Consider the following 57,671-nt stretch of genomic DNA (forward strand, 5'->3'; position numbering starts at 1 on the left):
TTTGGGTCACGAAAACGGAACAAAATCTGTTAGAACAACTGTTGAAACTTGTGCAAAACTGGGTATTAAAAATTTAACCTTATATGCTTTTTCAACAGAAAATTGGAATAGACCAAAATTAGAGGTAGATACTTTAATGAAACTACTAGTTAGTTCCTTGAGAAAAGAATTAAAAACACTACAAGAAAACGATATCCGATTAAATTCAATAGGAAATCTATCTAAAATGCCAAAATCAATTCTGAAAGAATTAAATGAGGTCATTGAAAAAACCAAAAATAACAGCAGAATGACCCTTACTTTAGCCTTAAGTTATGGCTCTAGAGAGGAATTATTAAATGTTGTTAAAAATATAAGTGATAAAGTTAAAAATAATATAATTTCAATAGACGCTATTGATGAATCAATTATAAATGAGCATCTTTACACGCACAATCTACCCGATGTAGATTTATTAATTAGAACAAGTGGTGAACATAGAATCAGTAATTTCTTGCTTTGGCAAATAGCTTATGCCGAATTATTTTTTACTGATGTTTTGTGGCCCGATTTTACAGAAGAACATTTATATGAAGCCATTATTAGCTATCAAAAAAGAGAACGAAGATTTGGAAAAACAAGTGAACAAATTAAACAATCCTAAAGTGTCAATAAACTACCTTAAATCCTTACTAACACTTTTATTCCTAGGAGTTGTTTTTCAATCAAATGCACAAGATAGATTGCCGTTTGACCAAGGAAAAAAATACATCCTTGCTAATGTAAACGTATTGGGTAAAATCAGCTATAATCAACAAACCGTGGTAACCTTTTCTGGTTTAGAAAAAGGACAAAACATTGCTGTTCCTGGTGAGGAAATTAGTGCGGCAATAAAAAAATTAGGTAAATTAGGATTATTCAGCGACATCGATTTTTATGTAAATGAAATCAAAGGCGATAGTATTTATTTGGATTTAGAAATTATTGAATTACCTAAACTAAATGAAGCCAAATTTGTTGGTGTTAAAAAGAATAAAGCCGAAGAATTGATTAAGGAAAATTCTTTAACAAAAGGTAAAATCGTTAATGAAAATTTAATCACTACAACAAGAAACTACTTAGAAAATAAATACAAAAAAGACGGTTATTTTAACACAAAAGTTAACATAAGAACCATTGCAGATACGACTTCAAACACCGTAAATATGGTTTTGAATATCGACAAAGGTGATAAAATCAAAATCAGACAAATTGCTTTTCAAGGAAACAAAGAGTTTTCAAATAAAAAGCTAAGAAAATCAATGAAAAACACGAAGGTAGTTAATCCTATCCGTGTTTTTAAAGCTTCAAAATTCATCAAAACTAAATACGAAGAAGATTTAGTAAAAATTGTTGAAGACTACAAAGAAAAAGGTTTCCGTGATGCACGTGTTGTAAGTGATTCGGTTTGGTTAGACAAGAAAAAAAATAAACTTGCTATCAATATTAAAGTTGAAGAAGGTCAAAAGTACTATTTCGGAAACATCAAGTTTTTAGGAAACTCGGTTTATTCTGATCAACTTTTAAGTGCGGTTTTAGGCATTAAAAAGGGTGATACTTATAATGGTGTTTTACTTGAAAAAAGAGTGGCTGATAAAACTAAACCTGACGGTGAAGATTTAACTAACTTATACCAAAATAATGGTTACTTATTTTCAGTAATCAATCCGGTTGAGGTAAAAACTGCTAATGATTCTATTGATTTTGAAATCAGAGTTACAGAAGGTCCGATCGCCTACTTTAATAAAATCACTGTTGTTGGAAATGATAAAACTAATGATAAAGTAATTTATCGTGAATTAAGAACCAAACCAGGAGAAAAATATAGTAAAGACGATTTAGTTAGAACAATCAGAGAAATTGGACAATTAGGATTCTTTGATCCTGAAGCGATTGATCCAAAATTTAAAAATGTTGACCCAACAGCTGGAACAGTTGACATCGAGTATAATCTGGTAGAAAAAGGATCCAGTCAAATAGAGCTACAAGGTGGTTACGGTGGTGGCGGTTTCATTGGAACACTTGGACTTTCGTTCAACAACTTCTCAGTGAAAAATATGTTCAAAAAAGAAGCTTACAAACCACTACCAATGGGTGATGGTCAAAAAGTAGCTTTGCGTTTGCAAGCAAGTACGTTCTTTCAAACTTATAGTTTGTCGTTCTCTGAACCTTGGTTTGGTGGTAAAAAACCAGTAAGTTTTTCTACTTCATTATCACAAAGTAAACAGTTTCTTTTTACAGGATCATCAGCGAGTGTAGATAAAAGCAAAAGTTTTAACATAACATCTTTATCAATTGGAATTGCAAAAAGATTAACCGTGCCAGACGATTATTTTACACTTTCTAATGCCATCAGTTTACAGTATTATGACTTAAATAATTACAATACAGGATTATTTACTTTTGGAAATGGTTCTTCTCGTAACCTTGCGTTTAACATTGGTCTTAGCAGAAACAGTAAAGGAGTTAACCCAATTTATCCAACAAGAGGTTCAGAATTTAGTATATCGACTAAGTTCACTTTACCTTACTCTTTAATCAATAACATAGATTATGCTGATTTAGGAAATCAGGCTGAATACAAAAAAAGATATGTTGCTAATCCTGATCCTGATTTAAATTTTGGTGCCGATGGAATCAAAATTAATGACGGTGATTTTATTAAAGAAGCTACCGTTATAAACCCGTTAACAGGACAACAAGTAACCGGAAATATTAAAGTTACTGATTTTAGAGATGCCGATGCAGACCAGTCAAAAATTGACCAAAAAAGATTTAATTGGTTAGAATACTACAAAGTAAAATTCAAAGCCGATTGGTTTACTAAATTATATGGTAATGACCAAAACGCACTTGTTTTACGTACTTTAGGAGAATTTGGTTACCTTGGTGCTTACAACTCTGCAAGAGGTGTTGTTCCGTTTGAACGATTCTTTGTAGGAGGTGATGGATTAGCTAACTTTGCCTTGGATGGTCGTGAAGTTGTACAATTAAGAGGTTATCCTAACCAATCTTTATCATCGGTAAGTGGTGGTTCGATTTATAACAAATTCTCTTTAGAATTAAGATATCCTATAACTTTGAAAGCACAAGCGTCGATTTATGCGCTATCTTTTTTAGAAGCTGGAAATTCGTTTGACAATTTTAAGGACTATAATCCGTTCTCTTTACAACGATCAGCCGGATTTGGAATTAGAGTGTTCATGCCTGCTTTCGGATTATTAGGAATCGACTTTGCACACGGATTTGATGCGGTGCCAGGTTTAACAGAAAAAAGTGGATGGCAAACACACTTTATTATTGGTCAACAATTTTAGTATATTTGCTTAACATTTCTAAAACTTAAGTTTATGAAGAAATACATTTTACTAGCATTATTTGCAACAGTAGCAATTACAAACAGTGTTAAAGCACAATCTAGAGGAATCAAAATAGGCTACATTGATATGGAGTATATTTTAGAACGAGTTCCTGATTATGCTGAAGCAAAAAATCAATTGGAGCAAAAAGCAGAAAAATGGAAGCAAGAAATTGAAACCAAAAAAAATGATATCGCCAAATTAAAAGAAGCATTAAAAACTGAAAAAGTACTTCTTACCAAAGAATTAATACAAGAAAGAGAAGAAGAAATATCTTTTCAAGAAAATGAATTGATTGATTACACACAGAAGAAATTTGGACCAAATGGTGAGCTGATTGTTCAAAAAGCCGTTTTAGTAAAACCAATTCAAGATCAAGTTTTCAACGCGGTTCAAGATATAGCAGATGCAAAAAAATACGATTATGTTTTCGATAAATCATCTGACCTAACCATGTTGTTTGCTGCAAAAAAACACGATATTAGCGAAAGAGTTATTCAAGTTTTGACACGTTCTGAAAAAAGAAAAGAAATGTCTAAAAAGCAACTTAAACTTGAAGAAGAAAGAGAGCGCAAACAAGAAATGATTGATGACAATCCGTTACTTTCTGAAAAACAAAAACTAGCTGAAGAACGTAAAGCGGCTCGTTTAAAAATGGTTGAAGACAAGAAACTTCTTGCTGAAGAAAAGAGAGCTGAAGCTGAAGCAAAAAGAAAACAATTGCTAGAAGAAAAGAATAATAAAAAAAATGGCACAGTTTCTGATAAGCCTACTACAGATAATACAAATGACGGTGACACTAAACCAAATGCTGTAGCAGATAAAAAAGCAGAAGTTGAAGCACAAAAGAAAAAAACGCTAGAAGAACGTCAAAAATTAATTGATGATAGAAAAAAAGCAGCTGAAGAAAAAAGACTTAAAATATTAGCCGATAGAGAAGCTGCCAAAAAAGCCAAAGAAGACGCAAAAAATAATAAACCATAAATAATAAATTAAAACAATAATTAATACGAAGAATGATGAAACAATTTAGAACTTTTTTAATAGCAGCAGTAGCTTTATTTAGCTTTCAAACAATGAGTGCTCAAACTAAAGTAGCACATGTTGATACTAATGAAATCATGACTAAAATGCCAGCTGTACTTGATGCTCAAAATCAATTGAAAAAATTGAGCGATACGTATACTGCAGAATACAAAACTATGGTTGATGAGTATCAAGCTAAAATTAAAAAATATGAGGCTGAAGCAGGAACAGTGACAGAAGCTGTTAACCAAACTCGTCAATCAGAAATGCAAGACATGGGTAGAAGAATCGGTGAATACCAAGATACTGCTCAAAAAGATTTACAAAAGAAAGAAGCTGATTTAATGAAACCAATTACTGAAAAAGTAAAAGCATCTATTCAAAAAGTAGGAAAAGCTAAAGGTTTTAACTATGTATTAAATGCTGGTGATTTATTATTTGCTGACGGTACAGACATCACTATTGATGTGAAAAAAGATTTAGGATTTTAATAAAACCCGAATTTTCAAAGAATCTATTTAAAATATTTAAAAACTGCTCAATTATTTTGAGCAGTTTTTTTTTACATTTGTTTTATGACAAACAACAATCCTATTGGGTTATTCGATTCGGGCATTGGTGGCACTTCCATCTGGAAAGAAATCCATCAATTACTTCCTGATGAAGACACGATTTATCTAGCTGATAGTAAAAATGCGCCTTACGGACAAAAGTCTAAAGACGAAATCATTGCATTAAGTTTTAAAAACACAGAATTTCTTCTGAATCAAAATTGTAAAATCATTGTTGTTGCTTGTAATACTGCTACTACTAATGCTATCAAAGAATTAAGGGCTAAGTATGACGTTCCTTTTATAGGTATTGAACCTGCCATCAAACCTGCTGCATTACATTCTAAAACTCAAAAAATAGGCATTTTAGCAACCAAAGGCACTTTAAATAGCGAGTTGTTTTATAAAAATGTAGAACAATTTCAAGATATAGAAATCATAGAACAAATTGGATACGGCTTAGTGGAGTTGATTGAAAATGGCAAGATTAACTCCTATGATATGAAAGATTTATTAAATAAATACCTTAGACCAATGATCACTTCAAACATTGATTATTTGGTATTGGGTTGCAGTCATTATCCGTATTTAATTCCACAGATCAAAAAAATACTTCCAGAACATATAAAAATCATTGATTCAGGAGAAGCCGTTGCAAAACAAACCAAGAAAATAGTAAATGAAAAAGTAGGTTTTAGAGCTATTGCAACAGAAAGTAGACAACAATTTTTCACAAACACCAACCCAAAAGTATTAATTGATATTCTTGGAAAAGACTTTAAAGTCGAGGAAAAAGACTTCTAAAACCCTTTGTATTCATATTCTTAACGAAAGTTATGTTCAAATAGAGTATCTTTGCAAAAAATTAAACGCATGAATACTTCTAATAATAAAAAACGAACTGGTCCAAGTAAACCAAGTGGTGATAGAAAAAAAACTCCATCAACCTCTAAACCTGCTATGGCTAAACGTTCTCAAAATAGAAAACCAACCGTAAAGAAAGATTCGCCAAACGTTCCAAAACCGATAAAATCGGATGAAATTCGTTTGAATAAATACATAGCCAATTCTGGTGTTTGTTCGCGTCGTGATGCTGATATCTACATACAATCAGGAAATGTAAAAGTAAACGGCATTCCGGTTACAGAAATGGGTTATAAAGTAAAACCTGGTGATGTTGTCAACTTCGACGGTGCTACTTTAATGCCTGAGAAAAAGGAATATTTTGTACTTAACAAACCTAAAAATTTCACTACTTCTACAGATGAAGTGGAACACAGAAATGTTTTAGAATTGATAAAAGGTGCTTCAACTTCATCATTGGCTCCAGTGGGAAGAATGGATAAAAACACCACCGGATTATTATTATTTACGAACGACACCGATATCATTAGAAAATTTAGTTTACCTAATCAAAAATCGGCTAAAATCTATCAAGTTACTTTAGACAAAAATTTGAAATTTGAAGATTTAGAAAAGATTTCAAACGGCGTAACTTTAGACGGTCATAAATTGTTTGTAGACGAAGTAAGCTACATCGAAAACGAACCAAAAAACGAAATCGGAATAAAGTTAAGAACACCTAATGTTAAAGTTGTTCGCGCCATTTTTGAACACTATAGTTATACAGTAATTAAAGTAGATCGTGTGGCCTTTGCTGGTTTAACCAAAAAGAATTTACCAAGAGGTAACTGGAGAGTTTTAACAGAACAAGAAGTAATCAATCTAAAAAACTTATAACCACGTTCTTCGTGGTTTTTTTTATCCCTATGACAAGTCAAAAAAATTTATCGATAGCACACGCGTGGTTTGAAGCTTTCAACGCACATAATTTAGACAAATTACTTTCTTTATATGATGAAGATGCCGAACATTTTAGTCCGAAACTAAAAATAAGACATCCTGAAACCAATGGCATTGTAAAAGGACAAACTGCTTTAAGAACTTGGTGGGAAGACGCCTTTGAAAGATTACCTAGTTTACAATACAAAGTAACTTCCTTAACTGCCGATTCTGATAGAGTCTTTATGGAGTACGTTCGACACGTTGAAAACGAAGAAAATCTATTAGTAGCAGAAGTACTAGAAATTAAGGAAGGAATGATTGTTGCATCGCGCGTATATCACGGTTAAGATATTATCTTATATTAAGGAAGTAACTATTTCTATAATCTAAAAGATGATTGTATCTATAAATTTTGTAATTTTATTACTTTAACCAATAAACAAATAAAATTATGGCCGTATTAAAAGTAATTGAAGTACTTTCAAGCTCCGAAAAAAGTTGGGAAGACGCTACTCAAAAAGCCGTTGAACAAGCCGCAAAGTCATTGAAACACATTCGATCTGTTTATGTTCAAGAACACAGTGCCGCAGTAAACGATGGCAAAGTAACTGAGTATAGAGTAAATTTAAAACTTACTTTTGAAATTGAATAACCAAAACTATTTAAAACACTAAAACAAAAAACTATGGGATTAGGAGGATTTTTTAAAAACTTATTTGGGTCAGCTAAAGAAAAAGCTAATGAAGTAGCCGACAAAGCTGAAGATTTTGCATCAGATGCAATAGATAAAGTAAAAGAAACAGCAGCGCCATTGGTAGAAAAAGCTGAAGAATATGCAGAAATTGCCAAAGAAAAAGTAGCTGAATATGTTCCTGCAGCTAGTGAAGCAGTTGAAAATGCTGTTGAAACAGTAAAAGAAAAAGCAGAAGAATTAGCAACTAAAGCAGAGGAAATGGCCGAAAATGCGGTTGAAACTGTAAAAGAAAAAGTAAATTCATTTACTAATGATGCAGAAGAAAATGCACCAGCAGCTCCTGCAGAAGACACAAATAGAGTTGAAGAAGATGCCGATTAATTTTGGAAAAAAACTATCTTTGTAAAAAATTTAAATCACACTTTTTAGTGTGATTTTTTTATTATGGAAAAAACACTTCACATTGGCAGCATTCAAGAATACACGAAGCAATTTATAGATGTATTACTAAACTATTCTCCAAAATTAATTTCAGCATTTATAATATTATTTGTTGGTTTATATGCCATAAGATTCATCAATAGAATGGTCAAAAAGATTATGGTTAAAAGAGAATTTGACCCTACTCTTTCTAAATTTCTTGCTGATATATTAATTTGGATTTTAAGGGTATTACTTTTTGTAACATTCATTTCCAAACTCGGAATTGAAACCTCTTCCTTTGTTGCCATATTAGGTGCTGCAGGATTGGCAGTTGGTTTGTCTTTGCAAGGTTCACTTTCAAATTTTGCTGGAGGAATGTTGATTATATTATTTAAACCTTTTAGAGTTGGCGATACTATAGAAGCTCAAGGCGTGGTTGGAACAGTTGCAGAAATTCAAATATTTGTAACTAAACTTACTTCGGCAAATAATCAAATTATTTACATTCCGAACGGAATTTTATCTAATGGAATTATCACCAATTTTTCGGTAGAAGGTATGCGAAGAGTTGACTTGGTTTTCTCTTTATCTTATGACACTAATATCAAAGATGCGAAGGAAATCGTGATGAATGTGATGCAAAATCATTCTAAGGTTTTAGAACATCCTGCGCCAACGGTCTCTGTTAAAGCATTAACAGATAACGCAATTCATCTTGCGATAAGACCTTGGTCAAAAAATGAGGATTTTAGCGAAGTATCTTCTGAAATATTAGAAAATTGCAAAACGGCCTTTGATTCAAAAGGAATTATCATCCAACCTTTTGTAAGAGAAAATGCTAAATAGCTTTAGTTTGCACCATAAAATCCTTTAGATAATAAGGTTCAAAATAAGCCACATCTTCAAATGCATTCTCTTCAAATTTTTGAAAAGAAAGAGCACTCATATCTTTAGCTGAAGGATAAAAAACGTTGTCGATAAAAACAAAATTAGGCTTAGTTAACACAGTTTTGGCTTTCTCATTACAATCACCAACAAAATAAACTACATCATCAATGGCAGCAAAACTTGCTTCAGTCAAAATCTCAGCTTGAACTTCTCTAATCATTTCTTTTTTAGCATTGAAAATAGCGCTGTAAACCTCCATTCGTCTTGCATCAATCATAGGAACGATTATTCCATCATTATGATCTAATTGACTAGCCAAAACCGTTAGAGTATCTATTGCTATCAAAGGTATAGACAAAGCATAACACAAACCTTTAGCAGCAGAAACACCTATTCGCAAACCAGTATATGAACCTGGACCTTGACTAACTGCAATGGCTTTTAAATCAGAAAATGAAATCTTGGCTTCACTGATAATTTCTTCTATAAAAACGTGCAGTTTCTCGGCGTGAGAATAACCTAGCTCCGCTATTTCTTTACAAAGAATGGTCTGTCCGTTTTTCGCTAAAGAAACAGAACAATTTTTAGTTGCTGTTTCAATGTTAAGAATATAACTCATTGCTGTTTACTTTTTTTCTTCTTTCTTCTTTTCAGCGATTTTTACTTTATCACCCGAATTTAAATTTTTAGAAACTGTAACATAAGGTCCAACAATTACTTCATCTCCTTTTTCAAGACCTGAAATAATTTCGATATTGGTATCATCTTGAATTCCTGTTTTTACGATTTTTATTTTCGCTTTACCACCAACTTTAACAAAAACACATTCTAATTTTTTATCAGATTTTGCTTTTACTTTATTGTCGTCTTCACCTTCTTCAGCTTCAAATTTTTTGGTAGCCGTAGTATCTGATTTTACTACCACTGAACTAATTGGCACTCCAATCACCTTTTCTTTTCTTGTAGTTATGATATCAACTGTAGCCGTCATTCCTGGTCTAAAAGGCGAATAAGTATCTGGCTTACCTTCGATTAAATCTAAATAAGATTCTTTAAGAATTCTGACTTTAACTTTAAAGTTGGTAACTTGATCGGCAGATGTTGATGAACTTGCAGAATTAGAAATACTAGTTACAATTCCTTTAAATTCTTTTTTCAAATAAGCATCAACTTGAATCTTAGTTTCGTCACCAATATTTATTTTAACAATATCATTTTCGTTGACATCTACTTCTACTTCCATATTGTTTAGGTTGGCAACTCTTAAAATTTCAGTTCCCGTCATTTGTTGCGTTCCAAGAACACGCTCGCCTAATTCTACATTAAGCATTGAAATTGTTCCATCTGCAGGAGCATAAATTGTAGTTCTTCCTAAGTTGTCTTTGGCTTCTTTTACTGTTGCATTAGCACTTTGAACATTATAATAAGCCGATTGTTTACTTGCCTGTGCTACTTCAAATGAAGCAATAGCTTTATCCCAATCAGAGCGAGAAATAATTCCTTTTTCATATAATGATTTGTTTCTATTGTAATTAGCCTGAGCTTCTTTAAAAGAAGCATCTGCTTGACTTAAACCCGCTTTGGTACCAGAATAATTAGAAACCGAACGATTTAAACCTGACGTATACAAATCGGGATTAATCTTTACTAACAAGTCGCCTTTTTTCACTACTTGTCCTTCTTTTATAGGCAAAGCAATAATTTCTCCTGAAACTTCAGAAGATATCTTAACCTCTATTTCTGGTTGAATTTTTCCTGTTGCCGAAACGGTTTCTACAATAGTAATTTCATCAACTTTTGCAGTTTCAACCTCAGTAGCATTATCTCTATCTCCAAAAACTCCCGATTTTGAAAGCGCTATTAATAAAACTACTAATCCAAAAATGATTCCGATTATTACAAAAATTTTCTTTTTTGACATCTTACTGATAATTTAATTTTTTTCTTTATTATTTTGAAGTGTAATAACTATTGCGAACATAAATACTTACACTAATGAAACCTAAAACTATTGGTGTTATAAACGAATCTGATTTTCTAAAATACATAATTGGTAATCCGATAATCGCACCTATTAAAAAAGCTTTAAAACATTTATAAAACAAAACCCTATTCACACTATTTATTTTCAATGATAGGAATTCCGAAATAAAACTCTAGAACTTTAGTTTTAAAAACGTAATCATATTTTGTTCTAATCACTTCCGACTGTGCATTTTCTAGAGTAATGGTTGCTTGCGAAAAATCAAAAGCATTCATCATTCCAACATTATAGCGTTCTTTCGAAAAATTATAAGCTTGTTTTCTAGCTTCTAAAGCTTTTTGTGCAGCATCAAATGATTTTCCGGCATTAACTACATCATTATATGCCTGATAGACATTGCGTTCTAAATCTAACTCGGCTTGTTTCAATTGAAACTCTGTACGTTCTTGATTAATCTTTGCGCGTTTGACTCTACCTTTGGTTGCAAAACCATTGAAAATTGGCACATTTAATTGCGCTCCAACTGCGGTTCCATCAAACAATGATAACTGATCAATAAAATTAAAAAACGGACTTTCAGACCAACGAGTATTATATCCTACAAATCCAGAAAGTGTCGGCAAATAAGCAGCTTTAGCAATTCCAACATCTTTTTTAGCAAGTTCTACATTAGAAGTTGCAATTTTTATGTCTTTAACTGACTCTCTAGCTTTTGCCACTATGCTTTCTTGTGTTTCATTAATTACACTAGAAAGAGGAACATCAACTGGTACATCAGAAATTTCAAAAGTACTGTAATCTTCAATTAACAATATTTGACACAAAGCAATTTTAGAAATAAGCAAGGCATTTTCTGTACCAATAATTTGTTGTTGTTGCGATGCATCAGTAGCTTGCAATTCAAAAATATCTCCGGCAGGAACTGAACCCGCTTCAATTAATTTTTGAGTTCTTGTGATATTCTCTTTGGTTACTATGTTTTGGTTTTTCTGAACTTTTAATTGTTCTTTATTGAATAAGATTTGCAAATAAGCATTTGCTACAGACAATGAAATATCGTCTTTCATCTTATCTAACCTATAGGAATTGGCTATTTTATTCAGTTTTGCTCGCTGCAATGTTTTCCAATTTACCAATCCGTTAAACAAATTAACGCTTGAATTTAAACCGGCATTAAAAGATTGAAAGGTTTCATTTTGAAACTGGTTGGTAACCGGATTAATACTTGCTCCAGTATTCACACTAAAACTTGCATTTCCGTTTAAAGAGGGTAAAAAATTGCCAACCGCTTCCATTTTCTCAACATCAGAAATTTTTAAATCCAATTCGGATTGCTTGATGCTGATGTTGTTTTTCAAGGCATACTCTACACATTCTTTGATGGTCCATTTCTTAGTTTGAGCTTGGGATGACCATCCGAAGACAAGTGCAAAAAAGAAAATTATTTTAAAACTTACGTTTTTCATGTTTATTTTAATCAATAGTTAAAATACAATACTGCAAATTTAAGCGTTTTATAATCAAAACAATTAAATTAACGTTTTCTTATCTGACGATAAATTAGTTTTTTTGTTACATTCACACCCAAATTAATTTTGATTAAAAATGAAAAACTATTTTGTATCCTTAATTTCACTAGGTATGTTTTCGCTACTAATTGGATGTTCCTCTACAAATAAAATTGCAGCTTTAAAACCTGAGCCTTCTCAAAATGCGCCTGTGGCTTACAAAACAACCACTTCCTTTGTAAGTATGCCAATGGAAATCTCTTTAAAGGAAATTGAAAACCAGTTAAACAAAGCGTTGAATGGTTTAATCTATGAAGATAATAATCTTGAAGATGACAAAACTGAAATGAAAATATGGAAAACTGGCACAATTAAATTAATTGAAAAGGATGGGAAAATTCAGTCTATTTTACCGTTAAAAATATGGTCTAAAATAAAATATGGCACGGAATTTATGGGTTTGAACGACACTAGAGAAATTGATTTAAACGGAACCATAACCCTGCTTAGCACAGCCAAATTATCTAATTGGAAAATGAATACCACGTCAACCATTGAAGATTTTGAATGGAGCGAAAGTCCAACGATTTTAGTAGCTGGAAAAAAAGTCCCGATAACCTACATAATTAATCCTACGTTATCCATTTTTAAATCGAAAGTGGCTAAAAAAATTGATGATGCCATCGAAAAATCGTGTGATTTCAAACCTTATGTATTGAATGTCTTGCAAACATTAAGTACGCCATTTGAAACCAGCAAGCAATATGAAACTTGGTTCAAAATGAATCCTATAGAAGTTTATGTTACCGATGCACAACTGCAAAAAAGTAAAATAAAAATGAATCTAGGATTGAAATGTACGATGCAAACAATGGTTGGTCAAGAACCTAAAAATGTTTTTGAAAAAGAATCTGTGAGTTTTAAACCAGTTACAACCGTTCCTGATAAAACAACTGCTACTGTGGCGGCAATCTCGACTTATGAAAGTGCGTCACGCATAATAACCAAAAATTTTCAAGGGAAGGAATTTGCCTCTGGAAGCAGAAAAATAACGGTTCAAAAAGTTGATTTGTGGTCTAAAGAGAGCAAGATGATTATCGCTTTAGAAATGACTGGCAGCTTGAATGGAACCATTTATTTGACAGGAATTCCAAATTATAATTCGGTTACAAAAGAAATTTATTTTGAGCAAATGGATTATGTTTTAAACACCAAAGGCATCTTAACTAAAACGGCTAATTGGTTATTGCAAGGCGTAATTTTGAGAAAAATTCAAGAAAATTGTCGTTATTCTATAAAAGAAAATTTGGACGAAGGCAAGAAAAGTTTGCTGCCTTACTTGAGTAATTATTCGCCAATGAAAGGAGTTTTTGTGAATGGAACATTAAACGATTTTGAATTTGAAAAAGTAGAATTGACCAACGAAGCTATCATAGCATTTATAACAACCACAGGGAAACTGAATATAAAAATTGATGGAATGGAGTAAGAAAAGAAAAAGCCTCACAAAATATGAGGCTTAAATTATTCTTGTTTTTAATATTTAAATTATTGTTTGGTTAAAACAATATCTTTTGGAATTATAAAACTTGTATTTGGTACTGGAGTTCCAGCCAAATAACCCCTTGTATGATTCATTATTTTTAAACTTAATTGATTTGTAGTGCCATCAATAAATTTAAATATTACAGTTTGAAATGGTTTGTCTGGATTAGCTAAATCTCTAAAGCTCATATTTAATAGATTATCCTCCATTGGCCCTGATGCATACATTGAATGATAGTCTGGATATAAATTGGTAGATTGATTGATTGTATTTGATACAATTGTAGAACCATTATCGATTGTGTAAGAATAATCCCCAATAATATAATCTTTATAAGAACCATATTGCGGATAATATTGATGCTCAACTTTTTCTAATTTAATTGTTAACGTTTGGTCACCATCTGTCCAAATCCAAATCCCAACGAACGGATTAATTTTATTTTGAATATCTTGAAGATAAGATCCTGCAGGCAAGTCTTGTAAAACATATCCAGAATTGCTATCGTAAATTTGACCCTTTACGTTTGTATATGTAAACGTAAAAATTATTGCTAATAAAAAATTTATCTTTTTCATATTAATTACAATTTGTTGGTGATACTTGATTAGTTATTGGATTATAAACTTTCTTTTCCCATTCAGTGCTATCCTCATTTCCTGAATAAAAATTTAAACCAATATCTAATTCAGACATCATTTTAAGAAAACCAAGTTCGTTTGTTGCAACACTATTATCTGGTTTTATATTGTATTTTTTATTAAAAATATCCTTTTCAAATTCTTTAAAATCTTCATAATTGCCTAAATGTTCATTTCCAAAGTTAATAAATTTTGTTCTATCAGATATAGTAATTATATAAGAAGTTCCGTCTTCAGTAACAACTCCATAAAAGAAATCACTTGTTATCGATGGATTTAATAAAATATTATATAAATCTTGTAAATCTGGTGAGGAAAAAATACTATACAAATCCTTGTAATGACTATGAATTAAGCCTTTTATATTTGTAAAATAGTTATAAGTAGCTGTTGGATTATAAACATTACCACTAAAAGGGAAAAAATTATAATTATCTATTGTTGTTGCTGTATTGATTGGATTAGGGTTATCATAGACTGAATAAACTTTTTCGAATTTATAATTTTTTGCTGCATAAGATAAATCATTCATTTTTTGTTGGAATTTAGTATCATTTTTCAAGTTGTTAACTTTTTCACAAGGATTTGTATTGTGGTTATCAACTATTGTTGGACACAATAAACAACCACTAGGAACTGTAATAATTGAAGGATTTGCACCACCACCGCTATTGGGTCCAGTATTACTACCATTATTAGTACCCGCATTGGTTGAGTTACCATCATAACCACCGCCATTATTTCCTCCTTGAACTAACATTGTACATGTAGTTCCAGTTGATACCCACTGCCAAGAAAATAGGGGTTGTTGAGTTGGTATGCCTCCTTGAGGTTGTGTTGATACATATCGATATTCAAATTCTTCAAAACAAATCCATTGTGTGACTACTATTCTTCCCTCAGCGTCTATTGGATAGTATTTAGTGGCACTATTTCTAAACTCATCTAAGGTTAAGTTTTGAAACTCCTCTTTTGTAAATTCATACTTAACATAATAAACATCATATTCGCCATTACCTTTAGAATTAAATATTAAGTTTTCTAATTTTCCTACATTATTATTTCTAATAACTTCAAATGTGTATGAATGATGTCCATCTTTTTCAAGATAAATGGCTTTTTCATCATCAAAATAAAAATCGTTTATAGAATCATAAACCATTCGACCACAGCTGACTTTCTTACTATGTTCTTTTTTAAATTTTAAATTCTCAATTTTTGCGATAATTTTCTGGTTTATGTAAGGATTTTTAAAGTCTTTCATAGAGACTTGCCTAAGGATAATGTCATTACTATAAACAATATCATCATAAAGGTCTTTTTCACAACTACTAAGTGTTAATAGAGCAAAAATAGCAATGTATTTAGTAATCTGTTTTAATCGTTGTTTCATAAAATAATATTTATAATTAATAAGAGTGTAAAAAACTTGATTAGGTTGTAAACTAAAGTAATTATAACTTATATTACTAAGAATGAAACAAATGTACACCTATAAATATTGATTTACTATACGTAGTTTTACGTGTTTTATGTTTAGCATAAGGACTTTTTTTGAGAAAGGAAAAGTAAAAAAGCCTCAGAATTACTGAGGCTTTGAATTATATCTACTTTGAATATTAAATTATAGAGTTGTAAAATCTGTTTATTTATGACTTTTCTAATTTCTTTTTCGTAATCATTCTATAAACTACTATACCTACGATACCTACTAAAACGTAAGGAATCACCATAAGATATACGATACCGTCATTAACAGCTTCGGCTTTCATTGTGTTTCCTTCACTTTCAAGTGACGCTCTACACATTGCACATTGCGCATAGGAAGAAAAACAAGAGCACAAAAAGACAAGCAAAAAGACCAATCCATTAACTGCAGAAATCTCTCTTTTCCCCTGTCTATTTTCTATTTTCTTTACTCTATTTTCTTTAATTAACATAGTACGGAGAAATCATTAAGTAAACAATAACACCAGTAACTGCAACATACAACCATAGAGGAAAAGTAATTCTAGCCAATTTTTTATGTCGGTCAAATTGCTGAGACAATGCTCTAACATAAGTGAATAAAACCAAAGGAATGATTATTACAGACAATGCAATGTGTGTGATCAAGATAAAAAAGTAAATGTATCTTATGGCACCTTCACCACCGAATTTAGTTGAATCGGACGTTAAATGATAAGCAACATACATAACTAAGAAAATTACTGAACAAGCAATTGCCGAAGTCATTAGTTTTTCGTGTAACGCACGATTTCCACTTTTAATTGCTCTTACTGCTAAAACCAAAAAAATAGCTGTAAGACCGTTAATGGTTGCATATATTGGTGGTAAAAAAGAAAGTGGCTCCACATTAATTCCGAAATCTTTTAATTTTATTGAAAAAAGAATTGCCACTACAATTGGGATTAGTATTGAAACAATAATAATCGGTGTTTTAAATTTATTTTCTACTGTATTACTCATATTTATTCTTTTAATAATAGTTTAATATCTTCTTTTATTTCTTTAACTCCTTTAGCCACTAACCCATCGTAATATAAAATTGGATTGCCTTGACTATCTTTTCTGCATCTAATAAATCCGTTTTTATCAACTAATGCAAAAAGACCTGAATGTTCAAAACCACCTTCTACTTTTTTATTTTCTGCCGCATATAAATTAAAACCTTTATTTGCTAAACCGATGATGTATTCTTTATCACCAGTTAAAAAATGCCAATTTGGCGAAGTTATACCAAGTTGATTAGCATGTTCTTTTAATACTTCAGCCGTATCAGTTTCTGGATTGATGGTGATTGAAGCCACTGCAAAGTTAGTTTCATTTGAAAATTCCTTTTGGATGTCTTTCATATTTTTATTCATAATAGGACAAATTGATGGACAAGTTGAAAAGAAAAACTCGATAACATAAACTTTTCCTAAATAACTTTTATCAGATATTTTAACCTTATTTTGATCGGTAAGTTCAAATTTGGGAACAGGTCCGATTTTAACCAAATACTCTTCTTTGACCATTTCATTGGAAAGACTCATTCTATCATTTTGTATAACTGAACCGTCTTTGACCCTATTTACAATTTTTGGCACAATTATAATTCCGAATACCAAAATTATAAATGAAATACCAATATATGATTTACTTTTCATAAGAATTAGATTTTTCTTGATGCGTTGTTATTTCTTTTTAAAGCTAATCGATACTCTGCCAAAATAATTTTAACATCATCAATCATTTGATTATAAAGTTCAGAAACTAAAACTGTGTTATATCCTTCCTTATATTCAGGTTTACCTTTTTTATCGTTTCCTTTGCGACCTCTTAAATTTCTCTTTTTATCTACAATATAAACATTTGGCGTACCTAATTTATCATCAAGTTTTCCAACTAACTGCAACTTATCATAGAACGTTTTGATTTGTTCTGGAGAACCAAAAACAAAGTTCCATCCTGCTTGAGTTCCTAATTTGCTGATGTCTTTCTGAATTTTTTGCACTTCATCTTGTGTTCCATCAGGAAAAATCATTACCATCTGAAAATCTTTAAAATCTTTGTTACGGCTATAGATTTTTTCATATAGATTAAAAAAACTCCCTTTTCTTTTTTCGACGTCATAACCAATAAAACCAACAATACTAATTTTATTAGTTAGGGCAACCGGTTTACTATCCAGTGTTTTCCACGTATCAATATCAGGAATACCTTTGGTAATGGTAGGAAGATTTACAAAACTATTTACACCTGACGCAAAAAAAAGATACGTAACTAGAGGAAGCACAAACAAAACAAAGAGCACAATTTTCTTTTTCATTTTTTCAAAATTTGAATACACAAAAATAAAAAAAAGGTACGCAACGCGTACCTTTTTATTGAATTAATATAATGTTAAAAATTCCACTTGATTGTAGCATTTTTAAATACCTCAAAGATATAGTTACCTTCAACTAAAAGGATGAAAGTAAGATATAAAACTAAGAAAATTACAGTCCAAACAACCGATCTTCTCAATGCTTTAGTTTCGCCTTCCATGTGCATAAATGCCCAAACGATTCCGTAGGCTTTAACTAATGTTAAAATTAAGAAAATCCAGTTTAAAAGGTTAGTACCTAAGAAATCTGTCATATGAAGTGCTTCTGGCTTAAAAATACCAAGAACAACTTCTACTATTGTTACAGCAGAAAGAAACCAGAAAACTTTCCAAATTCTACCTGTATTTGATTCGTGTGCGTCGTGTGCCATTATTTTTTATCTTAAAGATTAAACTAAATAGAAGAAAGTAAATACGAAAACCCAAACTAAATCGACAAAGTGCCAGTATAGTCCAACTTTTTCAACCATTTCATATGATTTTCTTTTTTCATAAGTACCCAAAAGCACATTAATAAAAATAATGATATTAATAATAACTCCTGAAAATACGTGAAATCCGTGGAAACCAGTAATGAAGAAGAAGAAATCTGCAAACAATTTACTTCCGTATTCGTTGTGCTTTAAATTAGCTCCTTCAACAACCAATTTAGCATCAGCTAATCTTTTTTCAGATTCAACTCTTGAAAGAATAAACTTGTGTTTTGGTTTGTTTAATGCTTTATTTTCATTTAAACCAACAGCTGTTTTGATGGTTTCATCACCATAAATTACTTCCGTTCTTACTAGTAAGTCGGGATTTGCTTTAAATCCTTCTAAAACTTCATTTACAGAATAAGTTGACAACGTCTCTTCTTCCATAAACCATTTCCCTTTACCTCTAGTTAATTGTTCTCTATCTTCAGGAAGAACAACTGCAAAATCAGCTAAAGGAACACGTTCTCCCTTACTATTAACAAATTGAAGAATACTTCCTCCTTTGGTTTCGATAGCTCCGAATTCACCGTGGATAAAGTTTTTCCATTCCCAAGCTTGAGAGCCAACGAAAATTAAACCTCCGATAATCGTTAAGAACATATAGAATGCCACTTTACCTTGCTTCATTTGATGACCTGCATCTACAGCAAGAACCATAGTCACAGACGAGAAAATAAGAATAAAAGTCATTAATGCTACATAGTACATTGGAGCTGGAACTCCGTGCATAAATGGAAAGTGAGTAAACACTTCATCGGCTAAAGGCCAAGTTTCAATAAATTTAAATCTAGAAAAACCGTAAGCTGCTAAGAATCCTGAAAAAGTTAATGCATCAGAAACGATGAAAAACCACATCATTAATTTTCCGTAACTTGCTCCTAATGGCTCATTATTTCCGCCATCCCAAGATTTTCCTACAGTATTTGCAGTAGTAACTGTCGATCCCATAAAAAGTTGTTGTTAAAAAGTTCCCAAATTTACGTTTTTTTCTTATTTAAAGAAATATAAAAACAAAAATAAATAAATCCACAAGAAATCAAGAAAGTGCCAATACATTGCACCTAGCTCAATACCAAGAAATTGAGATGAATTGTACTTTTGTTTAAAATGATTATAAATTATAATTAATAGTGAAATTATTCCTCCTGCTAAGTGTGCCATATGCACATACACCAAAACATACAGGAAAGATATGGTAATTGAACCCGATCCACCAACTGGATAAAGATGATTTTGGAACAATTGAGCAAATCCTTCGAATTGGAAATATATAAATCCCAAACCAAGTCCTAAAGTCGCCAATAAAAACAATGTTGTGGTCGAACGATCGTCTTTTTTTATCGCTTTTTTAGCTAAATGAATCGTTACACTACATAATAATATTATGGCTGTACTGATAAAAAAAGCTGTTGGCATTTGAAAATCCTTCAACCAATCTGGCCTAGATTTACTAACAACCATTGCACTTGTTAAACCAGCAAACATCATTACCATACTAATCATAGCAAAAATCAACAAGAGCTTATAAGATCTTGCGGTACGTTCTTTATATTCTTCAGCTGTCATCATGACTATCTTAAAAATTTATCTGTTATGTAAATTATTTGTAACAAAGTAATGTAAGAAACACTTACTAACATTAGTGCTCTTGCTGCTTTTGAAGTTCTATCTTTGTATAACTTAAAAGCGTAAATCAACATCCAAATTCCTAGCGCAAAAACTAAAATTGCTGCTATTGGACTTATAAAAAACTGCCCTGTAAAACCTAAACATGGCAAAAGTGACGCTACTATCAACCATAATGTATAAAGAATTACTTGCGTAGCTGTTTTTTTATCGCGTTGTCCTGTTGGTAACATGAAAAAACCTGCCTTTTCGTAATCTTCATATAAAAACCAACCAATAGCCCAAAAATGTGGAAATTGCCAAAAAAACTGAATCATAAATAATGTTCCTGCCTCAATTCCGAAATTTCCTGTTGCGGCAACCCATCCTAACATAAATGGAATTGCTCCTGGTATTGCTCCTACAAAAACCGACAACGAAGTCATGGTTTTTAAAGGTGTGTAAGCGCTGGTATATAAAAAAATTGAAATAGCTCCAAACATTGCTGTTTTAGGATTGATCAAATAAAGGAGAATCAAACCAATGATAGTCAGCAAACTTGCTATAAATAAAGCAACATTTGGTGCCATTCTTCCTGCTGGAACAGGACGATTTTTGGTTCTATCCATTAATGCATCTAAATCTTTTTCTATGACTTGATTAAATGCATTGGAAGCTCCAACCATACAGTATCCACCAACAATTAACATAATTAAAGTACTCCAACTAAAAGGATTGTTGTCGTCAAAACCAAGCAAATAGCCAGCAATTGATGAAAACAAAACACTTATTGCTAAACCAGCTTTGGTGATTTCTTTAAAATCTTTGATGATAGATTTGGCTGAAAGTGTAGTTGTTGTAGGATTCAATGAATTAATTATTGCTATTTTTATGGTGCAAAAGTAGTTTATCAAAAAGGATTTGACAAAAAACAAACCATAAAATTATTTAAAAATTAATAATCGAAATACCAATTAAAAATATCACATCTTAAACCAAGCGAAATCCAAGTAGTAGATTGTTTTTTTGTGGCATCGGTTTCAACTGTTGGATTGAAATCTCTGTAGATAATACTTGCAAAAGTCTTTAAGTTTGTTGAAGGATTAATTAAATATCCAGCTTGCAAATCAGCTATAACAATATTGGTTTTATTTCCTTGGCCAACTGTTACACCGTTATCGAATGGTCTGTTGTCGTTGTAACTTAAATAAATATTGCTACCATAATTTTGAGTTGCATCAAAATCAAACCCTCTTACTCCTACCGTTAACTTGGCATCTGCAAAGTATCTGCCTTTGTGGTAACGAGCTATAGCTACTAATTCTTTGGCATTTCCACCCCATTGGTGACCTAGACTTTGATTGCTGTTTCCGTAATTTGTTAAAGCATTACTATGAGAATAGACATAAGGTCTGATGTGATTGTATTCCACTTGAAGCATCAGATTCTCTATATTAAAAGCATTGAAATATTTTGCTCCGATCTGGTAAGCAAATTTATTTTTCCAACTTTTATTGGCTTCTTTTACTTCATTGAATGAAAATTCATCAATTAGAAATTGTCCGTAGAAATTAATTTGATTGTTCCATTTGTATTTAGTTGTCAATCCTAACAAAGCATTCCCGCTTTTAGACGAAGATGCAAACTCTACTGCACGATAAAAAATAATTGGATTTACGAAACTCATATCAAATCCTCTATCGTTTTGTTTAGACCAAACTACTGATTCAAAAAAACCTAAATTGAATCTTTTGGTAACATTCCAACTCAAATAATGGTTTGCAACAAACTTTGTGGCATAAGTACCATCAATTGTGGCGTCATTTCTAACATCTTTCATCCACATGTAATTGTTGGTGTATTTAATCTTCCAAAACGTAGTATTGATTTTGAAATACGGATAAGGACTTACACCATCAGTTAAAAACAGCGAACGATATCCGTCACCTAAGAAATTTCTACCATATCCTAATTGCAAATCAAAAAACTTGCTTGGTGCAAAAGTTAAATTAGCTTCTGCCATAGGAAAATCAAAAGCATCTGATTTAAATTCTTTTGCGATTCCAATACCAGGAATAATTGCAGGATTTCCTCCTGATGGTTTTATCGAAATGGCATAATTGTTAAAATAATCAGCAAAACGACCTTGACTTTCAAAAATGGTTGTTGTAAAGTTCAATTGACTTCCTAATCCGCCACGCACTTGTATTCCACGTGTATTTACATAAGTATAATCAGCAACACTTGGATCACTTTTACCCGTTTGTAAATCGAAAATTGGGTTTACAGTGAACCAATAATCATCACCTTGAATGGCTACTGTATTTTCGTTCCAAAGTTTTTTTCCCCACCAAGAAGTTTTGTTTTTTAGTAGCTTTTGATTTTCTGCTTCTAGATTATAATATTTTGAAACTTCGGCATAGGTATAAGGTTTAGATGCCGTGTGATTATTACTACCAACTTGATTCAACGCCGGATCGAATTGTGCATAATAACTGTGCGACAATGGAATGCTCAAATGACTTTGAAACTGTGGATTATTAAATTTTTTATAAACGATGCTATCGAATTCGGTTAGTTCTTTGTTTTTATCTTTAGGAGTATAAATAGTAGTTGGTTTGCTAGCTATAATTTCTTGTTCCTTTTCTGCCTGCATTTCAGCGGCACTTTGAAGCGGAATTGCAATTTTGATAGTATACTTGGCATAAGTCGGTTTACCATTATAAGTTGGCGGACTCACTTTTGGCATTGCACCGAAAACTCGTTTGCTTTCTTTTATTAATTCTTCTTCATTTGCGTCAACATATTGCACTTTGAATGTTCCTTTTTCGTCCACTTCAAACAAAACTATGATTGTACCTTTATAGTTATTGTCTTTTAATTTCGCAGGCACTTGAAAATTATTGTAAACAAAATTCTGTAGTTCGATATTGAAGCAATTTTCAAGTTCTTTGGCTTGTAATTTCTCACAATTAGGAAAAATCGGCATTTGCTCACTTGATTTTTGAGCCATTACCCCTACTGAATTTAAAAGTAAAAAAGCAATCGTTATTTTATTAAACATCCTAGTATTGAATATAGTTTAGTAATCGTTATTTGTTATTTGTCCGTTAGCAATGGCTTTGGCAGATGACGTTCCAATTCTTTTAACGCCAAGATTAATCATGGCAACTGCTTCTTCATAAGTTTTAACTCCACCAGCAGCTTTGATAGCAAGTGGCGATCCGTTTTCTAGCATCATAATTATTGATGGAATTGTGGCGCCATTTGGTAAACCATTTTCAGTTTTATAAAAACCAGTTGATGATTTTATAAAAATTGAATTATAGGATTCTTCCCTAAAATTAGACATTACAACATTCTTAATTAGTGTTGAAATCTTGATAATCTCATCGTCGTTTAATGCTGCAACTTCAATAATCCATTTAACAATTTTGTTATGGTTTATACCTAATTTGGTTCCTAAAAGAACTTCTTGTTTTACCACATCACTTTCACCTTTTTTAAAGGCTTCATAGTTGCATACAAAATCTAAATCATCGGCACCGTCTACAATTGCTTTGTGCGCTTCGGCTAGTTTTTCTTCTAAAGAATAAGTTCCTTCGTGAAAACCAATGACTGTTCCAATGGTAAGTTTAGAATTGGCTTCAGAAACCATTTTTCTTGCCATAGCAACCTGATCGGGACGAATCATCACTAATTTAAAACCTTCCTCAATAGCTTCTTGAACAAATTCTCGCACCACTTTATTATTTTCTTCAATAGAAAGCCCGGCTTGTTCAGGTGTTTTTAGGTAAGTAGCGTCTAAATAGTGTTTGATGTTCATTTTCATAGTTATTACAAACGATAAAGGTACAAAAAATCTGTATCCAATTTATTGTAGTCAAAAATAGAAAAACTTGAAGAAATGCTAACTCATTAATTAACAAACTTAAGTAACTAACCGTTAACTATTAATTTTAATTAAAAAACAAAACCACTCAATGAGTGGTTTTGTTGTTTACTATAGTTGTCATTAAAATCATTCCTACTATTGCTCCAGCTGTGTTTGCAACAACATCAAGCAAATCGGCCGATCTTGTTGTGGTGAATAGCTTTTGGCAAATTTCCATTGCAATTCCATAGCCTATCGCCGCAAATAGAATCTTAAAATTATATTTGGTTTCTTTAAAAAACAGCGACCACAAAATTACAAACAGTAAATAGAATGTAAAGTGAACGAACTTATCTTTAAAAGGAACTTTAATATTGCTACTGACATCAGTAAACGTTGCTAAACTCAAAAGAGTAATAACAAGCGTCCAAACTATTGCTAGCAGAAAAAAGATTTTTTTATTATGCACCTATCAAAGTTGCGTATGCTTCGCTATCTAATAATTCATCCCATTGAGATACATCAGATACTTTTACTTTAACCATCCATCCTGCACCATAAGGATCAGAATTTACAGTTTCTGGATTACGCTCAAGGTCTTCATTGAATTCGATTATTTCACCAGACAATGGTAAAAATAAATCAGAAACTGTTTTTACAGCTTCAACTGTACCAAAAACCTCATCTCTTTCAAGTGTTTGATCTAGTGTTTCTACTTCAACATAAACGATATCTCCAAGTTCGCTTTGCGCGAAATGTGTAATTCCGATAGTTGCTACATCACCATCGATAGAAACCCATTCGTGCTCTTTGGTGTATTTTAAATTAGTTGGTATGCTCATTTTGTTTGTGTGTTTAAATTTAGGTCAAATGTATAGTTTATTCTTAAATTTTTAAAATGATTTTTATGCTATTTCAATTAATTTCCGAAGTTGTATCTTAAAGTGAATCCACCTCTAATATTTGTAATTGGGAATGATGTTGAAATTACCGCTTGAGAGAACGAATGATCATAATAGAAAATAGCTGTTAGGTTCTTACTAAACGAATAATCAGCTGTTAATCGAGCCGACCAAATGTTTTGTCCTCCACCTAATTGATTATTGTTATAATCTAAATAACGTACAATAGTTTTGTTATTTCTATAAGAAAAATCAATTTTTAAATTTATATCACTTTTGATAACTCCTGATGGATCATCGGCTAATTTGGTTGAAAAAATTACATCTTTGAATCGGTAACCCGTTCCGATAACATATTCGATACCTTTAACCTCAGTCAATAGATTATTATCAAAACTTAACGATAACGCTCTATCTTTTTTCATTTCGGCCAAAATCTTGAACGAACTCTTTGTTTCAAAATCTACACGAATTAACGGATTAAACTGCTCCACAAGGTTAACGTTTCCGACAAGTGTTTTTTCGTAGAAATTATTATTCAATGGGTTTAGTTGATTTTCTTTATAATCAAGATTTGATCTAAACGAGTTGATGGTATAAGATGCTTTGTAATTGTGTTGTAATGAAAAACGTTTGAATTTATCTTTAAAGAATTTGTAACGCATTAAACCCGTATATTTAATATTCCAGTTTGGAATTGGGAAATTTCTCAAGATTCCTAAAGAAACATCATTAGCTCCTGCACCAGTATAAGCAGCTAAAAATGCTGGTAATAAAACCGATTGACTGTTTTTACCAAATCCTGCTGGATAACCTTCGGCATCGACCGTATAAGGAGTTGCTCCATAATAATTAGCCGCCAATCTGTTAGCGATTTTTAAACGATTTTCACGGAAATCTTCAAAAGCTTCTGAACCAAATTCATCACTTGATTTAAATGCTGTTTTAATCAATACCGTTGAAATAGCAAAATTTCCTGTACTATATGGTGATCTTGAATTATATGTTCCGTCAGAGGATACGTCATATTGTTCTGTGAAATTATTTGCATAAGTTCTATTAGCATTTAAATCAATTTTAAAATCTGGGAACAGATCAATATTTGCAGTAACATCAAGTGTTCGTGTAAGAATTTGAGCGTAATTTAAATTAAACTCAGGAAATTTAGTAAGCCAACCATTTTTAGCGGCTTCAAATCGGATATCATCTTGCGAACCGAATGCAAATCCTAATGAAGGTTTAGCTGTACCAAAGAAACCAATACTTGGCAAGAAACCAGGCAATGCTGTACCTTGATTTTCGGTATAATTGATTTGAATGTTTTTTACGCTAGTCAACACACCAATTAAACCATCGACAAAAGGATTGCTATCTTTTACTGGAGTAGCTGTTTGGTTGGTGATCTTCTGACCTGGTTTTGGCGGCGCAACGGCTGTGGTTTTAGTCTGTTTTTTAGTTTTGGTCAAACCTAAATACTTATAAAAAGCATCCATATTAAGTTGCGTGTTCAATTTATGAGCACCAGAATTTTGAATGGTATTTCCTAAACTGTATTCGATTCCGTTAGAAACAACAGAAGAGAAAGCCAATGATGAACGCTGCCAACTAAAATTACCAGTGTAAGTATAACTAGATTTGACAAAACTTAAGAAAGGAATCTTATTGATTGGCAATTCATAGTTAACTGTCAATTGCTGGTTGTGTTGGTTTGGCGTACCAATATTCCAGTAGTCTGTCCAAATCGTATAAGAATTATCAGGAACATTATTCTCATCTAAATAATTTCTAACTAAGTTATTGGATGTTGCATTAAAGTTTAATTTTAGCGCTTTAGTCAGATTATAATTGAATCCGTATTGGTAATTGAATAAGAAATTTCTTTGGTATAAAGCATCCAAACCAAGACCTTCAACATCAACTAATCTAAATTGTTGCTTGTTAAACTGACGTGTAATATTTGAACTAAAGGAAATATTAGAAGGTAAATAATTGAAATTAAAATCGCTTAAGAGTTTCCAATAACTACTTTTCTTGAACGCTTTAACTTTTTTGAAAGGCTCAATAGGTTTAGATTGAAAGGCAAAAGTATAATCAGCAGTTGTGTTAACTTGTTGATCTATGAAATTTTCTAACTCATAGTTGTGTCGGTCAACTTGATTATAAGAATACGAAAGTGTTAAATTTTCAGGATCATAAAAATGTGGTTTTTGTTTTTCGCCACGTTCTTTTTTAACTCCAATAAAATTGATACTTTTTCTTTTAGTATAATCAATGGCTCTGTTTCTGATGTTGCGTTTTTCGGCTTCATCAGCAGTTACATCGATTAATTGTTGTAGTTCGATATCTTGATTAAACGGATCATATTTTGGAGTAATAAATTCTTCGCCAACGGCATAGTTGAACGGCAGATTGATTCCCCATTTTTTTGGTAAAAGTTTACCAAGACTCATATTAGTCACCAAATTATATTGCAAGATGTCTTCACGACTTCTTTCGTTCGGACCTTGCTCTAAAGTTCCAAATCCGATAGTGCTTAATCTACCTGTTGCCGAAAGGTTTGCAAAATCGGCTAGGTTACCATCAAGATTTGCAACAGCTGCCATTCCACCTTTGTTGTCCATTTCAGCAAGACGAAGTTCGTTGAACCAAACTTCACCTTTAATACGTCTAGGATTTAACGGATGTTGTGGTGTGTTTAAATCGTCGGTTTGATTTTTAACCCCAACCATTAATGTTCTTACCAATCCGAAATTAGGATTTCCTCGAATACCAATTTTCAATTTGTTTACTTTTCCTGATGCTGATGGATTCATATCAGGATCATCTTCATTTCTGTAAAAGATTTCACCTGGCGCGTAGACATAATTTAATGCTAAGATTTTTAGCTTGGTTAGTAATTCTGTAGAAATATCAATTCTATTAGATTCTGGCCAAATGCCTTCAGGTGAAGGGTCACCAAACTGAGTTTTCTTTAACGGAATTTCAACTTGATAGAAATTTTCAGTAAAGTCATTACCAAATCGAATGAAAGCAACCATTTCGTCATCTTCTAATGAAGGTACATCATCGGCTGGTGCTTCTGCGTGTACAAACATTTTCAATTTTTTAAACTGACGCATGTCGACACTTACGTTTTTGAAAACTGCACGAGAATCTCCTGGCTCTAAACCATCGCCATCAACTCTAACAGCTAGTGATTGTTCGTTTTGAGGAATCAAAGTATTATTAAAAAACAATTCTTCTAACTGCACTCCTGGAGGCGTTACATAATTAATAGGTAATCTATCGCCATTTTCTTGAACGTTTACTGCTTGAGAATCAAAATCGGTTCCATCATCAGTAGTATCGGTATCAGTTGGATCTAAGGTGTTTTCAAATCTTCTCCATTCACCACGAACTAAATCTAAAGCTCCGAAACGCAAGGTAACTTGACTTTCAAAACCTGTCATAAAAAGTCTCATAAATCTTATAGAACGAAAATCTGAAATACTTCCAACGGTATTTTCAGGTTGAGAAACCGGTACTTTAAATTGGATCCATCTTGCACTAGTTTCTACTCCATTAGGCAATGTAACGATTGGAATCTCTCTAACATCAGTAACATATTTAGTATTACCTACTGCCATTCCTGGTCTTACATCAATACCATATTCATAATACGCATTAATAGTATTCATAGTATTGTCTCTGTTGATGTCTTCAACATCTGGAACCGTTGTAGAACCACGATTGGTGTCTGTTACATCAATTGGAGAGTTACCTTCGGTTCCGTTATAATTTTTATAGCGGTCAAAAACCGAACCGGTTGTATTTAAGAAATAAGTATAATTATCTTGAGCTGGATCTGCAAATGAAGAAAAACTTGGAAATTTTGCTGCTTCTTGAGCATCGGTTAAACCATTAAATCCAACATCTTGAGCTGTTCTATTTCCGGCATCAGAATCGAAAGCATAAATTAGTGATTGCGACGCAGGAACATCACCCCAAAGTGGCTGTGGATTTACCACAATTTGATTATTACCAACACCGTTTTCATAGAATTTTCTGCCGTCTTTTAATACATCTTCCGAAATTTCACCAAGGTTTATATATACTTTACCAGTATTATTAGGATCAGTTTCAATAGGCCTTCCTGGACCAGTAAAATAGGGATCTAACATCCAAAATTGAATGTACTCAACATTTGACTGTTCAAAATTGGTTGAATTTAACGCACGAACTATTCCACCAAAATTATCTTTTGGATTTGGCAATGTATTATCTGGAGCTGTTGCAGTATTAAAATTGTATGGACCGCGTTCTTCTGGAAAATAAGTTAGATCTAAAGTATTAATAACTTGTGTTTGACCTTGTGCAATTACTGTATTAGGAAATAACTCTTGACTAAAAATTCTTCTTGTAGAGTTTAAAGACAAGTCGTCTTCTGAAATTCCTGATGGTCGTTGTGTGTAAAAAATTGGATCAATAGAATACCAAGCTAATTTTGCTCTTTTAAAACCATATTCTAACCCATTGGATGTTCCGCCAAAATCTAAATAACCAGGTGTTGATCCAGTAGTTGGTCTTTCAGGTGTTGAAGATAAATACCACGAAAAAGGTGATTTTAAATCGATAGTGGTTTGTGAACCTTCAAAATCGTCAACATAAATTGTGGCTTCACCCTGAAAACGGTCAGCTTTTGGAGAATTGGGTTGCAAATAAGCAACTTCACCTCTAAAAGAAACTACAGAAGGAACATCGGTATCAATATTTGGAAGTTTGTTTACTAATCTAGTCAAGAAAGGTACTTCGGTAGAATAACTCGTATTTATTCCATAAATTGAATTGTTTACTGATTCTTGTCCGTAATTAGATTTTTGAGTAAAAGGTCTTTCCGTCATTTTCAAGAACGTTGCTCCCAAAATGAATTTTTCTGAAAATTTATGCTCTACGTTAACCCCAAAGAAACGTCTTGTTTGCTGACCAAAAACAGAATTATTTTCGACCGAAACTTCAATTGGTGTATTTGACGCTGACAATGCTGGATCAAGAATTTGAACTCTTCCTGCTTGGTAATTTACTGTATAGTCGACGCCTTCTACAAGTACTCTTCCACCTGCGCTTACTACGACAGAACCTTTTGGCACATTGAAAGCACCAATTGGAATTCCATCACCACCGGAAGATTTGAACTTACCTCGAAGTTGGAATTTATTTTTTTCACTGTCTTGCAACGCTGCTGCTTGTGTGCTTTTGTACAACGTTCTAAAAACATATTTTGCTTGATTAGGATTGTAAACTAAAGCTGGATCACCATTATAATCTTCTCCTGCACCATTTCTTAATTTTTCAAATAAGTACTTACCAAATGGTTCTACCGATGTGAAAATAATTCGACCATTTTGTTGATCAACTGTTAAACCAGGAAAGAAATCAAAAAAACCATCACCACCATTTTGTGGATCGTTGTTGTAATTTAATTGGTCTACCCCAAATACTTTTAACAAAGGCGTTTGCTCTACATCAGCAGGAAGTGGCGAAGTAGAATTGGCTTGTGTTATGTAGTTTAATGGCGATGGATCAGTATATAAGATATTGAATTTGAAATCTTCTTTTTGCAATTGATAACCACCAGGAATTTGATAAATGTTTTTCATCATCAAACCCCAAATTGGTTTTTGTACTGTAGTTAAACTACTTTTAAGCATTTTCAATATTAACGCTTGTGATGATGGTACTCCAGTTGGATCTACTTGAGTTGCTTCTACACCATCATTACCAAATTCACCTACTTGGTAAACTTGATCTCCGATGGTATATTGATAGGCTACAGCAAGAACTTCGTCATTGGCTAAACGCTGCTGCAAAGAGATGTATCCTAATTGTGGATGATAAGTAAACTCGTTTGGACTAAGCTTTCTAGCATTTTCAAGTTTTGCATAATCAATACCTTCACTTACAGGAACAAAATTATTAAAACCTGCATTTGAAGTAACGATTTCTCTAATATTTGTATTTAAAAAACCTCCACCTGTAGTAATTAAAGCAGGATCATATTTATTGTTGGAGTTTTTAGAAGGAGTATCAGTAGGTGCTAGGAAAAAAGTATTTCCAGGATTATCTAAAGGATCAATTGCCACTATTTCTGTCGCTGGAATTGGATTTAAAGTTCCAGATTCATTTAAAGGAGCTTCACCTAAATCTTGTAAGGCGATGATATTTCGTAAGTTATTATTGTTTGTAGTAACTCTGTTTTGTCTGTTTGTTAACCAAACCTCAATACGAGTAATTTGAACTCGACTATCGATTTGAGGATAATTTCTTAAAGAGTAATCGTATTTGTTTTTGAAGAATTGTGATAAGAAAAAGTGTCTATCGGCATCATATTCTTGAGCAAAAAGTTCAAAATTTTGAATCGTTCCGCCACCTTGCGCAGTAACTGTTTTAGTCTGTGATTTTTGTTCAGAGAAAACTCCGGTAACGGTAGTCTTTCCGAATTGTAATTGAGCTTTTACTCCAAACAAACTTTGTGCGCCTCGAATCAAAGAACTGTTTAGTGGCATACTTACGTTACCAACCTCAATTTTCTGAATAATATCATCCTCAGTTGGAGAATATTCTAATTTAATAAGATTTTGAAATGCAAAAGTGGATTGAGTATCATAATTAGCATTTACATTCAATCTTGTACCTACTTTTCCCATCAAACTCATACTGATTCTTTGGTCAAAATCGAAGGTTGTTGTAGCTCTATTTCTAGGAGAAAAGGACGGATTGTCTTGTTTTGTATGTCTAAAACCTAGATCTACTTCTACCGAACCTGTTGGTTTTACATCAATAGTATTTCCTCCAAAAATGGTTTCGAAAAAACTAGAATTTACATAATACCTTGGCAATAAATTCTTTTTATCTTCTTCGGTACCTTTTCCATCAACTGCTTTAGATTTGTTTTTAAAGTACTCGTGCATTGACTCTTTTAGAACCAATTTTTCATATTCTTTTGGAGTAAGAATGATGGGATAATTGATGTTAAAACCTTCAAAAGTTTTGGTAAGCACATACATATTAGTAATAGGATCATAAGTGTAAGCTTCAACTACACTTTTAGGATTTGCAAGTTTGATTGCTCCTGTATTGTATCCTTTTATTGAATCGTTTACTTCATCATCTTGAGCAAATGATACTTGACCGACGAATAGCATTCCGATAAAGAATGCTGTTTTCACCACGAACGATGTATATTTAGTGTACTGTGTTTTCAAAAACTATAAATTTTTTAATGCTTGTTTAATAATACTTTCAACAGTAGCATTTGGGTCATTACTGATAATTCTGTCTACTACTTTTTCGGAAGCTTTTCTAACAAAACCTAAAACCTCCAAAGCAGATAACGCTTCATCACGATTTGTATTGCTTTGTAACATAGAAACTTCGTCTAAATCGTAAATTTTTAACACTTTATCCTTCAAATCAAGGATGGCACGTTGTGCTGTTTTACCTCCAATTCCTTTTATAGATTGAATAGTTCCAACATCACCACTAGCTAGTGCTTGAATAATTTGTTTGGGTTCTAAAGAAGACAGCATTGTTCTCGCAATTCCTGCTCCAATACCAGAAACTGAAAGTAACATCTTAAATATTTCTCTTTCTGATTTTTCTACAAAACCATATAAGGAATGGGAATCTTCCTTCACCATTAAATGAGTAAATAATTTTACAAAATCAGTTGCAGGTAACAAAGTGTAGGTATGCAGTGAAATATTAATATGATAACCCACACCATTGCAGTCTATTACAACTTCGGTTGGTGTTTTTTCAACTAATTTACCTTGAATATGTGCTATCATAGTTTTTTTTAAGCTTTCCAAATATAACAAAAAAGTTTAATTGGCATTACTAAAGCCGATTTTCTGTTACTTTTTGACGTCAAAATTCTTAATTCGTTTACTTTTCTCTTGCGCATCTACAACTGCAACTGCAGCCATATTAACCATTTCTTCAACACTTGCGCCTAATTGAAAAATGTGAACCGGTTTATCCATTCCCATTACAATTGGTCCGATAGAATCCACTTTATACAATTCTTTGAGAAGTTTATATGTAATATTAGCCGACTCAAGATTTGGAAAAATTAGTGTATTTACTTTTTTTCCGGCTAATTTTGAAAAAGGAAATTTCGCTTTCAGCATTTCTGGATTCAGTGCAAAATCGGTTTGAATTTCACCGTCTACAATTAAATCAGGATAATAATGATGTAAATAGGCTACTGCTTCTCTAACTTTATTAGCACTTTCGTGACTAGATGAACCAAAATTAGAAAAAGAAACCATAGCTATCACTGGCTCGATACCAAACATTCTAACCGTTTTTTCGGTCATTAAAGCAATTTTTGCTAAATCATCTGCAGATGGATTTGGATTAATTGCCGTATCTGATAAGAACATTGGTCCACGATTAGTCATCATCATATTAGTTGAAGCAATCAATGAAATTCCTGGCGCTTTGCCAATTAGTTGCATCAAGGGCTTCACAACCGATGGATAACTTCTTGAATAACCTGAAACCATTGCATCAGCATCGCCTTGGTTTACCATCATTGCAGCAAAATAATTACGCTCGCGCATCCATTTTTGTGCATCAAGTTGCGACACTCCTTTTCTTCTTCTCTCTTTCCAGAAGATATCGGCGTATTCTAATCGTCGTTTATCTTCTTCAGCAGTTTTTGGATCTAAAATTGGCACATCAGCATCAAAACCAATTTCTTCTTTTAATTCTAAAATATCTTCTTTTCGTCCTAACAAAATTGGATGACCAATTCCTTCTTCATAGACAATTTGCGCTGCTTTTAGTACGTCTAATTGATCAGCCTCAGCAAAAACTATTCGCTTCGGATCGGTTTTAGCTCTGGTTGTTAGCAATCGAACCATTTTATTATCAGAACCCATTCGTTCTAATAATTCTTCTTCATATTTATCCCAATCCGTAATTGGATTAAGCGCCACACCACTTTCCATTGCTGCGCGAGCTACTGCTGGAGCTACCATTGTAATTAATCTAGGATCAAATGGCTTAGGAATAATATAATCTCTTCCAAAATTTAATCTCGTTTCTCCATAGGCAATATTTACTTGCTCAGGCACCATTTCTTTTGCAAGAGCAGCAAGAGCTTTAACCGCAGCCATTTTCATAGCTTCATTGATTTTAGTAGCTCGAACATCTAATGCACCACGGAAAATATAAGGAAAACCTAGTACATTATTAACTTGATTAGGATGGTCTGAACGACCTGTTGCCATAATAATATCATCACGAGTGGCGATGGCAAGATTATATTCTATTTCTGGAGTTGGATTAGCCATAGCAAAAACAATAGGATTGCTAGCCATACCCAATAACATTTCTGGTGTTAAGATATTACCTGCGGAAAGTCCGAGAAAAACATCTGCATTTACTAGCGCTTCGGCCAATGTGGCTCCTTTTTTGCCAAAAGAATATCTTTTTTGAAGTTCAGATAAGTCGGTTCGATCACTTGATAAAACTCCGTCTTTATCGAACATAATTATATTTTCGGGCTGAATTCCTAATAAAACATATAAATTAGCACAAGCTAAAGCCGCAGAACCTGCACCTGAAACCACCAACTTAACGTCTTTAATATCTTTATCTGCCAATTCAAGCGCATTTAACAATGCTGCCGAAGATATAATTGCTGTTCCGTGTTGATCATCATGCATCACCGGAATATTTAGTTCTTCAACTAAACGTCTTTCAATTTCAAAAGATTCTGGTGCTTTGATATCTTCAAGGTTAATTCCCCCAAAAGTTGGAGCAATATTTTTAACTGTAGCAATAAATTCTTCGATATTTTTAGTGTCTACTTCGATATCAAAAACATCAATATCAGCAAAAATTTTGAACAATAATGCTTTTCCTTCCATCACTGGTTTTGATGCTTCTGGACCAATATCACCAAGTCCTAAAACCGCAGTACCATTAGAGATTACTGCAACAAGATTTCCTTTAGAGGTATATTTGTAAACGTTATTTACGTCTTTAACAATTTCTAAACAAGGTTCGGCAACACCAGGAGAATAGGCTAATGACAAATCTCTTTGTGTAGCATATTTTTTAGTTGGAACAACCTTTATTTTACCTGGAGAAGGTTTAGCATGGTATAAAAGTGCTTCTCTTCGTTTATTGTCTTTATGCATTTTATTTTGTTTATATTCAGACTTACAAAGGTAAAAGTATCCATTGAAAAAGGAAACAATTATAGATTTTCTTTTAATTATTTTTAAAAACGATAAAAATAAAAAAAGCTGCGATATTTAAACCACAGCTTTTAGATATAACAAAACTCAAACTAACTTTCTATTGTATAATTTCTTTAATATTTATATTGTCGGGCAACCTACCAACATTTTGAAGTTTGATAGTTGCTAACTTTTGAGCAATAGTAATACTTTCGTCAAGATTTTTCCCTTCTATTTGAGCAAATAAAAAACCTGTCCAAAAGGCATCACCTGCTCCAGTTGTATCTTTTATTTCATCAATGTGAATAGCTTTTTGAAAAAACAAACCTTCATTTAAATCGGATACAGCAACGCCATTTTTACCTTTGGTTAAACATATAGTTGTAGCACCAAGATTGTGAAAATATTCAAAAATATAATCTTCTGATTTTACCTCAGAAAACAATCTATAGCAATCATCTTCACTTAACTTTACTAGCGGATCGTTTTGTAAATATTCTTTTAGAACTTGTTTAGCTTCTTCTCTATTGGGCCAAATTCGCTCCGAAAAATTGATGTCAATACTTAATTTCAAACCTAATTCTTTGGCTTTCTTTGCTCTATTCAAGATGGTTTCTCTCGCAGGATTTTTACTTAAAGCAAAACAAGTGGTGTGAAAAATCTTAGCTTCTGCAATTATATCATCTGGTAATTGCGACTCAAAAATTTCACAATCAGCTTGTCTGTAAGGGATGAAATCGGGTGTTTCTGATGATTTTGAAACAAAAATCACCGAGGTTGGAGCAACATCAGATTTTCTGACTTGCGAAGTTTTAACATTATTAGATTTTAATTTTCTCACTACATAATCACCTAAACCATCTTGACCACAAGAAGCCACAAGAACTGCATTCAAACCTAGTCGTGAAGCATTAACAGCAACATTGGTTGGCGAACCACCTAAAAAGCGATGATAATCTTTGGTTCTATTGATGGATGTATTCATCTCGTGACCAATAAAATCGATTAAAACTTCTCCTATACTTATTATATCTATTGATTTCAATTTAAAAAACTATTTTAAAATTAGTATATAATGACTGATGAACTACTATGGTTGCTGCGGCACTCCAAGCACAATTTGACACTCCGTTAGGAGCTTTAGTATTGGTATTAAAATTCTCGTAGAAAGAATAATTTTCAATAGCATTAGCTTCATTTAGGTTATCCAAAATAACTTCTGCCTCTTTTGATTTATCTTTAGAAAATAATGCCAATCCGAAAAAACCATTGACCATTGGCCAACTTCCACCATTATGAAATTCATAAGGAAAATTTCTGAATTCATATTTGCAATTGTTTTTCAAAAGATTCCAATCTTCATCATTAGAAAAAACTGGTGGCCAAAATGCTGGCAACAATCCCAAACTAGTTTCGGATGCTAAGGAAACTGAAAATTCTATTATTTTATTTTGAAACTCTTTCGAACCAATATCCAATAATAAAACCAGTGAATTTGCAAATGCGTCATATTGTGTTTTATATCCTGATGGCGAAAATGAACATGGCATAAAATCATTAAACACTATGGCATCATATGCTTTTTGATGGTACTTTTCTCCATCTGCTTTAGGCATAAAATTAGTTTCTATTTGATAAACTATTTTGTCAATTTTATCGGATATAGATTCCTTCTTTTGAAAATAATTATAACTTTTCAATGCCCAAACTCTCAGCAACTGATCGTATAAAACATAACCATCAGTAATGTATTCATCAGCCCAATTACCGGATAATGGAACATATAAAAGATGTTTGTTATTAAATTCCCAAGCTTCGAGTAATGATAAGCATTTTTCGATGTTAGCTTTATGTTTTTCTAAAAATTCTAAATCGTTGGTGTGAATAGTATACTGACAAACACCGATAATGAACCAAGTTACCGCATCAACTCGTCCGGCCAAACCACCATAACTAACTTCATTATGAACACCATCATTAAATACATTAGATGGAATAGTTCCGTTTTTATGTTGATTATTGGCTAATGTTTCGAGCGTTTTTTTGAATGTTTGAATTAAAAATTTATCTCCAGAAGCCAATGCTGCCAATCCGCAAATTACTCCATCGCGAGCCCAAACTCGTAGGTAATTTGTAGTATTCTCGGCACTTGCAAGAAATCCGGTTGGTGTAGCTACTTTATTTAATAAATCAAGAGCTTTATTGTATGCGAAATTTTTCAATTTAATTATTTTGATTAGGGTTTTTGGCTTTGATAAAAAGAGTACAAATTGCACTAACAACTAGTAAAAGTCCTGCGAATGTTATTGCTTGTCGTGGATCATTATTTAAAAAATGTTTTAAGATAAAACCAAACGTAAGTGTTTGAATAAACATCGGAATTACAATCATCATGTTGATAATTCCCATATAAACGCCATATCGTTCTTTAGGAATGTTGGCAACCACCATTAAGTAAGGAATTCCCATCATACTCGCCCATCCAATTCCGAAACCTGTTATTGCGGGAAATAATAAGTATTTATTTTCTATATGTGGAAATAGCAAGAATCCAATTGCTGCTAAAAGCAAACATACAAAATGCACATATTTTGGCGAATATTTCTTTGCAAAACCAACTAATAAAAACGCTACTAAAAAAGTAACAATATTATACCATCCGTTAACTAATCCTGTCCATCCAACAGCTTCTTCATATAAAGTAGGGTTCGACTGTGGTGTTGCCTGCCAAACTGATAAAGCAATACTTTTAGAGGAATTTTGCCAATAGCAAAAGAGTGCATACCATTGAAATAGGTAAACAAGAGCTAGTTGCCACATTACTTTTGGCATATCTGCGACTGCAGAAAAAATATCTATAAATGGAGTAAAAATATTAATTTTCTCTTTTTGAATAAGTAATAACTCTTCCTCGGTTGGAGGAATTTCTTTTGTCGTATGTGAACTCCACCAAACTGATACCACTGAACAAACTGAGCCTAAAATAAATGAAGCAAAAACCCAAGTTGGCAATTTACCTGTTGTGCCAATAAAAATTAATGGAAAAATAAACAACGATACATTAGCTAAAGTTTGTCCTAAACCTGTAAAGAAACTCTGCGCTTGAAAACCCATTGGCTGTTGCGCATCGTCAAGTTTATCTGCAATAAAAGCTCTATAAGGTTCCATTGCCGTATTGTTTCCTGCATCTAAAATCCATAATAAACCAGCTGCCATCCATAACGAACTACTAAACGGGAAAAGGAATAAAGCAATACTACAAACCAAAGCACCAATAAAGAAGTAGGGCTTTCTTCTTCCTCCAAATTTTGGCAACCAAGTTTTATCACTTAATGCACCTATTATAGGCTGAATTAACAATCCAGTAAGTGGACCGGCAAGATTTAGTAACGGTAATTCGTCAGGACTTGCTCCAAGAAAATCATAGATAGGATTAACGGCACTTTGTTGCAAACCAAAACTGTATTGGATTCCGAAAAATCCAACATTCATATTGATGATTTGCCAAAAACTTAATGAAGGTTTATTTGCCATTATTTACTTTAATTTTTTTAAGAATTCTTCAAAAACACCATTATTGGTAAAAATCACACCTTGCTTATCTATTACAGGAATTCCTAAATTAGAAGTACTTATTCCGGCAGCTTTTAATTTGGTTAACATTTCTCGCAGCGCTTCAGCATTTTTATCAATATCAAAAAAAATGAATTCGATGTTGTTTTTTTTCAGATAATCTTTAGTATCAATACAATGATGACACTCATTACTACCATAAACAATCATCACTTTTTTTGATGTTTCTTGTGCGGACAACTCTGTTTGAAAAAGAAAAGTAAAAAAGAAAACTAAGAGTGCTAATTTTTTCATTTTTGATATTTTTAATAATTCCTAATTTAAAAATAATTCCCATACCAGCTTTCACTGATATAGGAATTATCAAAATTAAACATGAACTTTTTTATTAGAATCTATAAGCTATTGTTAATGAAGTTGTTCTTCCGTTAATAGATCTAGCTCTAACTATATTGTCTGTATTTTCAGTAATACTTCCTTCTTCAACTTCTGTGATACCAATAGTATCAAAAACGTTATTAATGTTTAATGAAGCAGAAAGACCTTTAGTTAATTCAAAATTGATGAATGGATTAACATAAGCATATCCTGGCATTACTAACTTATTGTCATCTTGTGCGTAAGCTTTAGTTGTTCCGATTACTGAGAATCCAAGATTGTGTTGTTTGCTACCTCCGAATTTCAAAGCTGGAACGATGTTGTAGATAAAATCTGCTTGTCTACGAGGCTTGTTTCCATTTAACGCTGGAGTTACAACATCATCAGCAATTTCTGCTTTAGTATAAGTAACACTTCCGTTTACAGAGAAGCTTTTCACTCTATAGTTTCCTTCTAATTCTAAACCATAAGAATTGTATTTTCTTTGGATTTGTCTGATTCCACCACCAACACCACCAAAATCCCAGTTTTGTTCAGATACATTAGCATAAAATGCTGTAGCATAAATTGCAGAGTTTTGACCTTTTCTTTTGAAACCTAATTCTGCTTGGTTTACCATATCAGCACTTAAACCAGGAACTGCAGAACCATCGTTTAATACGTTTGGTCCGAAAAGTAAACGATCAGCATTAGCTCTACCACCACGACTATATCTTGCAAAAACAGATTGGTTGTTATTTAACAAATAATTTCCACCGAAAGAGTAAGAAACATAATCATAATCGTAGTTAATTGGTTTTCTGTTAGCATTATCTACAACTGAAACATTAACTTCTGGTCCTTGAATAGTGCCATTATTATCAACATCTAAATTAAGTGCTTGCGTTGCACCTGCATAAGAACCACGAGCTTTTCCAGAATCAAAACGGAAACTAACATCGAAATTGAATTTTTCAGTAAACTTGTACTGACCCGCAACATAAGGAGCCGTTACATCATAATTAGCATCATAGTTTCTTGTACAACAGTTACCCCAAAATGGAACACCATAAGCATATAAACCATTAACAGAGTTTGGTCCAGCATTTAACAAAGCTGCATTCTCACCTTTAACTTCTAACAAATAAGAATTCCATAACCAAGACATGTTGATGTTTTGGAATGCTTTATAATATCCTAAAGTCAAATCAAAGTCTCCGAATTTTTTAGTCAATTTCATATCATTTGTAAAGTTGTTGAAATTGTTGATTTCAGTATCAAATGTATGAATTCTCATCACTAAAGCATTGTTATTAAAAACCTGACCTGCAGATGGACCGTTAGCATAAGTTAAATTTGGAACAGAAAAACCTGTTGCAATTGAACCTGCAGTTGCTACTTCTGCTGGAAATGGAGATACGAATCTACCATTGTGATAATTTTGTCTAAAACGCTCTTCAACTTTCCAGTCATTACCCAAGTCAAATTTCATTTCTCCACCAAAAGAAGTTGCTACCGGACGCATTCCATCTGCTAAGTTACTTCTTCTTCTTTCGCCATCAGCACCCATAGTTAAGTTGTCTAAAAAGTAAGGACTGTGTGGTGTATCGTGACGGATATCAAAATTAGCCAATGAACTCCAATTTGGATTAGCATTTGTTCCTGATACTTTTACAGGCATTGGTAAATAACCTATTGATCTATCATTTAAATATTTAAAATACAAACGAACATAACCTTTTTCAAATTCTTTAGTCATATTAGCTTTAAATTGACCTCCTAAATTTGCAGTATAACCAGCATTTCTTGGTCCTTCACCTTGACGGAAGAAACCACCAACGTGAAAACGTAAAGTTTCAGAAATAGGAGAACCATATTCAAAATCAGTTCTGTTATTTCCAAAATCAACTCCAATTGATTGCATTAATGAACCACCTTCTCTTTTACCATCTTTACTGATAAAGTTGATGATACCTGCAGGAGAGTTACTTGCTAAAGTAGAAGCTGAACCTCCTCTAATTGCTTCAACTCTGCTAATTGTTTGATCATTTCTTACAAATATATCAGCATTACCGAAAGCTACGTCACCAAATTGCATCACAGGCATTCCGTCTTCGTGAAGTTGTAAAAATTTTGCACCACCAGAAGCAATTGGAATTCCACGAACAGTAATGTTTGCATTACCTTCTCCTCCAGTTGATTCTGATTTGATACCAGGTAATAATCTAAACAATTCTGCGGTTGCTCTTGGCGCACCTTGCTCAATTTGAGCAACAGAAACAGAACTAATAGAAACACTCGATTGAATTTTTGAGCGCGGATTAATTACTCCAGTTACTACAACTTCTTCAAGAGAAGTTGCTTCTTGCTCTAATTGTAGGTTAGCAACTGTTGCGCCGCTGATGGTAACTTCTTTCTTCAAGGTTTTCATACCAATATAAGAAACCGTTACCGTTGTTGATCCGTTTGATAAGCCAGAAATAGCATAATTACCATCCGAATCGGTAGTTGTAGCTTTTTGCGAAACCGAAACATTTGCGCCAGAAACAACATTTCCTTTGTCATCGGTAACTTTTCCGCTCAAACTACTTTGTGAGAAAGCACTATTAAACAACAAAAGTGCTGTTAAGAATAGTAAGTTCTTCAAAAATAAAGTACTTTTTTTCATTTTTAAATAATTATTTGATTAGTAAATTTAGTTAATAATAATTCCGAAATTATATTTTTAATTATTAATAAATTGAATTTTTAGCATCGAAAACGTTTTCGAAACGAACGAAAACGTTTTCGATTTTATATTTAAATTTTTTTTTACCATATTTGTTAAATGAAAGAGACTACTTTAAAACAAATTGCAGAAACCTTAGGCATATCGATTACAACAGTTTCTAAAGCTTTAAAAAATTATCCTGACGTAAGTGAAAAAACAAGAAAAAAAGTTTTAGAACTTTCACAGGAACTGCATTACACCCCAAACAGTTTTGCTGTAAACCTCAGAACAAAAGAATCGAGAACAATTGGATTAATTATACCCGAAGTTGTGCATCATTTTTTTTCAAATGTCATTAATGGAATTATAGCTGAAGCAGAGAAAAACGGATATTTAGTAATTATTTTACAATCTAATGAATCGCTTGAACTAGAGAAAAAACAAGTTGAACTTTTAATCAACAAAAGAGTTGATGGTATCATTATGTCGCTTTCTAACGAATCAAATGATGATGAGCACATCAAAGAAATTTTGAAAAGAGAGATTCCCTTTGTACAATTTGACAAAATTTCGAAATTTATACCGAGTTCAAAAGTTATAATTAACGATCAGAAAGCGGCATTTGAGGCCACAGAACATCTTATAAAAAAAGGATGCAAAAAAATTGCCCATATTCGCGGACCTGTGAATCCACAAAATTCGATCGATCGATTTTTAGGATATAAAAAAGCGTTGGAACATTATGGAATTCCGTTTGATTATAACCTGATTTACACTTGCAAAAATGTAACATTTGAAGAGGGAAAATTATTTGCAGAACAACTATTAAAAGAACACGAAAACATTGATGGTATTTTTGCTATTACCGATTTGGTTGCAGTGGGTGTGATTGCCCATTTCAATGAAAACAATATTAAAGTTCCTGAAGAAATAAAAGTAATTGGCTTTAGTAATTGGTTTATGTCGCAAGTAATAACGCCAAAATTAAGTACTGTAGATCAACCGAGCTTTGAAATGGGAATACAATCCTTTCTTTTATTGTTGGAAGAAATAAATTCTAGAAAAGAAATTCTAGAATTTAAACCAAGAATAATAGAATTAGAAACTAGTATTATTGAAAGAGAATCTACTTCAAAAAAGTAATATTTCGCTTAAAACCTTCAAACTTTGTTCGTTTAACGGCCGAATTTTTAAAAACCTTATTAAAAGTATCGTTAGTAATTTCTTCCCAATCTTTTTTTGAGAAAGACAATAATTCTTTATTGGGATTAAATAAAGGTTCGTTGTGCGGTTTTGAAAAACGATTCCAAGGACATACATCTTGACATACATCACAACCGAAAGCCCAATCATTGAATTTACCTTTCATTTCAACTGGTAAATTATCTTTTAACTCAATGGTATAATAAGAAATGCATTTACTACCATCGACAATGTAGGGAGAAACTATTGCTTCCGTCGGACAAGAATCTATGCAAGCAGTACAAGTGCCACAGTGATCGGTTGTTGGCGTATCATATTCTAAATCTAAATCGATAATTAGTTCAGCAATAAAATAAAACGAACCTACTCTTTGAGTAATTAGGTTACTATTTTTTCCAATCCATCCTAATCCGCTTTTTGCGGCCCAAGCCTTATCAAGAACTGGAGCAGAATCAACAAAAGCACGACCATTTACCACACCAATTTCCGATTGAATAGAAAATAAAAGCTCTTGTAATTTTTCTTTTATCACAAAGTGATAATCCTGACCGTAAGCATATTTTGAAATTTTATAACTATCTGCATTTTGTTCTTCCGAAGGAAAATAATTTAAAAGTAAAGAGATTACGCTTTTAGAATCATCAACAAGAAGTTTAGGATTTAATCGTTTATCAAAATGATTTTCCATATAGGACATTTCACCATTAAGATTTTGTTTTAACCAACTTTCTAATCTTGGAGCTTCCTCTTCTAGAAATTCGGCTTTAGAAATACCACAAGAAAGAAAGCCGAGTCTTTTAGATTCGGCTTTTATAAACTTGCTGTATTTTTCTTTATTTTCAATCACAATTAAAACAATCCTCCTTGAATGTTTGTTTTTATTTTACCTAAATGCTTATATGCTTTTTCAGTAACTTCTCTACCTCTCGGCGTTCTGATTATAAATCCTTCTTGAATTAAAAATGGTTCATACACTTCTTCAATTGTTTCGCCGCTTTCTGAAACAGCAGTTGCTAAAGTCGAAAGACCAACAGGACCACCTTTGAATTTATCAATTATCGTTGTTAAAATTTTATTATCCATTTCATCTAAACCGTGAGCGTCAACATTTAAAGCTTGAAGCGAATAACGAGCAATTTCAATATCAATTTTACCATTACCTTTTATTTGCGCAAAGTCACGTACACGACGAAGCAACGCATTGGCAATTCTTGGTGTTCCTCGGCTTCTTCCAGCAATCTCAATGGCAGCTTCCATAGTTATTGGCATTCTCAGGATGGCTGAACTCCTTTGAACTATAGTAGTAAGAAGCTCGGTATTATAATACTGTAATCTACTTTGAATTCCGAATCTAGCTCTCATTGGAGCGGTTAATAAACCGGATCGAGTGGTTGCGCCAACTAGCGTAAAAGGATTAAGATTGATTTGAACAGTTCGTGCGTTTGGACCTGATTCAATCATAATATCAATTTTAAAATCCTCCATTGCAGAATACAAATATTCCTCAACAACGGGACTCAAACGATGAATTTCATCAATAAACAACACATCTCTTTCCTCTAAATTTGTAAGCAAACCAGCTAAATCTCCTGGCTTATCGAGCACTGGACCTGATGTTATTTTTATTCCAACACCTAATTCATTAGCCAAAATATTAGCTAAAGTAGTTTTACCTAAACCTGGTGGACCATGAAATAATGTATGATCTAAAGCTTCGTTTCTTTGATTTGCTGCTTCAACAAAAACCTTTAAATTATCTAAAACTTGATCTTGACCGGTAAAATCATCAAAAGACAAAGGCCTCAATTTCTTTTCTAAATCAAGTTCATCGGAATTATAGCCAGAATTTGTTGGATCTAAATTTTCGTTCATACTACAAATATATAACAAAGTTATAAGTAAAAAAAAATGCCTCTCATAAGAAAGGCATTAATTATATTGAAAGTTTATATTAATGGTGTAAAACTTCTTCACCTGGTTTCATCGGAACGTTTTGCGGAACAAAATCATCATCGTGACCTGGTTTACTATAGTCATATGGCCATCTGTGTACTTCAGGAATTTCACCTGGCCAGTTTCCGTGAATATGTTCAACTGGAGCAGTCCACTCAAGTGTATTCGATCTCCAAGGATTTTGCACAGCTCTTTTACCGTAGAATATACTTGAAAAGAAGTTATATAAGAAAACCAATTGAAATGCACCACCAACTAAAGCAAACATTGTAATGATAACGTTTACATCTTGTAAATCATCAAATAATGGGAAATTTGTATTAGTGTAGTAACGTCTTGGCAGACCAGCCATACCAATAAAATGCATTGGGAAGAACACTCCGTAAGCACAAATAGCAGTTACCCAGAAATGCACATAACCTAAGTTCTTATTTAACATTCTACCGAACATTTTAGGATACCAATGGTAAATACCAGCAAACATTCCATAAAGTGCAGAGATACCCATTACCAAGTGAAAGTGAGCAACAACAAAATAGGTATCGTGCACGTTAATATCTAGCGTACTGTCACCCAAAATAATTCCTGTTAATCCACCAGTAATAAACGTCGAAACTAAACCGATTGAGAATAACATTGCAGGGTTTAATTGCAAATTACCTTTCCATAAAGTAGTAATATAGTTAAAGGCTTTTACGGCAGAAGGAATAGCGATCAAAAGCGTTGTAAATGTAAATACAGAACCTAAGAAAGGATTCATACCTGAAATAAACATATGGTGACCCCAAACGATTGTAGATAAAAATGCAATTGCAAGAATCGACATAATCATAGCGCGGTAACCAAAGATTGGTTTACGTGCATTAGTTGCGATAACCTCAGATGTAATTCCAAGCGCAGGCAACAAGATGATATATACTTCAGGGTGACCCAAGAACCAAAATAAATGCTCAAACAATACAGGAGAACCACCTTGGTAATTCAATACTTCACCTGCTAAATAAATATCTGATAAAAAGAATGAAGTACCAAAACTTCTATCCATAATTAAAAGTAAAGCAGCTGATAATAAAACTGGAAAAGATATCACACCAATCACAGCAGTAATAAAGAAAGCCCAAATTGTAAGAGGCATTCTTGTCATTGTCATACCTTTTGTTCTTAAATTGATTACAGTCACAATGTAGTTAAGCGAACCCATTAAGGATGCAGCGATGAAAACTGCCATAGATACTAACCATAATGTCATACCTAAACCAGAACCAGCAATTGCTTGCGGTAAAGCACTTAACGGAGGATAAATCGTCCAACCAGCAGAAGCAGGTCCAGATTCAACGAAAAGAGATACTACCATAATGACACTTGATACAAAAAATAACCAATAAGAAACCATATTAAGGAATCCAGAAGCCATATCTCGTGCACCAAGCTGTAATGGGATTAATAAATTACTAAAAGTACCACTTAATGCTGCTGTCAAAACGAAAAATACCATTATAGTACCATGTATTGTAATCAATGACAAATATGCTTCGTTTGTCATAACTCCTTCTGGAGCCATTTTCTCTCCAAGGAAAAAACTAAATACTTTAAAAGATTGCTCTGGCCAAGCCAATTGCAATCTAAAAAGCAAAGACATACCAACACCCAAAATACCCATAAAAATACCAGTCAAAAGATATTGCTTAGCAATCATCTTATGATCTATACTAAAGATATACTTTGTGATAAAAGTATCTTTGTGGTGGTGTTCATGATGATCATCGTGGTGATCATGACCGTGATTATCGTGTTCGTGACTCATATTATAAAATATTATTATATTCTTTATTTTTTCATAGGAACTTCAGCAACTGCTGTAGTATCATTTTTTGTCGCTGTTGAATCCGCTTTTACAGGATTTTCTTCAGCTAATTTTGCAGCAGCTTCTTCAGCAGCGGCAGCTTTAACAGATTGAACTAATTTAGTTTTTTCATTCAACCATTTTTTGTAATCAGACTCATTGTCAACTACAACCTTCATCTGCATATTGTAGTGTGAAGAACCACAAATTTTGTTACATAACAAAAGGAAATCAAATTGATATGGATCTAAAGCAGTTTTACCTTCGGCAACTAGATCTTTACTTTTTCTTTCTCTAATATTATTGATATTAGCAACTTTTTCTGTCATTTCTTTTGTATCTCTCATCTCATCTGTCGTCATCGATGGCGTAAATGCAAACTGAGTAACCATACCAGGAACACAATTCATTTGAGCTCTAAAGTGCGGCATGTAGAAAGAGTGTAATACATCTTGAGAACGCAATTTAAAAATTACTTTTTTCCCTTTAGGTAAATGTAATTCATCAGTAACAATATCATCTTGAGCATTAGGATCAGCCAAATCAACTCCTAAAGTGTTAACACCTTCAATTAATCTAACGTTTGCTTTACCAAGAACATTATCAGCACCAGCATATCTTGCAGTCCATTTAAATTGTTGTGCATATACTTCTATGACGATAGGCTTTTCTTCTTTCTCATTTACAAACATAATATCTGTCCAAGAATATAAACCGAAGAAAATTAAAACCGCTAAAACAATAGCTGGTATCGAACTCCAAATAAATTCTAATTTATTGTTATCAGAAAAATAAGTAGCTACCTGACCTTTTTTTCCACTATACTTATAACCAAAATAGTGTAGCAATGCTTGCGTGATAGTTTGAACCACAAAAATAAGCATCATTGAAATCCACATCAACTGGTCTACATCTTTACCATGTTCTGAAGCTGAATTGCTCATTAAAGGAAAACCGCCATATTTAACAACACATATAATTGTTATTAAATAAATAAAACCTAAGAAACCAAATAATAAATAACCATTTATTTTATTATCGTTATCATCAGCTACCTGAGAATCATCAGCTTGTTTACCAACTTGAGTTAGATCAAAAATTTTAGTTAGTTGCCATAAAGCAACCGATAATAAAACTAAAACAAGAAGTACTAAAATACTTGTCATTTGTTCTTTTCTTTAAATATTAATAATGAAAATGTTTACTTTCTTCGATGAAAGGGTTACGTTTTGGAGTAAGTGGAACTTTAGATAAAGCAGTAAATACAACAAAAATAAACAATCCTAAAAAGAATAATACTGAAGCTATTTCAGATACACCAATGAACCACTGGTCGCCAACTGTTGCAGGCATAACCATATTGAAGAAATCAACATAATGACCGAACAATATTACAACTCCAGCGCCAACAATAATTGGAGCAATTCGTTTAAAATCAGTGTTGATTAAAACTAACAATGGAAATATAAAATTCATAACAACAGCTCCGAAGAAAGGTAAGTTATAGTGCTCAATTCTTGTTATAAAATAAGTTATCTCTTCAGGAATATTTGCGTACCAAATAAGCATAAATTGAGAAAACCATAAATACGTCCAAAATACACTGATACCAAACATAAATTTAGATAAATCATGAATGTGACTAGAATTCACATTTTCAAGATAACCTTTTGATTTCAAGTAAAGAGTAACCATTGAAATAGTAGTAATACCACTTACGAAAAAGCTCGCAAAAACATACCAGCCAAACAATGTACTGAACCAGTGAGGATCAAAAGACATCAACCAGTCCCACGACATAATAGATTCAGTAACAATAAAGAAAACTAAAAATCCAGCTGAAAGTTTAAAATTCTTTTTATAAAAAGTATTATCATTTGCCTCATCTTGTGCCAAACAATTTTTTCTTGATAAATGACGGTACAGATTCCAACCTATTAAAAATACTGCTGCTCTAATCAACCAAAAAGTAACATTTAGATAACCAGACTTACCGGCAATTAATTTATCATAGTTTTCGTGACCAACCTCAGTTACGCCATCTTCCATCCAAACAAACAAATGATTTAAATGAAGAGCTGATAAAACTAATAAACCGAAGAAAATTAAAGAACCAACAGGTAGATAAGCTGTAATACCTTGCATAACTCTAAATAAAACAGGAGACCAACCTGCTTGAGCCACTTGCTGAATTGCATAAAATGCCAAAGTACCCAAAGATATTAACATAAAAAATATACAAGCAACATACAATGCCGACCACGGTTTGTTTTGCAACTGATGAAAAACGTGTTCTACGTGTTCTTTATGTTCTTTTTCTAAATCAGCTTTCGATGTAACGTGTACAGCTGCTTTATGATTATCGTGATGCTTCTCTTCTGCTACGGCAACAACAGTATGACTTACAGAATCCGCTGATGTTGCATTATGTAAACTATCGGTAGCAACTTCTTCCACCTTAGCTTCTTTTTCAACTTTATGTGTAGCAATGACCTCATGAGAACTGTGAGCTTCAACTTTAGCACCGTGACCACTATGATGACTTTCTGCAACTATTTTTTCGACTTCTTCTATAGTTTTGGGAGCAGATAAAAAACCATACACTATACCAACTAATCCTAAAATCATTAGAACAAGCGCTGTGTTTTTTAAACCTTTTGAAAATGTGTACATATCTATAACAATCTGTTTGTTCTACAATTATAATTGACTTTTAAGTTTCATAACATAAGCTGAAACCATCCAACGCTCTTCTTGATTTAACTGAGTTGCATAAGAACCCATTGAATTCAAACCAAAATTAATTACGTGATTCACGCTACCTTCAGTAATTGGTCTATCGGCGTAACTAGGAACACCCAAAAACTTACCTTGTGTAACTAATTTACCTTTACCATTACCTTCATTACCGTGACAAATAGCACAATAAATAACATAAAGTTCCTCAGCTTTTTTCATATCAATCTTTGACGCGTCCAGCGGAGACTTGGAACTAATTTTAGAGGCTTCATATCCTTCAGGTGAATTTGGAAACTCATAAGGAACATAACCTCTTTTAATTGTTCCAACTGCAGGTAACTGACCTTCTTTACCTTTTAACCCGTTAACTGAATTAAAAGCATTTGATTCTGAATAAGTTTCATAAGCTACCGACTCATACATATTTGGCATGTACTGATAGTTAGGTGAAGCATTATCTTTACAAGATGAAAAAGATACTAGTAAACTTAGTGCTAATGTGATTTTTAAAATACTTTTCATGACTGTTTAGTGCTTATCAATTACTTTAACTTCGACTGCACCTGTATTTTTTAAAAATGAAGTTAATTCCTCTTCATTGTTATTTACAGCTACTTCCATCAAGAAATGATCGTCTGTTGTTCTAACATCAGGATTTTCTGCTTGTTTAAATGGCCATAATTTACTTCTCATATAAAAAGTAATAACCATTAAGTGTGCTGCAAAAAATACTGTCATTTCAAACATAACCGGAACGAAAGCAGGCATATTTTGAATATAACTCATACTTGGCTTTCCACCGATATCTTGCGGCCAATCTTGAATCATAATATAATCCATCATTGTAGTTGCAACAGTGATACCAATACAACCGTATATGAATGCACAGATTGCAAGTCTAGTTGGCGCTAAACCCATAGCTTTATCCAAACCGTGAACAGGAAATGGAGTAAAGACTTCTTCAATATGATGATGTGCTTTTCTTGTTTGCTTTACAGCATCCATTAAAATATCATCATCATTGTATATTGCGTGTATAACTTTATTACTCATAACAAATACTAATGTTTTTCTGAATGATTGTGCTCTTGTTTTTCTCTTTCTCTTTTATAATTTTCACCTGAAGATTTCAAGATTGTTTTAACTTCCGCCTGAGCAATAACAGGGAAAGTTCTAGCATATAGTAAAAATAAAACAAAGAAGAAACCTATTGTTCCGATGAAGATACCGATGTCAACAAATGTTGGAGAGAACATAGTCCAAGATGAAGGAAGATAATCTCTGTGTAACGAAGTAACAATAATTACGAAACGTTCAAACCACATACCAATATTTACAACAATTGAGATTATGAAAGAGAACATAATACTAGTTCTCAATTTTTTTGACCACATAAATTGTGGAGAGAAAACGTTACAACTCATCATTGCCCAATAAGCCCAAGCATAAGGTCCTGTTGCTCTGTTTAAGAAAGCATATTGTTCGTACTCTACTCCTGAATACCAAGCAACGAATAATTCCGTGATATAAGCAACACCAACTATAGAACCAGTAATCATAATTACTATATTCATTAATTCAATATGCTGAACGGTAATATAAGCTTCTAGGTTTGAAACTTTTCTCATAATAATCAGCAATGTGTTTACCATTGCAAAACCAGAGAATACAGCACCAGCCACAAAATAAGGAGGGAAAATTGTTGTATGCCAACCAGGAACAACTGATGTAGCAAAGTCAAATGATACAATTGTATGCACAGAAAGTACTAAAGGTGTTGCTAATCCTGCTAGAACAAGAGAAACTTCCTCAAATCGTTGCCAATCTTTAGCTCTACCACTCCATCCGAAACTTAATATAGAATATATCTTTTTATTGAAAGGCGTTACAGCTCTATCTCTCAACATAGCAAAATCAGGAAGTAAACCAGTCCACCAGAAAACTAATGATACTGAAAGATACGTTGAAATTGCAAATACGTCCCAAAGCAATGGAGAGTTGAAGTTAACCCAAAGGGAACCAAATTGATTAGGAATTGGAACAACCCAATAGGCTAACCAAGGTCTACCCATGTGGATAATTGGGAATAAACCTGCTTGAACAACTGAGAAAATTGTCATTGCTTCCGCAGAACGGTTAATAGCCATTCTCCATCTTTGACGGAAAAGTAAAAGTACAGCAGAAATTAATGTTCCTGCGTGACCGATACCAACCCACCAAACGAAATTGGTAATATCCCAAGCCCAACCTACAGTCTTATTAAGACCCCAAGTTCCGATACCAGTTGAAATGGTATAAGTGATACAACCTATTCCCCAAAGGAAAGCTGCTAATGCAATTGAAAAAACGGTCCACCATTGTTTGTTTGCTCTTCCTTCAACAGGCGCAGCAACATCGACAGTCACATCGTGATAACTTTTATCACCAATAACTAATGGTTTTCTAATGGGTGCTTCGTAGTGAGACGACATAATCCTTTATCTTGTTTCTTAATTAATCTTTATTTTACTAGGTATTTCTAACTTTAACGTGGTAGATAACGTTTGGTTTTGTACCAACATGCTCTAATAAATGATACATTCTTTTATCTTCAAGTAATTCTGCTACTTTAGATTCTTTATCATTTACATCACCAAATATCATTGCTCCAGATGAACAAGCATTTGAACACGCAGTTTGGAATTCACCGTCTTTTATTTCTCTTCCTTCACGTTTTGCATCAAGAATTGTTTTTTGTGTCATTTGAATACACATCGAACATTTTTCCATTACTCCACGAGAACGAACGTTTACATCAGGGTTAACAACCATACGACCTAAATCATCATTCATATGGAAATCAAACTCATCATTATTGTTATACAAGAACCAGTTAAAACGACGTACTTTATAAGGACAGTTGTTTGCACAGTAACGAGTACCAACACATCTGTTGTAAGCCATTTGATTTTGACCTTGACGACCATGAGAAGTAGCAGCTACCGGACAAACTGTTTCACAAGGTGCGTGATTACAGTGTTGACACATAACAGGCTGGAAAGCTACTTGAGGATTGTCTGCTGGACTTTCCATCTGGCCAAATCCGCCTAACGAACCTTTATCTCCGAATAAACCGTCAAATTCTTCTTTTTTCTTGTTGTCGCCAGCAAAAGTATCTTCAGAAGAATAATATCTATCGATACGCAACCAGTGCATATCACGACTTCTTCTAACTTCAGATTTACCAACTACAGGCACATTATTTTCAGCGTGACAAGCAATAACACAAGCTCCACATCCTGTACAAGCATTTAAATCAATTGATAAATTAAAGTGATGCCCTGTTGATCTGTCGAAAGATTCCCATAAATCAACTTTAGTTGCTTCAACTTCTTTATGATCTAAAGAAACCATTGGAACAGGATTCCATTCTTTACTATCTTTTGCAGTATTAAAAATTTCTAATGTTGTTTCTTTAACAATGTCACCTCTACCCATTAAGGTCTTTTGAGATTGAACACATGCAAATTCATGCTCACCACTTCCTTTAGAAATAGTAACCGCTTGCACATTGTTAAAATTATTATAGAATGCATAAGCATTAATACCAACTTGCATCTCTTCTTTCAATGCTGCCTTTTTACCGTATCCTAATGCTAAACCTAAAGTACCTTTAGCTTGTCCAGGTTGAACAATTACCGGAACATTTTCAATTTTAACACCATTAACGTTTAATGTAGCATAACTTCCGTTAAGACCACCATTTGCAACAATCTTGTTTTCTAATTCAAGTTTTTCAGCATCAAATTGAGAAACAGTTACATAGTTATCCCAAGATACTCTTGTAATTGGATCTGGAAACTCTTGTAACCAAGGATTATTTGCTTGTTGACCATCACCTAATCCTACTTTAGTATATAAAACTAACTCAAAACCTTGAGCTGGCTTAGACTGCGCTAAAGCAGAAGCTGCGCCAGAGTAATCAGCTGTACCACCACTTAAAGTATTTAATGAAGTAACAAAAACTCCATCATGTAAAACTTTATTCCAAGATGCACCACTAGTATAAGCAACAGAATTGCCTTTAATGTAATCATAGTATGTTCCTGCAATTCCATTCCAAGACATTAGTGATTCTTGAAATTGTTTCGTACTGAATAATGGACGAATAGTAGGCTGAACTAAAGAATAAGTACCTTTAGTTAAAGTTAAATCATTCCAAGACTCTAAATAATGTGGAGTTGCCGCTGCTATTGTAGAAAGTTCGGCTGTTTCATCTTCTTTCATAGAAAAAGAAACAGATGTTTTCACTTTCTTCAAACCATCTACAAATGATTTACTATTTGATAAAGTGTACACCGGATTAACACCGCTCATAATAAGCGTATGAACTGAACCAGCATTCATATCTGAAATTAACTGTGCAACTTTTTCATTAGAACCTTTTCTAATAAGTCTTGTCCCGGCAGTTAATAAAGCTTCACTTTTTAAAACTTGATTGATAGCAAAGACTAACAATTGTGCATTTTTATCTTGAATACCACAAACTAAAAGTCCTTTGCTTCCAGCAGACTTTAATTGATTCGCTGCTTTAACAACTTCCACTTCATTTTCAATTTTAGAAATTGAAACAGACGCACCAGTTATAACAGAATATATTTTTAGTAAAGCTAATTTTTGATTAGCTACAGTCATCGGTACTCTCTTATCAGCAGCAGCACCAGATAAAGTCATATTTGCTTCAAATTGAAAATGCTTAGACATTTTTCCAGCTTGAGGAATTCTTCCTTTAGCATATCCAGCATCAAAACCACCACCTTGCCAATCACCTAAGAAATCAGCACCAATAGAAACGATTGTATTTGCTTTTGAAAAATCGTAATCTGCTAATCCTCTTTCACCATAAACTAGTTCAAAAGCATCAACTGCTGCAGATTCAGAAACCGCATCATACACAACGTGTTTTGCAGTTGGATTTTTAGAAATAAAATCAGAAATTAATCTTTCAGTAGAAGGACTTGCCAAAGTGCTTGTAAGTAAAACCACTTGCTTTCCAGAAGACTTAGCTTCTGAAAGACTAGCTTTAACTCTAGCATCTACTTCTTTCCAAGTAGATGACTTTGCATCAACTTTTGGACCTTTTAAACGCATACTATCATATAATGATAATACTGAAGCGTGTACTCTCGCGTTAGCAGCGAATTTAGCACCATCAATAGCGTTATTTTCAATTTTGATTGGACGACCTTCTCTTGTTTTAACTAAAAGGTTTGCAAAATCAAATCCGTCAAACATAGTAGTTGCATAAAAATCAGCAACACCAGGAATAATTGTATCTGGCTGAACTACGTAAGGAATTGATTTGTGAACAGGACCTTCACAAGCAGCCAATGATGCAGCTGCAGTTGTAAAACCTACGTACTTTAAGAAATCACGACGAGTAGTTGATGAAGAAGATAATGAACTATTAGCTAAAAACTCATCCGTAGGGATTTGTTCCACAAATTCATTAGTTCTAAGCGTCTCAACAATAGAACTATTTTCGTTTAGTTCCTCAACACTTTTCCAGTATTTTTTGTTAGATGACATCGTATATAAATATTAGCTTCTTAATAATTTGATTAATAGTGACATTTACCACATTCTAAACCTCCCATTTGTGCTGCAGTCAATTTGTCTACACCATATTTTTTAGAAAGTTCTTTGTGAATTTTATCGTAGTATGCATTTCCTTCCATTTTAACATCGGTTTTTCGGTGACAATCGATACACCATCCCATTGTTAAAGGAGCGAATTGCTTTTGAATTTCATAAGTTTGAACTTCACCGTGACATTTTTGACATTCAATACCACCAACAGTTACGTGTTGCGCGTGATTGAAATATGCAAAGTCTGGCAAATTGTGTATTCTAACCCACTTAACTGGCTCAGTTTTTCCAGTATATTTCTGAGTGCTTTGATCCCAACCAACTGCTTTGTACAATTTCTGAATCTCTTTATCATAAAAAGCTTTTGAATACTCTTCAGTAGCAGTAGTATCTGAAACTTCTGCAATATTTTTGTGACAGTTCATACATACATTTAATGAAGGAATACCCGCATGCTTGCTTACCCTCGCAGATGAGTGACAGTATTTACAATCAATACCATTACTACCAGCATGAATTCTATGAGAATAATGAATTGGCTGCACCGGAGCATAATCTTGATCAACACCAACCTGCATTAAAAATCCATAAACAAAATAACCACTTGCTAGCAATAATAAAATTGCAGATACCAGCACTAAAAATTGATTTTTTGCGAATGCTTTCCAAAGTGGAATAGTTTTCACCTTTTCAGCAACTTCAATACCATTAGCTTTTGCAACTTTAGTCAACACATTGTTTACTAAAAACAACATAACAACTAAGATTAGCATAACAAAAGCTAAAGCCCCTAAAATAATATTGTTTGAAAGACCACTGTCATCCGACTTAACAACACCAGGCACACCAGCAGGAACTGGCGGCTCTGCTTTAGGTTCGTTAGTATAAGCAATGATATTATCAATATCTGCAGTTGACAAATTTGGAAATGCAGTCATTACTGCTTTATTATTTTCCTCATAAACTTTTACAGCTTTTGCATCACCAGATTTGATTAAGGCAGAACTGTTATTAATCCACTTGTACAACCAAGGCATATCATATTTTGCAGATATACCTCTAAGAGCTGGACCTGTCATTTTTCTATCTAAGTTATGACACGCTGCACAATTTGCATTGAATAACTCTTTCCCTTTTGCAGCGTCACCTCCAGCTGTTGCCGCAGGCGCACTTGCTGCCGCAGCTGGCGCTGCTGCAGGATCAGCCGCAGGTGTTGCCGCCGCATCTTGTGCAAATGAAGAAAAAGAAAAACTCAGCAATAAAGCTAATCCGAATGCATAGATTCTTGAAATCGAACTATGGTTACCCACTTTTTTCATATTATAAATGATTATCGACTAAATTTTGGTATGGTTTTTTCTATAATACGAATAAACTAACCAAATTACTTTTTTTAAAAACTTGAGCAAAAATACGATTTAAGAACTATTCTCAAAACCATAAATATATCTTAATTATTAATTTATATTAATTCTAAATAACTTTTAATTTTACACCTATAACTTTATCTATTACATTTGCATAAAAATCAAATCATTATGAACTATTTCACAGAAAAAAATTCCTTAAAACTACTATTTTTGACTCTTTGTTTATTCAATATTAATTCTATAAAATCACAAAATGTTGTTGTCAATCAAGACTTAAAATTTGAACAGTTACTAAATGAAAAAAGAAAAGTAAACTCCTCAATAACAATAAACAACAGATATAAAATTCAAATTTTTAATGGTAATAGTGAGGCTTCTAAAAAAACTTTGATACAATTCAAAAAAGAGAACAAAAGCTATGACGCAACCATAATTTTTAATACGCCATTCTATAAGGTTTGGGTAGGAAATTTTAAAACAAGAATTGAAGCTGAACGAAATTTAAACTTATTAAAGAAAAAATATCCAAATGCAATTTTAATTAAGCCTTCTAAAATTTAAACAAAAAAAATCCCGATTAACTCGGGATTTTTTATTTGAACTAATTTATTTCAGCTTTTTCTTAACTTCAACTTCTTGGAACGCCTCAATAATATCAAGCTGCTCTATTTCGTTGTAGTTTTTAATTTGGATACCACAATCATATCCTTTCGAAACTTCTTTTACATCGTCTTTAAAACGCTTCAGAGCCGTTAACTCACCTGTAAATATAACTACTCCTTCACGGATAATACGGATTCTAGAATTTCTAAAGATTTTACCATCTGTTACCATACATCCTGCAATTGTACCCACTTTAGAAATCTTGAATGTTTCACGAATTTCTGCCGTACCTGTAATTTCTTCTTTCAA

The 57,671-nt window shown here is 32.9% G+C and carries 49 protein-coding genes (2 of these 49 running past the window's edge); 13 read left to right on the top strand and 36 right to left on the bottom strand.

The genetic code is table 11. The features are described 5' to 3' along the window. The 10 genes from Q0050_RS04710 to Q0050_RS04755 form a co-directional block, all read left to right on the top strand. Nucleotides 1-643: the 3' portion of an isoprenyl transferase gene (locus Q0050_RS04710; RefSeq protein ID WP_298392854.1), read on the top strand. 104 nt of this gene lie to the left of the window's left edge; 643 of the gene's 747 nt are visible here — the last part of the coding sequence; its start codon lies beyond the left edge, outside the window; it ends in the stop codon at nt 641-643. After that, entirely contained in the window at nt 570-3,335 is a 2,766-nt protein-coding gene (locus Q0050_RS04715; protein WP_298392855.1) for a POTRA domain-containing protein, read from the top strand. Before Q0050_RS04710 ends, Q0050_RS04715 begins: the two co-directional genes overlap by 74 nt. A gap of 33 nt (nt 3,336-3,368) precedes the next feature. Next, on the top strand, nt 3,369-4,361 hold the full coding sequence (locus tag Q0050_RS04720; protein ID WP_298392856.1) for an OmpH family outer membrane protein: 993 nt from the start codon (nt 3,369-3,371) through the stop codon (nt 4,359-4,361). A gap of 32 nt (nt 4,362-4,393) precedes the next feature. Further along, the gene (locus Q0050_RS04725) at nt 4,394-4,894 is read left to right on the top strand and encodes an OmpH family outer membrane protein (protein WP_298392857.1); all 501 of its coding nucleotides are present in this window, start codon (nt 4,394-4,396) and stop codon (nt 4,892-4,894) included. A gap of 84 nt (nt 4,895-4,978) precedes the next feature. Continuing rightward, nucleotides 4,979-5,758, top strand: a complete 780-nt coding sequence (murI, locus tag Q0050_RS04730; protein ID WP_298392858.1) for a glutamate racemase — start codon at nt 4,979-4,981, stop codon at nt 5,756-5,758. A 69-nt stretch (nt 5,759-5,827) separates the two neighbouring features. Continuing rightward, the gene (locus Q0050_RS04735) at nt 5,828-6,694 is read left to right on the top strand and encodes a pseudouridine synthase (protein ID WP_298392859.1); all 867 of its coding nucleotides are present in this window, start codon (nt 5,828-5,830) and stop codon (nt 6,692-6,694) included. A gap of 29 nt (nt 6,695-6,723) precedes the next feature. Beyond that, nucleotides 6,724-7,086 (top strand): nuclear transport factor 2 family protein, encoded by a 363-nt coding sequence (locus tag Q0050_RS04740; RefSeq protein WP_298392860.1) that lies wholly within the window; start codon nt 6,724-6,726, stop codon nt 7,084-7,086. Between the two features lie 104 nt (nt 7,087-7,190). Next, nucleotides 7,191-7,391, top strand: coding sequence for a dodecin family protein (locus Q0050_RS04745; protein WP_298392861.1), 201 nt, complete (start codon nt 7,191-7,193; stop codon nt 7,389-7,391). 33 nt (nt 7,392-7,424) lie between these two features. Continuing rightward, nucleotides 7,425-7,814, top strand: a complete 390-nt coding sequence (locus tag Q0050_RS04750) for a YtxH domain-containing protein (protein WP_298392862.1) — start codon at nt 7,425-7,427, stop codon at nt 7,812-7,814. Nucleotides 7,815-7,877: 63 nt separating this feature from the next. Further along, a complete protein-coding gene (locus Q0050_RS04755) occupies nt 7,878-8,702 on the top strand; it encodes a mechanosensitive ion channel domain-containing protein (protein ID WP_298392863.1) in 825 nt (274 codons plus the stop codon). Here Q0050_RS04755 and tsaB read toward each other — a convergent pair. The 3 genes from tsaB to Q0050_RS04770 all read right to left on the bottom strand — a co-directional run bounded on the left by tsaB (nt 8,695) and on the right by Q0050_RS04770 (nt 12,194). Continuing rightward, nucleotides 8,695-9,363 carry a tRNA (adenosine(37)-N6)-threonylcarbamoyltransferase complex dimerization subunit type 1 TsaB gene (tsaB, locus tag Q0050_RS04760; protein WP_298392864.1) on the bottom strand — a complete coding sequence of 223 codons (669 nt, stop codon included), beginning with the start codon at nt 9,361-9,363 and terminating at the stop codon, nt 8,695-8,697. The genes Q0050_RS04755 and tsaB overlap by 8 nt on opposite strands. A gap of 6 nt (nt 9,364-9,369) precedes the next feature. After that, nucleotides 9,370-10,665 carry an efflux RND transporter periplasmic adaptor subunit gene (locus tag Q0050_RS04765; protein ID WP_298392865.1) on the bottom strand — a complete coding sequence of 432 codons (1,296 nt, stop codon included), beginning with the start codon at nt 10,663-10,665 and terminating at the stop codon, nt 9,370-9,372. A gap of 197 nt (nt 10,666-10,862) precedes the next feature. Beyond that, nucleotides 10,863-12,194, bottom strand: a complete 1,332-nt coding sequence (locus Q0050_RS04770) for a TolC family protein (RefSeq protein ID WP_298392866.1) — start codon at nt 12,192-12,194, stop codon at nt 10,863-10,865. Nucleotides 12,195-12,333: 139 nt separating this feature from the next. On the opposite strand from Q0050_RS04770, the gene Q0050_RS04775 reads away from it, so the two are divergent. Beyond that, the gene (locus tag Q0050_RS04775; RefSeq protein ID WP_298392867.1) at nt 12,334-13,725 is read left to right on the top strand and encodes a DUF4403 family protein; all 1,392 of its coding nucleotides are present in this window, start codon (nt 12,334-12,336) and stop codon (nt 13,723-13,725) included. Between the two features lie 59 nt (nt 13,726-13,784). On the opposite strand, the gene Q0050_RS04780 is transcribed toward Q0050_RS04775, so the two are convergent. The 22 genes from Q0050_RS04780 to Q0050_RS04885 form a co-directional block, all read right to left on the bottom strand. Then, nucleotides 13,785-14,360, bottom strand: coding sequence for a DUF6705 family protein (locus Q0050_RS04780; RefSeq protein ID WP_298392868.1), 576 nt, complete (start codon nt 14,358-14,360; stop codon nt 13,785-13,787). A gap of 1 nt (nt 14,361) precedes the next feature. After that, entirely contained in the window at nt 14,362-15,816 is a 1,455-nt protein-coding gene (locus tag Q0050_RS04785) for a hypothetical protein (RefSeq protein ID WP_298392869.1), read from the bottom strand. A gap of 256 nt (nt 15,817-16,072) precedes the next feature. After that, nucleotides 16,073-16,363: a hypothetical protein gene (locus Q0050_RS04790; protein WP_298392870.1), complete on the bottom strand. Its 291-nt coding sequence runs from the start codon at nt 16,361-16,363 to the stop codon at nt 16,073-16,075. Beyond that, nucleotides 16,353-16,892 carry a DUF420 domain-containing protein gene (locus Q0050_RS04795; protein WP_298392871.1) on the bottom strand — a complete coding sequence of 180 codons (540 nt, stop codon included), beginning with the start codon at nt 16,890-16,892 and terminating at the stop codon, nt 16,353-16,355. The genes Q0050_RS04790 and Q0050_RS04795 overlap by 11 nt, the downstream gene beginning before the upstream one ends. A gap of 2 nt (nt 16,893-16,894) precedes the next feature. Beyond that, on the bottom strand, nt 16,895-17,575 hold the full coding sequence (locus Q0050_RS04800; RefSeq protein ID WP_298392872.1) for an SCO family protein: 681 nt from the start codon (nt 17,573-17,575) through the stop codon (nt 16,895-16,897). A 5-nt stretch (nt 17,576-17,580) separates the two neighbouring features. Continuing rightward, on the bottom strand, nt 17,581-18,237 hold the full coding sequence (locus tag Q0050_RS04805) for a hypothetical protein (RefSeq protein ID WP_298392873.1): 657 nt from the start codon (nt 18,235-18,237) through the stop codon (nt 17,581-17,583). Between the two features lie 74 nt (nt 18,238-18,311). Further along, nucleotides 18,312-18,665, bottom strand: coding sequence for a cytochrome C oxidase subunit IV family protein (locus Q0050_RS04810; protein ID WP_298392874.1), 354 nt, complete (start codon nt 18,663-18,665; stop codon nt 18,312-18,314). A gap of 18 nt (nt 18,666-18,683) precedes the next feature. After that, nucleotides 18,684-19,718 carry a cytochrome c oxidase subunit 3 gene (locus Q0050_RS04815; protein WP_298392875.1) on the bottom strand — a complete coding sequence of 345 codons (1,035 nt, stop codon included), beginning with the start codon at nt 19,716-19,718 and terminating at the stop codon, nt 18,684-18,686. A gap of 42 nt (nt 19,719-19,760) precedes the next feature. Beyond that, the gene (locus Q0050_RS04820) at nt 19,761-20,339 is read right to left on the bottom strand and encodes a cytochrome c oxidase subunit 3 (RefSeq protein ID WP_298392876.1); all 579 of its coding nucleotides are present in this window, start codon (nt 20,337-20,339) and stop codon (nt 19,761-19,763) included. A gap of 2 nt (nt 20,340-20,341) precedes the next feature. After that, nucleotides 20,342-21,244: a heme o synthase gene (gene cyoE, locus Q0050_RS04825; protein WP_367277156.1), complete on the bottom strand. Its 903-nt coding sequence runs from the start codon at nt 21,242-21,244 to the stop codon at nt 20,342-20,344. A gap of 86 nt (nt 21,245-21,330) precedes the next feature. After that, nucleotides 21,331-23,388: a gliding motility protein RemB gene (locus Q0050_RS04830; protein ID WP_298392955.1), complete on the bottom strand. Its 2,058-nt coding sequence runs from the start codon at nt 23,386-23,388 to the stop codon at nt 21,331-21,333. Between the two features lie 69 nt (nt 23,389-23,457). Then, the gene (gene deoC / locus Q0050_RS04835; protein ID WP_298392877.1) at nt 23,458-24,201 is read right to left on the bottom strand and encodes a deoxyribose-phosphate aldolase; all 744 of its coding nucleotides are present in this window, start codon (nt 24,199-24,201) and stop codon (nt 23,458-23,460) included. Between the two features lie 154 nt (nt 24,202-24,355). Next, on the bottom strand, nt 24,356-24,718 hold the full coding sequence (locus Q0050_RS04840; RefSeq protein ID WP_298392878.1) for a VanZ family protein: 363 nt from the start codon (nt 24,716-24,718) through the stop codon (nt 24,356-24,358). Further along, complete coding sequence (gene gcvH, locus Q0050_RS04845; protein ID WP_298392879.1) at nt 24,711-25,091, bottom strand: glycine cleavage system protein GcvH; 381 nt, start codon at nt 25,089-25,091, stop codon at nt 24,711-24,713. Before gcvH ends, Q0050_RS04840 begins: the two co-directional genes overlap by 8 nt. A 77-nt stretch (nt 25,092-25,168) precedes the next feature. Continuing rightward, entirely contained in the window at nt 25,169-32,332 is a 7,164-nt protein-coding gene (gene sprA, locus Q0050_RS04850) for a cell surface protein SprA (protein ID WP_298392957.1), read from the bottom strand. 63 nt (nt 32,333-32,395) lie between these two features. Beyond that, nucleotides 32,396-32,977: a Holliday junction branch migration protein RuvA gene (gene ruvA / locus Q0050_RS04855; protein ID WP_298392880.1), complete on the bottom strand. Its 582-nt coding sequence runs from the start codon at nt 32,975-32,977 to the stop codon at nt 32,396-32,398. A 66-nt stretch (nt 32,978-33,043) separates the two neighbouring features. Beyond that, nucleotides 33,044-35,341: an NADP-dependent malic enzyme gene (locus Q0050_RS04860; protein WP_298392881.1), complete on the bottom strand. Its 2,298-nt coding sequence runs from the start codon at nt 35,339-35,341 to the stop codon at nt 33,044-33,046. A gap of 160 nt (nt 35,342-35,501) precedes the next feature. Further along, complete coding sequence (locus Q0050_RS04865) at nt 35,502-36,428, bottom strand: carbohydrate kinase family protein (RefSeq protein WP_298392882.1); 927 nt, start codon at nt 36,426-36,428, stop codon at nt 35,502-35,504. 1 nt (nt 36,429) lies between these two features. Further along, nucleotides 36,430-37,605 (bottom strand): glycoside hydrolase 100 family protein, encoded by a 1,176-nt coding sequence (locus Q0050_RS04870; protein WP_298392883.1) that lies wholly within the window; start codon nt 37,603-37,605, stop codon nt 36,430-36,432. A 1-nt stretch (nt 37,606) separates the two neighbouring features. Then, a complete protein-coding gene (locus tag Q0050_RS04875) occupies nt 37,607-38,917 on the bottom strand; it encodes an MFS transporter (RefSeq protein ID WP_298392884.1) in 1,311 nt (436 codons plus the stop codon). A 3-nt stretch (nt 38,918-38,920) separates the two neighbouring features. Beyond that, nucleotides 38,921-39,250, bottom strand: a complete 330-nt coding sequence (locus tag Q0050_RS04880; protein WP_298392885.1) for a glutaredoxin family protein — start codon at nt 39,248-39,250, stop codon at nt 38,921-38,923. Between the two features lie 94 nt (nt 39,251-39,344). Further along, nucleotides 39,345-41,981: a TonB-dependent receptor gene (locus Q0050_RS04885; RefSeq protein ID WP_298392886.1), complete on the bottom strand. Its 2,637-nt coding sequence runs from the start codon at nt 41,979-41,981 to the stop codon at nt 39,345-39,347. Nucleotides 41,982-42,140: 159 nt separating this feature from the next. On the opposite strand from Q0050_RS04885, the gene Q0050_RS04890 reads away from it, so the two are divergent. Continuing rightward, nucleotides 42,141-43,166, top strand: a complete 1,026-nt coding sequence (locus Q0050_RS04890) for a LacI family DNA-binding transcriptional regulator (protein WP_298392887.1) — start codon at nt 42,141-42,143, stop codon at nt 43,164-43,166. On the opposite strand, the gene queG is transcribed toward Q0050_RS04890, so the two are convergent. The 10 genes from queG to Q0050_RS04940 all read right to left on the bottom strand — a co-directional run bounded on the left by queG (nt 43,150) and on the right by Q0050_RS04940 (nt 56,708). Next, nucleotides 43,150-44,073 carry a tRNA epoxyqueuosine(34) reductase QueG gene (gene queG, locus Q0050_RS04895; protein ID WP_298392888.1) on the bottom strand — a complete coding sequence of 308 codons (924 nt, stop codon included), beginning with the start codon at nt 44,071-44,073 and terminating at the stop codon, nt 43,150-43,152. The genes Q0050_RS04890 and queG overlap by 17 nt on opposite strands. Before the next feature lie 2 nt (nt 44,074-44,075). Beyond that, a complete protein-coding gene (gene ruvB, locus Q0050_RS04900) occupies nt 44,076-45,098 on the bottom strand; it encodes a Holliday junction branch migration DNA helicase RuvB (protein ID WP_298392889.1) in 1,023 nt (340 codons plus the stop codon). 79 nt (nt 45,099-45,177) lie between these two features. Next, entirely contained in the window at nt 45,178-46,983 is a 1,806-nt protein-coding gene (locus Q0050_RS04905) for a cbb3-type cytochrome c oxidase subunit I (protein ID WP_298392890.1), read from the bottom strand. Nucleotides 46,984-47,006: 23 nt separating this feature from the next. After that, nucleotides 47,007-48,188, bottom strand: coding sequence for a cytochrome c oxidase subunit II (locus Q0050_RS04910; RefSeq protein ID WP_298392891.1), 1,182 nt, complete (start codon nt 48,186-48,188; stop codon nt 47,007-47,009). Between the two features lie 19 nt (nt 48,189-48,207). Then, complete coding sequence (locus Q0050_RS04915) at nt 48,208-49,695, bottom strand: quinol:cytochrome C oxidoreductase (RefSeq protein WP_298392892.1); 1,488 nt, start codon at nt 49,693-49,695, stop codon at nt 48,208-48,210. 27 nt (nt 49,696-49,722) lie between these two features. Further along, nucleotides 49,723-50,283, bottom strand: a complete 561-nt coding sequence (locus tag Q0050_RS04920) for a cytochrome c (protein WP_298392893.1) — start codon at nt 50,281-50,283, stop codon at nt 49,723-49,725. A gap of 6 nt (nt 50,284-50,289) precedes the next feature. Further along, the gene (locus Q0050_RS04925; protein ID WP_298392894.1) at nt 50,290-50,814 is read right to left on the bottom strand and encodes a DUF3341 domain-containing protein; all 525 of its coding nucleotides are present in this window, start codon (nt 50,812-50,814) and stop codon (nt 50,290-50,292) included. Nucleotides 50,815-50,822: 8 nt separating this feature from the next. Beyond that, nucleotides 50,823-52,232, bottom strand: coding sequence for an NrfD/PsrC family molybdoenzyme membrane anchor subunit (gene nrfD / locus Q0050_RS04930; protein ID WP_298392895.1), 1,410 nt, complete (start codon nt 52,230-52,232; stop codon nt 50,823-50,825). 37 nt (nt 52,233-52,269) lie between these two features. Next, entirely contained in the window at nt 52,270-55,329 is a 3,060-nt protein-coding gene (locus tag Q0050_RS04935; RefSeq protein WP_298392897.1) for a TAT-variant-translocated molybdopterin oxidoreductase, read from the bottom strand. Nucleotides 55,330-55,361: 32 nt separating this feature from the next. Next, entirely contained in the window at nt 55,362-56,708 is a 1,347-nt protein-coding gene (locus Q0050_RS04940; RefSeq protein WP_298392898.1) for a c-type cytochrome, read from the bottom strand. Nucleotides 56,709-56,927: 219 nt separating this feature from the next. On the opposite strand from Q0050_RS04940, the gene Q0050_RS04945 reads away from it, so the two are divergent. After that, nucleotides 56,928-57,320, top strand: a complete 393-nt coding sequence (locus tag Q0050_RS04945; RefSeq protein WP_298392899.1) for an SPOR domain-containing protein — start codon at nt 56,928-56,930, stop codon at nt 57,318-57,320. A 45-nt stretch (nt 57,321-57,365) separates the two neighbouring features. On the opposite strand, the gene infB is transcribed toward Q0050_RS04945, so the two are convergent. Continuing rightward, nucleotides 57,366-57,671, bottom strand: partial view of a translation initiation factor IF-2 gene (gene infB, locus Q0050_RS04950; protein WP_298392901.1) — the 3' end only. The gene runs 2,499 nt beyond the window's last position; only the last 306 of its 2,805 coding nucleotides appear in the window; the start codon falls outside the window, past its right edge; the stop codon is at nt 57,366-57,368.

The organism is Flavobacterium sp. (assembly GCF_027483985.1).
Lineage (GTDB): Bacteria > Bacteroidota > Bacteroidia > Flavobacteriales > Flavobacteriaceae > Flavobacterium.

What these genes read in the sequence shown, in the direction of transcription:
- gcvH (WP_298392879.1), bottom strand. Translation starts at nt 25,091, where the DNA reads ATGAGCATACCAACTAATTTAAAATACACCAAAGAGCACGAATGGGTT.
- Q0050_RS04860 (WP_298392881.1), bottom strand. Translation starts at nt 35,341, where the DNA reads ATGCATAAAGACAATAAACGAAGAGAAGCACTTTTATACCATGCTAAA.
- Q0050_RS04765 (WP_298392865.1), bottom strand. Translation starts at nt 10,665, where the DNA reads ATGTCAAAAAAGAAAATTTTTGTAATAATCGGAATCATTTTTGGATTA.
- Q0050_RS04880 (WP_298392885.1), bottom strand. Translation starts at nt 39,250, where the DNA reads ATGAAAAAATTAGCACTCTTAGTTTTCTTTTTTACTTTTCTTTTTCAA.
- Q0050_RS04810 (WP_298392874.1), bottom strand. Translation starts at nt 18,665, where the DNA reads ATGGCACACGACGCACACGAATCAAATACAGGTAGAATTTGGAAAGTT.
- Q0050_RS04775 (WP_298392867.1), top strand. Translation starts at nt 12,334, where the DNA reads ATGAAAAACTATTTTGTATCCTTAATTTCACTAGGTATGTTTTCGCTA.
- Q0050_RS04735 (WP_298392859.1), top strand. Translation starts at nt 5,828, where the DNA reads ATGAATACTTCTAATAATAAAAAACGAACTGGTCCAAGTAAACCAAGT.
- Q0050_RS04905 (WP_298392890.1), bottom strand. Translation starts at nt 46,983, where the DNA reads ATGAGTCACGAACACGATAATCACGGTCATGATCACCACGATGATCAT.
- Q0050_RS04815 (WP_298392875.1), bottom strand. Translation starts at nt 19,718, where the DNA reads ATGGGATCGACAGTTACTACTGCAAATACTGTAGGAAAATCTTGGGAT.
- Q0050_RS04780 (WP_298392868.1), bottom strand. Translation starts at nt 14,360, where the DNA reads ATGAAAAAGATAAATTTTTTATTAGCAATAATTTTTACGTTTACATAT.
- Q0050_RS04920 (WP_298392893.1), bottom strand. Translation starts at nt 50,283, where the DNA reads ATGAAAAGTATTTTAAAAATCACATTAGCACTAAGTTTACTAGTATCT.
- Q0050_RS04725 (WP_298392857.1), top strand. Translation starts at nt 4,394, where the DNA reads ATGATGAAACAATTTAGAACTTTTTTAATAGCAGCAGTAGCTTTATTT.
- Q0050_RS04820 (WP_298392876.1), bottom strand. Translation starts at nt 20,339, where the DNA reads ATGATGACAGCTGAAGAATATAAAGAACGTACCGCAAGATCTTATAAG.
- Q0050_RS04940 (WP_298392898.1), bottom strand. Translation starts at nt 56,708, where the DNA reads ATGAAAAAAGTGGGTAACCATAGTTCGATTTCAAGAATCTATGCATTC.
- Q0050_RS04885 (WP_298392886.1), bottom strand. Translation starts at nt 41,981, where the DNA reads ATGAAAAAAAGTACTTTATTTTTGAAGAACTTACTATTCTTAACAGCA.
- Q0050_RS04925 (WP_298392894.1), bottom strand. Translation starts at nt 50,814, where the DNA reads ATGAGTAATAAAGTTATACACGCAATATACAATGATGATGATATTTTA.
- Q0050_RS04875 (WP_298392884.1), bottom strand. Translation starts at nt 38,917, where the DNA reads ATGGCAAATAAACCTTCATTAAGTTTTTGGCAAATCATCAATATGAAT.
- Q0050_RS04770 (WP_298392866.1), bottom strand. Translation starts at nt 12,194, where the DNA reads ATGAAAAACGTAAGTTTTAAAATAATTTTCTTTTTTGCACTTGTCTTC.
- Q0050_RS04910 (WP_298392891.1), bottom strand. Translation starts at nt 48,188, where the DNA reads ATGACAAGTATTTTAGTACTTCTTGTTTTAGTTTTATTATCGGTTGCT.
- Q0050_RS04750 (WP_298392862.1), top strand. Translation starts at nt 7,425, where the DNA reads ATGGGATTAGGAGGATTTTTTAAAAACTTATTTGGGTCAGCTAAAGAA.
- Q0050_RS04715 (WP_298392855.1), top strand. Translation starts at nt 570, where the DNA reads ATGAAGCCATTATTAGCTATCAAAAAAGAGAACGAAGATTTGGAAAAA.
- Q0050_RS04745 (WP_298392861.1), top strand. Translation starts at nt 7,191, where the DNA reads ATGGCCGTATTAAAAGTAATTGAAGTACTTTCAAGCTCCGAAAAAAGT.
- sprA (WP_298392957.1), bottom strand. Translation starts at nt 32,332, where the DNA reads ATGCTATTCGTCGGTCAAGTATCATTTGCTCAAGATGATGAAGTAAAC.
- Q0050_RS04740 (WP_298392860.1), top strand. Translation starts at nt 6,724, where the DNA reads ATGACAAGTCAAAAAAATTTATCGATAGCACACGCGTGGTTTGAAGCT.
- Q0050_RS04890 (WP_298392887.1), top strand. Translation starts at nt 42,141, where the DNA reads ATGAAAGAGACTACTTTAAAACAAATTGCAGAAACCTTAGGCATATCG.
- Q0050_RS04935 (WP_298392897.1), bottom strand. Translation starts at nt 55,329, where the DNA reads ATGTCATCTAACAAAAAATACTGGAAAAGTGTTGAGGAACTAAACGAA.
- Q0050_RS04755 (WP_298392863.1), top strand. Translation starts at nt 7,878, where the DNA reads ATGGAAAAAACACTTCACATTGGCAGCATTCAAGAATACACGAAGCAA.
- Q0050_RS04720 (WP_298392856.1), top strand. Translation starts at nt 3,369, where the DNA reads ATGAAGAAATACATTTTACTAGCATTATTTGCAACAGTAGCAATTACA.
- Q0050_RS04790 (WP_298392870.1), bottom strand. Translation starts at nt 16,363, where the DNA reads ATGTTAATTAAAGAAAATAGAGTAAAGAAAATAGAAAATAGACAGGGG.
- deoC (WP_298392877.1), bottom strand. Translation starts at nt 24,201, where the DNA reads ATGAACATCAAACACTATTTAGACGCTACTTACCTAAAAACACCTGAA.
- Q0050_RS04785 (WP_298392869.1), bottom strand. Translation starts at nt 15,816, where the DNA reads ATGAAACAACGATTAAAACAGATTACTAAATACATTGCTATTTTTGCT.
- Q0050_RS04830 (WP_298392955.1), bottom strand. Translation starts at nt 23,388, where the DNA reads ATGGCTCAAAAATCAAGTGAGCAAATGCCGATTTTTCCTAATTGTGAG.
- ruvA (WP_298392880.1), bottom strand. Translation starts at nt 32,977, where the DNA reads ATGATAGCACATATTCAAGGTAAATTAGTTGAAAAAACACCAACCGAA.
- ruvB (WP_298392889.1), bottom strand. Translation starts at nt 45,098, where the DNA reads ATGAACGAAAATTTAGATCCAACAAATTCTGGCTATAATTCCGATGAA.
- Q0050_RS04795 (WP_298392871.1), bottom strand. Translation starts at nt 16,892, where the DNA reads ATGAGTAATACAGTAGAAAATAAATTTAAAACACCGATTATTATTGTT.
- murI (WP_298392858.1), top strand. Translation starts at nt 4,979, where the DNA reads ATGACAAACAACAATCCTATTGGGTTATTCGATTCGGGCATTGGTGGC.
- Q0050_RS04945 (WP_298392899.1), top strand. Translation starts at nt 56,928, where the DNA reads ATGAACTATTTCACAGAAAAAAATTCCTTAAAACTACTATTTTTGACT.
- nrfD (WP_298392895.1), bottom strand. Translation starts at nt 52,232, where the DNA reads ATGTCGTCTCACTACGAAGCACCCATTAGAAAACCATTAGTTATTGGT.
- Q0050_RS04915 (WP_298392892.1), bottom strand. Translation starts at nt 49,695, where the DNA reads ATGTACACATTTTCAAAAGGTTTAAAAAACACAGCGCTTGTTCTAATG.
- tsaB (WP_298392864.1), bottom strand. Translation starts at nt 9,363, where the DNA reads ATGAGTTATATTCTTAACATTGAAACAGCAACTAAAAATTGTTCTGTT.
- Q0050_RS04800 (WP_298392872.1), bottom strand. Translation starts at nt 17,575, where the DNA reads ATGAAAAGTAAATCATATATTGGTATTTCATTTATAATTTTGGTATTC.
- Q0050_RS04805 (WP_298392873.1), bottom strand. Translation starts at nt 18,237, where the DNA reads ATGAAAAAGAAAATTGTGCTCTTTGTTTTGTTTGTGCTTCCTCTAGTT.